At 53.7% G+C, this 57,671-nt stretch carries 52 protein-coding genes and 2 pseudogenes (1 of these 54 cut by a window edge); 20 read left to right on the forward strand and 34 right to left on the reverse strand.

What is annotated here, in order from left to right; all coding sequences use genetic code 11:
• The 3 genes in view from SynA1544_RS08025 to SynA1544_RS08035 are tightly spaced (at most 4 nt apart) and all read left to right on the forward strand, a layout consistent with a single transcriptional unit that may run on beyond the window.
• On the forward strand, nt 1-1,581 hold the 3' portion of the coding sequence (locus tag SynA1544_RS08025; protein WP_186512883.1) for a DUF262 domain-containing protein. The gene continues 225 nt to the left of window position 1, outside the view; the window shows 1,581 of its 1,806 coding nt (coding positions 226-1,806); its start codon lies off the left edge, out of view; it ends in the stop codon at nt 1,579-1,581.
• A gap of 4 nt (nt 1,582-1,585) precedes the next feature.
• Nucleotides 1,586-4,501 carry a DEAD/DEAH box helicase gene (locus tag SynA1544_RS08030; RefSeq protein ID WP_186512884.1) on the forward strand — a complete coding sequence of 972 codons (2,916 nt, stop codon included), beginning with the start codon at nt 1,586-1,588 and terminating at the stop codon, nt 4,499-4,501.
• Between the two features lie 3 nt (nt 4,502-4,504).
• Nucleotides 4,505-9,397: a hypothetical protein gene (locus SynA1544_RS08035; protein ID WP_186512885.1), complete on the forward strand. Its 4,893-nt coding sequence runs from the start codon at nt 4,505-4,507 to the stop codon at nt 9,395-9,397.
• Nucleotides 9,398-9,496: 99 nt separating this feature from the next.
• Here the strand turns inward: SynA1544_RS08035 and SynA1544_RS08040 are convergent, their stop codons facing one another.
• Nucleotides 9,497-10,075 (reverse strand): retron system putative HNH endonuclease, encoded by a 579-nt coding sequence (locus tag SynA1544_RS08040; RefSeq protein ID WP_186512886.1) that lies wholly within the window; start codon nt 10,073-10,075, stop codon nt 9,497-9,499.
• Between the two features lie 68 nt (nt 10,076-10,143).
• Nucleotides 10,144-11,412, reverse strand: coding sequence for an AAA family ATPase (locus SynA1544_RS08045; RefSeq protein ID WP_186512887.1), 1,269 nt, complete (start codon nt 11,410-11,412; stop codon nt 10,144-10,146).
• 454 nt (nt 11,413-11,866) lie between these two features.
• Between SynA1544_RS08045 and SynA1544_RS08050 the strand changes: the two genes are divergently transcribed.
• A complete protein-coding gene (locus SynA1544_RS08050) occupies nt 11,867-18,328 on the forward strand; it encodes a DEAD/DEAH box helicase (protein ID WP_186512888.1) in 6,462 nt (2,153 codons plus the stop codon).
• A 41-nt stretch (nt 18,329-18,369) separates the two neighbouring features.
• The gene (locus tag SynA1544_RS08055) at nt 18,370-20,535 is read left to right on the forward strand and encodes a 3'-5' exonuclease (protein ID WP_186512889.1); all 2,166 of its coding nucleotides are present in this window, start codon (nt 18,370-18,372) and stop codon (nt 20,533-20,535) included.
• Nucleotides 20,536-20,603: 68 nt separating this feature from the next.
• On the opposite strand, the gene rmuC is transcribed toward SynA1544_RS08055, so the two are convergent.
• Nucleotides 20,604-20,915: a DNA recombination protein RmuC gene (gene rmuC, locus SynA1544_RS08060; protein ID WP_255477512.1), complete on the reverse strand. Its 312-nt coding sequence runs from the start codon at nt 20,913-20,915 to the stop codon at nt 20,604-20,606.
• Nucleotides 20,916-21,147: 232 nt separating this feature from the next.
• Between rmuC and SynA1544_RS08065 the strand changes: the two genes are divergently transcribed.
• The 9 genes from SynA1544_RS08065 (at nt 21,148) to SynA1544_RS08100 (ending at nt 30,792) form a co-directional block, all read left to right on the forward strand.
• Complete coding sequence (locus SynA1544_RS08065; protein WP_186512890.1) at nt 21,148-22,194, forward strand: hypothetical protein; 1,047 nt, start codon at nt 21,148-21,150, stop codon at nt 22,192-22,194.
• Between the two features lie 151 nt (nt 22,195-22,345).
• Nucleotides 22,346-23,500: an HNH endonuclease gene (locus SynA1544_RS08070; RefSeq protein ID WP_186512892.1), complete on the forward strand. Its 1,155-nt coding sequence runs from the start codon at nt 22,346-22,348 to the stop codon at nt 23,498-23,500.
• Between the two features lie 115 nt (nt 23,501-23,615).
• A complete protein-coding gene (locus tag SynA1544_RS08075) occupies nt 23,616-24,167 on the forward strand; it encodes a hypothetical protein (RefSeq protein ID WP_186512894.1) in 552 nt (183 codons plus the stop codon).
• A gap of 597 nt (nt 24,168-24,764) precedes the next feature.
• Nucleotides 24,765-25,634 carry a hypothetical protein gene (locus tag SynA1544_RS08080; RefSeq protein ID WP_186512895.1) on the forward strand — a complete coding sequence of 290 codons (870 nt, stop codon included), beginning with the start codon at nt 24,765-24,767 and terminating at the stop codon, nt 25,632-25,634.
• 137 nt (nt 25,635-25,771) lie between these two features.
• Nucleotides 25,772-26,620 (forward strand): GIY-YIG nuclease family protein, encoded by an 849-nt coding sequence (locus tag SynA1544_RS08085; RefSeq protein ID WP_186512896.1) that lies wholly within the window; start codon nt 25,772-25,774, stop codon nt 26,618-26,620.
• 157 nt (nt 26,621-26,777) lie between these two features.
• On the forward strand, nt 26,778-27,080 hold the full coding sequence (locus tag SynA1544_RS14725) for a TIR domain-containing protein (RefSeq protein ID WP_255477513.1): 303 nt from the start codon (nt 26,778-26,780) through the stop codon (nt 27,078-27,080).
• Nucleotides 27,022-27,981: a hypothetical protein gene (locus SynA1544_RS08090; RefSeq protein WP_255477816.1), complete on the forward strand. Its 960-nt coding sequence runs from the start codon at nt 27,022-27,024 to the stop codon at nt 27,979-27,981. The genes SynA1544_RS14725 and SynA1544_RS08090 overlap by 59 nt, the downstream gene beginning before the upstream one ends.
• A 205-nt stretch (nt 27,982-28,186) precedes the next feature.
• A complete protein-coding gene (locus SynA1544_RS08095) occupies nt 28,187-28,642 on the forward strand; it encodes a hypothetical protein (protein WP_186512897.1) in 456 nt (151 codons plus the stop codon).
• A 257-nt stretch (nt 28,643-28,899) separates the two neighbouring features.
• Complete coding sequence (locus tag SynA1544_RS08100; RefSeq protein WP_255477514.1) at nt 28,900-30,792, forward strand: ATP-binding protein; 1,893 nt, start codon at nt 28,900-28,902, stop codon at nt 30,790-30,792.
• 273 nt (nt 30,793-31,065) lie between these two features.
• Here SynA1544_RS08100 and SynA1544_RS08105 read toward each other — a convergent pair whose 3' ends face one another.
• The 7 genes from SynA1544_RS08105 to SynA1544_RS08135 all read right to left on the reverse strand — a co-directional run bounded on the left by SynA1544_RS08105 (nt 31,066) and on the right by SynA1544_RS08135 (nt 34,679).
• Nucleotides 31,066-31,809, reverse strand: coding sequence for an HNH endonuclease (locus tag SynA1544_RS08105; RefSeq protein ID WP_186512899.1), 744 nt, complete (start codon nt 31,807-31,809; stop codon nt 31,066-31,068).
• Between the two features lie 47 nt (nt 31,810-31,856).
• Entirely contained in the window at nt 31,857-32,864 is a 1,008-nt protein-coding gene (locus SynA1544_RS08110) for an HIT domain-containing protein (RefSeq protein WP_255477515.1), read from the reverse strand.
• 301 nt (nt 32,865-33,165) lie between these two features.
• Nucleotides 33,166-33,426, reverse strand: a complete 261-nt coding sequence (locus tag SynA1544_RS08115) for a hypothetical protein (RefSeq protein WP_186512900.1) — start codon at nt 33,424-33,426, stop codon at nt 33,166-33,168.
• A gap of 43 nt (nt 33,427-33,469) precedes the next feature.
• Complete coding sequence (locus SynA1544_RS08120; protein ID WP_186512901.1) at nt 33,470-33,871, reverse strand: type II toxin-antitoxin system HigA family antitoxin; 402 nt, start codon at nt 33,869-33,871, stop codon at nt 33,470-33,472.
• 8 nt (nt 33,872-33,879) lie between these two features.
• Nucleotides 33,880-34,164, reverse strand: coding sequence for a type II toxin-antitoxin system HigB family toxin (locus tag SynA1544_RS08125; RefSeq protein WP_222930143.1), 285 nt, complete (start codon nt 34,162-34,164; stop codon nt 33,880-33,882).
• Nucleotides 34,165-34,269: 105 nt separating this feature from the next.
• Nucleotides 34,270-34,482 carry a type II toxin-antitoxin system HicA family toxin gene (locus SynA1544_RS08130; RefSeq protein ID WP_186512902.1) on the reverse strand — a complete coding sequence of 71 codons (213 nt, stop codon included), beginning with the start codon at nt 34,480-34,482 and terminating at the stop codon, nt 34,270-34,272.
• The gene (locus SynA1544_RS08135) at nt 34,482-34,679 is read right to left on the reverse strand and encodes a type II toxin-antitoxin system HicB family antitoxin (protein ID WP_186512903.1); all 198 of its coding nucleotides are present in this window, start codon (nt 34,677-34,679) and stop codon (nt 34,482-34,484) included. The genes SynA1544_RS08130 and SynA1544_RS08135 overlap by 1 nt, the downstream gene beginning before the upstream one ends.
• 155 nt (nt 34,680-34,834) lie before the next feature.
• Between SynA1544_RS08135 and SynA1544_RS08140 the strand changes: the two genes are divergently transcribed.
• Both SynA1544_RS08140 and SynA1544_RS08145 read left to right on the forward strand, forming a co-directional pair.
• On the forward strand, nt 34,835-35,185 hold the full coding sequence (locus tag SynA1544_RS08140; RefSeq protein ID WP_255477516.1) for a type II toxin-antitoxin system Phd/YefM family antitoxin: 351 nt from the start codon (nt 34,835-34,837) through the stop codon (nt 35,183-35,185).
• A 125-nt stretch (nt 35,186-35,310) separates the two neighbouring features.
• Nucleotides 35,311-35,607 carry a type II toxin-antitoxin system VapC family toxin gene (locus tag SynA1544_RS08145; RefSeq protein ID WP_370594059.1) on the forward strand — a complete coding sequence of 99 codons (297 nt, stop codon included), beginning with the start codon at nt 35,311-35,313 and terminating at the stop codon, nt 35,605-35,607.
• A 159-nt stretch (nt 35,608-35,766) separates the two neighbouring features.
• Here SynA1544_RS08145 and SynA1544_RS08150 read toward each other — a convergent pair whose 3' ends face one another.
• From SynA1544_RS08150 to SynA1544_RS08175, 6 genes are all read right to left on the reverse strand, one after another.
• Nucleotides 35,767-36,966, reverse strand: coding sequence for a DNA recombination protein RmuC (locus tag SynA1544_RS08150; protein ID WP_255477517.1), 1,200 nt, complete (start codon nt 36,964-36,966; stop codon nt 35,767-35,769).
• Between the two features lie 103 nt (nt 36,967-37,069).
• Nucleotides 37,070-37,405: a type II toxin-antitoxin system PemK/MazF family toxin gene (locus SynA1544_RS08155; RefSeq protein WP_186512906.1), complete on the reverse strand. Its 336-nt coding sequence runs from the start codon at nt 37,403-37,405 to the stop codon at nt 37,070-37,072.
• On the reverse strand, nt 37,399-37,647 hold the full coding sequence (locus tag SynA1544_RS08160) for an AbrB/MazE/SpoVT family DNA-binding domain-containing protein (protein WP_255477518.1): 249 nt from the start codon (nt 37,645-37,647) through the stop codon (nt 37,399-37,401). Before SynA1544_RS08160 ends, SynA1544_RS08155 begins: the two co-directional genes overlap by 7 nt.
• A 478-nt stretch (nt 37,648-38,125) precedes the next feature.
• A complete protein-coding gene (locus SynA1544_RS08165; protein ID WP_186512907.1) occupies nt 38,126-38,503 on the reverse strand; it encodes a nucleotidyltransferase domain-containing protein in 378 nt (125 codons plus the stop codon).
• A gap of 183 nt (nt 38,504-38,686) precedes the next feature.
• Complete coding sequence (locus SynA1544_RS08170; protein ID WP_186512908.1) at nt 38,687-38,890, reverse strand: hypothetical protein; 204 nt, start codon at nt 38,888-38,890, stop codon at nt 38,687-38,689.
• 216 nt (nt 38,891-39,106) lie between these two features.
• A complete protein-coding gene (locus SynA1544_RS08175; protein WP_186512909.1) occupies nt 39,107-40,312 on the reverse strand; it encodes a Fic family protein in 1,206 nt (401 codons plus the stop codon).
• Nucleotides 40,313-40,527: 215 nt separating this feature from the next.
• On the opposite strand from SynA1544_RS08175, the pseudogene SynA1544_RS15045 reads away from it, so the two are divergent.
• Together SynA1544_RS15045 and SynA1544_RS14735 are read left to right on the forward strand one after the other, a co-directional pair.
• A pseudogene (locus tag SynA1544_RS15045) lies at nt 40,528-40,785 on the forward strand (leucine zipper domain-containing protein); the annotation flags it as partial.
• A 478-nt stretch (nt 40,786-41,263) separates the two neighbouring features.
• Nucleotides 41,264-41,461 carry an integrase core domain-containing protein gene (locus SynA1544_RS14735; RefSeq protein WP_255477520.1) on the forward strand — a complete coding sequence of 66 codons (198 nt, stop codon included), beginning with the start codon at nt 41,264-41,266 and terminating at the stop codon, nt 41,459-41,461.
• On the opposite strand, the gene SynA1544_RS08185 is transcribed toward SynA1544_RS14735, so the two are convergent.
• From SynA1544_RS08185 to SynA1544_RS08230, 12 genes are all read right to left on the reverse strand, one after another.
• Nucleotides 41,431-41,976, reverse strand: coding sequence for a hypothetical protein (locus SynA1544_RS08185; protein ID WP_186512910.1), 546 nt, complete (start codon nt 41,974-41,976; stop codon nt 41,431-41,433). The two genes, SynA1544_RS14735 and SynA1544_RS08185, sit on opposite strands and share 31 nt — an antisense overlap.
• Nucleotides 41,977-42,052: 76 nt before the next feature.
• On the reverse strand, nt 42,053-42,637 hold the full coding sequence (locus SynA1544_RS14740; RefSeq protein WP_255477521.1) for an IS3 family transposase: 585 nt from the start codon (nt 42,635-42,637) through the stop codon (nt 42,053-42,055).
• 19 nt (nt 42,638-42,656) lie between these two features.
• Nucleotides 42,657-42,824, reverse strand: coding sequence for an IS3 family transposase (locus tag SynA1544_RS14745; protein WP_255477522.1), 168 nt, complete (start codon nt 42,822-42,824; stop codon nt 42,657-42,659).
• A 112-nt stretch (nt 42,825-42,936) separates the two neighbouring features.
• The gene (locus tag SynA1544_RS14750) at nt 42,937-43,239 is read right to left on the reverse strand and encodes a transposase (protein WP_255477523.1); all 303 of its coding nucleotides are present in this window, start codon (nt 43,237-43,239) and stop codon (nt 42,937-42,939) included.
• 524 nt (nt 43,240-43,763) lie between these two features.
• Entirely contained in the window at nt 43,764-44,234 is a 471-nt protein-coding gene (locus tag SynA1544_RS08195) for a GDP-mannose mannosyl hydrolase (RefSeq protein ID WP_186512911.1), read from the reverse strand.
• 290 nt (nt 44,235-44,524) lie between these two features.
• Nucleotides 44,525-45,361 carry a DUF2971 domain-containing protein gene (locus SynA1544_RS08200; RefSeq protein WP_186512912.1) on the reverse strand — a complete coding sequence of 279 codons (837 nt, stop codon included), beginning with the start codon at nt 45,359-45,361 and terminating at the stop codon, nt 44,525-44,527.
• Between the two features lie 503 nt (nt 45,362-45,864).
• The gene (locus SynA1544_RS08205) at nt 45,865-46,524 is read right to left on the reverse strand and encodes an ankyrin repeat domain-containing protein (protein WP_186512913.1); all 660 of its coding nucleotides are present in this window, start codon (nt 46,522-46,524) and stop codon (nt 45,865-45,867) included.
• 104 nt (nt 46,525-46,628) lie between these two features.
• Nucleotides 46,629-47,627 carry a hypothetical protein gene (locus SynA1544_RS08210; RefSeq protein WP_186512915.1) on the reverse strand — a complete coding sequence of 333 codons (999 nt, stop codon included), beginning with the start codon at nt 47,625-47,627 and terminating at the stop codon, nt 46,629-46,631.
• A 153-nt stretch (nt 47,628-47,780) separates the two neighbouring features.
• A complete protein-coding gene (locus SynA1544_RS08215) occupies nt 47,781-48,494 on the reverse strand; it encodes an endonuclease/exonuclease/phosphatase family protein (RefSeq protein ID WP_186512917.1) in 714 nt (237 codons plus the stop codon).
• Nucleotides 48,495-48,581: 87 nt separating this feature from the next.
• A complete protein-coding gene (locus tag SynA1544_RS08220) occupies nt 48,582-49,874 on the reverse strand; it encodes a hypothetical protein (RefSeq protein ID WP_186512919.1) in 1,293 nt (430 codons plus the stop codon).
• 402 nt (nt 49,875-50,276) lie between these two features.
• On the reverse strand, nt 50,277-51,248 hold the full coding sequence (locus SynA1544_RS08225; RefSeq protein ID WP_186512921.1) for an integron integrase: 972 nt from the start codon (nt 51,246-51,248) through the stop codon (nt 50,277-50,279).
• 61 nt (nt 51,249-51,309) lie between these two features.
• On the reverse strand, nt 51,310-51,480 hold the full coding sequence (locus tag SynA1544_RS08230; protein WP_186512923.1) for a hypothetical protein: 171 nt from the start codon (nt 51,478-51,480) through the stop codon (nt 51,310-51,312).
• A gap of 432 nt (nt 51,481-51,912) precedes the next feature.
• Here SynA1544_RS08230 and SynA1544_RS08235 point away from each other — a divergent pair, with 432 nt between their 5' ends.
• Nucleotides 51,913-52,137 (forward strand): hypothetical protein, encoded by a 225-nt coding sequence (locus tag SynA1544_RS08235; RefSeq protein WP_186512925.1) that lies wholly within the window; start codon nt 51,913-51,915, stop codon nt 52,135-52,137.
• Nucleotides 52,138-52,276: 139 nt separating this feature from the next.
• Here the strand turns inward: SynA1544_RS08235 and SynA1544_RS15050 are convergent.
• Both SynA1544_RS15050 and SynA1544_RS08245 read right to left on the reverse strand, forming a co-directional pair.
• Nucleotides 52,277-52,447 (reverse strand): annotated as a pseudogene (locus SynA1544_RS15050) (amidase family protein); the annotation flags it as partial.
• Between the two features lie 168 nt (nt 52,448-52,615).
• Nucleotides 52,616-53,011, reverse strand: a complete 396-nt coding sequence (locus tag SynA1544_RS08245) for an amidase family protein (protein WP_186472935.1) — start codon at nt 53,009-53,011, stop codon at nt 52,616-52,618.
• A gap of 110 nt (nt 53,012-53,121) precedes the next feature.
• Between SynA1544_RS08245 and SynA1544_RS08250 the strand changes: the two genes are divergently transcribed.
• Nucleotides 53,122-53,817, forward strand: a complete 696-nt coding sequence (locus SynA1544_RS08250) for a TMEM175 family protein (RefSeq protein WP_186512927.1) — start codon at nt 53,122-53,124, stop codon at nt 53,815-53,817.
• A 311-nt stretch (nt 53,818-54,128) separates the two neighbouring features.
• Here the strand turns inward: SynA1544_RS08250 and SynA1544_RS15055 are convergent, their stop codons facing one another.
• From SynA1544_RS15055 to SynA1544_RS08270, 4 genes are all read right to left on the reverse strand, one after another.
• Nucleotides 54,129-54,485 carry a VanZ family protein gene (locus SynA1544_RS15055; protein ID WP_186512929.1) on the reverse strand — a complete coding sequence of 119 codons (357 nt, stop codon included), beginning with the start codon at nt 54,483-54,485 and terminating at the stop codon, nt 54,129-54,131.
• Between the two features lie 58 nt (nt 54,486-54,543).
• Nucleotides 54,544-55,314, reverse strand: a complete 771-nt coding sequence (locus tag SynA1544_RS08260) for an SdiA-regulated domain-containing protein (RefSeq protein WP_186512931.1) — start codon at nt 55,312-55,314, stop codon at nt 54,544-54,546.
• A gap of 10 nt (nt 55,315-55,324) precedes the next feature.
• Entirely contained in the window at nt 55,325-56,176 is an 852-nt protein-coding gene (locus tag SynA1544_RS08265) for a hypothetical protein (RefSeq protein WP_186512933.1), read from the reverse strand.
• A gap of 248 nt (nt 56,177-56,424) precedes the next feature.
• The gene (locus SynA1544_RS08270; protein ID WP_186512935.1) at nt 56,425-56,784 is read right to left on the reverse strand and encodes a cupin domain-containing protein; all 360 of its coding nucleotides are present in this window, start codon (nt 56,782-56,784) and stop codon (nt 56,425-56,427) included.
• Between the last annotated feature and the right edge of the window lie 887 nt (nt 56,785-57,671).

Here is a 57,671-nt window from a genome sequence, read left to right on the forward strand (position 1 = left end):
CGAATTCTGATTGATGGCCAGCAGCGCATCACCGCGATGATGGCAGCGCTACTCGGCATGGAAGTTCTCACCAAGGACTATGCACGGGTCCGGATCAGGATTGCGTTCAACCCTTTGGCAAAAGAAGACGAGCCCTTTTTCGAGGTCAGCAACCCTGCCATCGCCAAAAACGTTCAGTGGATCCCTGATCTTTCAACACTGTTCCAAGCCGATGCCGACCTGCTCGAAGAAATCGACTGCTATATGGAGCGCAACCCCAGCGCAGATCGAAAGACTGTCGGCAAAGCACTACAGAATTTGCTCAAAATCACAAGCAATCACGTCGGCCTGATTGAACTTGCAGAAGACCTCGATATCGAAACGGTCACTGAAATCTTCATTCGCGTGAATTCCGCTGGCAAAGAGCTATCGCAAGCCGACTTCGCCATGTCCAAAATCGCCGTCAATGAAAGCTACGGCGGCAACACACTGCGGAAAGCCATTGAATATTTTTGCCATTTGGCGGTTGCCCCGGAATTTCACAGCCAACTGGAGAAGCACGATCCCACTTTTGCCGCAACACCTTTTTTCCAAAAGATGAGCTGGCTCAAGGATGTCAACGATGACATCTACGACCCGACATATACAGACATGCTGCGGGTGGCCTTTACCTCAGAATTTGGACGCGGCAAACTGCAAGATCTCGTCGCCTTACTTTCAGGAAGAAACTTTGCCAGCAAGCAATACGAAGAGGCGATTTCTGAGGAATCATTCCAAAAATTAGAAAAAGGTATCTACAATTTCATCAGTGAAACTCACTTTGAGCGACTCACGATGATCCTGCGTTCCGCAGGTTTCATCACCAGCGATCTCATCCGGAGCCGCAACGCCGTCAATTTCGCCTATATCCTCTATTTACGCGGCAGACAAGAGAAGCATCCAGCCAATGAGCTGGAAAGCCTTGTACGCCGCTGGTTTGCCATGTCGGTATTAACAGGGCGCTATTCAGGAAGCCCTGAATCAACCTTTGACTTCGACATTCGCCAAATCACCAGCCAAGGCCTGCGCAACTTCACTGATGCTGTTCTGGAAAACGAACTTCCCGCCACCTTCTGGACAGGGATGCTTCCGCAGCTGATGGTGACCTCCTCCTCAATCAGCCCTTACTTCATTGCTTATCAAGCTGCTCAGGTGAATGCCGGAGACCAAGGATTCCTGTCGACGCACATCACCGTGCGCGATTTGATGCAAAACCATGGAGACAAGCACCACTTCTTCCCCCGCAAACACTTACAACGCCAGGGGGTTGCTCGCGGCCAATACAACCAGATCGCTAACTTCGTGATTACGCAAACCGAAATCAATATCGCAATTTCAGATAAAGCACCCGAGCTTTATCTCGGTCAGATGATGGAGCAGTGCTCTGGTGGTCCTCAGCTGTATGGCGGCATTACCTCGCGGGAAGAGCTTGAGCGCAACCTCGCCATGCATTGCATCCCTGTATCCGTTCTGGACGCAGCGTCACTTAATTACGAGGCGTTTCTGGAAGAGCGTCGAAAGCTGATGGCGCTGAAAATCAAGACCTGGGTGGAGAGCCTTTAAACCCATGCCCGAAGCCGTCCTCGCCCCAGGCGCCCGCATCGAATGCCGCAGTGCCGAATGGCTGGTGCGCAGCCTTGGCCGCAGCAGCGATGGCCAGCAGGTGGTGGATGTGGTGGGTGTGTCGCCGTTCCTTCGGGAAAAGGAAGCGCGCTTCCTGGTTGATGTTGAGAAAGCCGCCGGCAGCTTCAAGGTGCTACAGCCCGAAGCCACCGAGCTGGTGAGCGACCCGTCGCCGCAATACCGCGACAGCTTGCTTTTTATTGAGGCGCACCTACGCCGCACCATCCCCACAGACGCATCCCTGGCGGTAGGGGATCGCGCTGCCATGGATGCCCTGCCCTATCAGTTGCAACCAACAGCAAAGGCCCTGGCGATGCCCCGCCAACGGCTGCTGATCGCCGATGCTGTGGGCCTAGGCAAAACGCTGGAGTGCGGGATTCTCTGCAGTGAGCTGATCCGGCGCGGGCGGGGCAAGCGAATCCTGGTGGTCACCACCAAGAGCATGTTGGTGCAATTTCAGAAAGAGTTCTGGACGCGCTTTTCGATCCCACTGGTGCGGCTGGATTCCGTGGGCATTCAACGGATCCGCGAGCACATCCCCACCAACCAGAACCCCTTTCATTACTACGACAAAGCGATCGTTTCGGTCGACACCCTCAAGAACGACCGCGATTACCGGTATTACCTCGACAACGCCAACTGGGACATCATCGTGATCGATGAGTGTCAGAACGTCGCGGAGCGCGCCCGGGGGGCCCAAAAGAGCCAACGGGCGAAGTTGGCCGAACGGCTCGCCACCCGCTCAGAAACGTTGATCCTGCTGTCGGCCACACCGCACGACGGCAAGCCGGAGAGCTTCGCGAGCTTGATGAACATGCTCGACCCCACGGCGATCGCCAACCCCAGCGATTACGGCAAAGACGACATCAAAGATCTCTACCTGCGCCGCTTCCGCAAAGACGTGCTGGAGGATTTACGCAGCAACGTGAAAGAGCGCGACACCAAGGATGTGGAGTGCCAGGCCAGCGCGCAGGAAGAGCGGGTGTTCGCGCTGCTCAAAGACCTCAAACTTCCCGACAGCGACCGCAAAGCCAAGGCCGGTCAGCTGTTCAAAACCACCCTGGCCAAAAGCCTGCTCTCTAGCCCGATGGCGGCTCTGGAAACGGTGCGCAACCGGCTCAAGCGATTGGAGGCGGCAGTCTCGGAGTCACCGGCGGATGCCGCTGCCCTGCAGGAGCTCGACCCGTTATTGGCCGCCATTGATTCCAAAGGGTTCTCGAAATACCAGCGGCTGCTGGGGTTAATCGAAAACGACTGGAGCTGGAAGGGCAAAGACCCCAAAGACCGGATCGTGATCTTCACCGGTCGGCGCGAGACCCAGCGATTCTTGATGGAGCACCTCGAGCGTGATCTCGACCTCAAACAGGGAGCCGTGGTGGGGCTGGATGGCGCCATGCCTGATGTGGAGCAAACCAAGGTGGTGGAGCAATTCGCCCAGGAGAAAGAGGCGGTGCGGATCTTGGTGGCCACGGAAGTGGCCTCAGAGGGTTTGAACCTGCATTACCTCAGCCACCGGCTAGTGCACTTCGACATCCCCTGGTCGTTGATGACGCTGCAGCAGCGCAATGGCCGCATTGATCGCTACGGCCAGCCAGAGCAACCACAGATCCGCTACTTGCTCACCCAATCCCGCAGTGAAGGCATGGGTGATGCCGACAAAATCCTGCGCCTGCTGATCAACAAAGACCAGCAGGCCCAACAGAACATCGGCGATCCATCGGTGTTCTTGCGGGTGTTTGACGCCGAAAGCGAAGAAGAGGAAATCGGCAAAGCCCTGGAAACAGGCGGAAGCGCCGAGCTTGAGCAACGCATGGATGCCAATGCGGCGGCCTACCAAGACAAGAGCAGTGAGCTGAACCTGTTCGAGGAAATGTTTGGTCTCGGTGCTGGAGCAGACGAGAGCCCAGAAGCAGACGATGCAGCCGCGATCCAGGTTGAACGCAAGCCGCCCTACAGCCTGTTCGCCAGCCTCTGGAGCTATGTGAACCGGGCGATGGAAGCGGTGGCTGAGCAAATGAAAGAACGAGATGAACCGCTCGATCTCAAAGCCTTTGATGAACAGGAACGGCTGGAGATCTCACCGCCATCGGATCTACAGCGCCGCTACGAGCGTTATCCAAAAGAACTGAGGCCCCAGAAAGGTGAGCGCCTAGTGCTCTCCACCGATCCTGCAGCGCTGCAACGGGCCCTGGAGCAAGCCCGCCGCCAAGACAGCGCTCGGCCCGAACTGGAATACCTCTGGGATTTGCACCCCTTGGTGGATTGGCTGGCTGACCGGGGCCAGATCACCTTCAAGCGCCATTGCGCACCGGTGCTGAACCTCAGTGAAGGGCTTGAGCCTGGGGAAGCGGTGATGGTGCTGCAGGGCACGATCCCCAACCAGAAGGGCATGCCCGTGGTGCAGGAATGGGTGGCGGTGCGCTTTGCCGGCAGCGGCCTGAAAGTGGCCTCCGTGGAGCCCTTTGTGGCGGTTGCCGATCGGCTGCAGCTGGGCCGCAAGGCCTATGCCAACCCCAGTGCCCCGATTCCGGACTCGCTCAACCAGCAACGGCAAGTGGCCGTGGATGCTGCGCACCGGTATCTGGTGGAGAAGCAAGTGACCTGGAGCCAAGCCATGCAACCGGAGCTGGAGGCACAACGAGAACGGCTCAAACATTTACGTGGCCGCCAGGAACAGCAACTGCAGCTCAACTTCGACAACGACAAACGCCCCAACCAGATTAAAGAGAAACAACGCAGCGCTGATCAGAACCGGATTGAACGCCGCTTTCAAGACCACGAACGCTTTATCCAAGACGTGATGACGATCGAACCCGCCCCGTACTTGAAGTTGGTGGCCGTGCTCCACCGGGAGGCTTGAGCGATGGCATTACCGGGCATCAGCAACGGCAACGAGTTTTATTCCGCGCACTACCTCGAGAGCGTGCTCAGCGGCGACATCAAGAAGGTGAAGCAGCGCTGGGCGGAAGAAGCCAAGGCGGAACTGGAGTCCAATCCGCTGGCGGAGGTGAGCACCCCCGAGCAGCAGTTCAGAGCCCTGCGCAAACCCTGGCAAAAGCTACGGGAAGCGGAGCTGGGGATCCGCAACGATCCAGCGGAACGCCTACGGCTGCAACGGCAGCTGTTCTTTCAACCGCTGCTGGAGGCTTTGGGCTACCCGATCCATCCACACGCCGAGCCGGTGCTGATCGGCGGAGAGGCCTATCAGATTCCCTTGCTCGGGGAGGTGCGCAACGGCAAAGACGAACCCTGGCTGTGGGTGGTGGAGTGCTTCAACCCCAGCGATGAAGCAGCCGATCCACTGGAGCTGTCGATTGCCACCAACTGGGCTTGCCAGATCGAGGATCCATCCCTGGGCACCGTCCATGACAGTGAAACCTGGGAGGAACTGATCAGCGAACGGGTGTTCGGCCAAGACAGCCCACCGCGCTGGGTGCTGGCGGTGAGCCGCGACCAACTGCTGCTGATCGACCGGCAGAAATGGGCCGCCTCACGCTTACTGCGCTTCGAGCTCGACGCGTTGCTGGGAGACAACAACGCCGATGCCCTGCTGGCCGCCGCAACGCTGCTGCACCGGGAGCACACCTGCCCCACCGATGGCGGCACGCCCTATCTCGATGAGCTGGACGAGAACAGCCACAAGCACGCCTATGAGGTGAGTGGCGATCTCAAATACGCCCTGCGCAAATCGATCGAACTGATCGGCAACGAAGCCATCCACTGGCGCCGATCACGCAATGAAGGCGTGTTCAAAAGCAAAACCGACGCCGATCAGCTGACGCTCGAATGCCTGCGGTACATGTACCGGCTGCTGTTCCTCTTCTACATCGAGAGCCGGCCGGATCTGGGCTACGCGCCGATGGGCAGCGATGTCTACCGGCTCGGCTACAGCCTTGAAAGCCTGCGGGAGATGGACACCGCCGAGCTCGGCAGCGAAGAAGACAAAGAGAGCACCTACATCAGCGATTCCCTTGATCGCCTGTTCCAGATGATCTGGGAGGGCCACCCCAAACGCGACGACCCCACGGCCCAGCTGTCACTAGCTGATGGGGATGACACTTTCCACGACAGCTTCCGGCTGACGCCGCTGCGGGCCCACCTGTTTGATCCCGAGCGGTTGCCAACGCTGAGCAAAGTGCGCTTCCGCAACGTGGTGCTGCGCGAGGTGATCGAGCTGATGTCGCTCACCAAAGAGGGCAAAGGCAAACGGCGCGGCCGCGTGAGCTATTCCCAGCTCGGCATCAACCAACTGGGCGCTGTCTATGAAGCGCTGCTGAGCTTCCGGGGCTTCTTCGCGGAAGAAGATCTGTTTGAGGTGCAGCCTGCACCCAAGAAAGCCAAGGCCGCCAAAGGCAGCGATGACGATGGCGACGATGAAGACGGCGGTGATGGCGACGATGCCAACAGCGCCAAGGCCAGCGGTGCCGCCCACGACGAACTGGAGGTGGGTCACTTTGTGACCGCCGAGCAGCTCAAGGCCTACAAGCCAGAAGAGATCGTTCCCGATCAAGACACCGGCAATCCCAAGTGCTACGCCAAGGGCAGCTTCATCTACCGATTAGCCGGCCGCGACCGGGAGAAAAGCGCCAGCTACTACACGCCTGAATCGCTCACCCAATGCCTGGTGAAGTACGCGCTCAAAGAGCTACTTCCTGGCAAAACAGCCGCCGTCATTCTTGAACTGAAGGTGTGTGAGCCCGCCATGGGCTCAGCGGCATTCTTGAACGAAGTAGTGAATCAACTGGCGCAGGCCTACCTGGAGCTACGCCAACAGGAAACTGGCAAGAGCGTGCCCCACGAGCAGTTCGCGACCGAACTGCAGAAGGTGAAGATGCGCCTTGCCGATCAGAACGTCTTCGGGGTTGACCTCAACCCGGTGGCCGTTGAGCTGGCGGAAGTGAGCCTTTGGCTCAACAGCATCTTCACGCCGGAGAAAGGACGGGCTTTTGTGCCCTGGTTCAGCCAGCAGTTGGTGTGCGGCAACTCGCTGATCGGCGCGCGGCGGCAGATCTACCGGGTTAATCAACTGCCCACCAGCACCGCACGCAGCGCCAAGCCACGCAAGCTCTGGCATGAGCATGCACCCGAGGAACTCGCTTGGGATGCTGAGCTACCCGACGACGGCATCTTCCACTTTCTGCTGCCCGATCCGGGCATGGCGGCTTACACCGACAAGGTGATCAAGCAGCTCGAACCCGAAGCAATCGAGCGCTGCAAGCGCTGGAACAAAGCCTTTGTTGGCGACGTCTTCACCGAAGCGCAGATTGCCCATCTGCAACGGCTCAGCAAGCTGGTCGATTCGCTCTGGAAAGACTGGGCCTCACAGCAACAACAACTGCGTGAACGCACCACTGATCCCCTCCCCGTGTGGGAAGACCCAACCGGAGCAGAAGAAGGTGATTGGACTCCACTACTTCTGAAGGATCGAATCCAGGAGCAAGAGGTGCAGGGCCGCGATGTGGCTAACACCAACGCACGCCTGCGCTTGAAGTGGGCGATGGACTACTGGGTGGCGTTGTGGTTCTGGCCGATCAGCAAAGCCGAATCACTGCCCAGCCGCGACACCTGGCTGTTTGAGCTGAGCATGGTTCTTGGCGACCTGGAGCAAGGCATCAGCCCAGAGCTGGGGCAGGGCAATCTCTTCGCCGACACGCAACCCAAACAACTGGCTGCTGACTTCTCGGATCGACATGGATTTGTTGATGTTGAGAAGCTCAAGACTGAATTTGAGCGGCTTCAGCAAATTGAAGCAGTCTCTAAACGGATCCGCCCCTTGCATTGGGATCTTGAATTTGCCGATCTTTTGGGTCACGGCGGCTTCGATCTGATTGTTGGAAACCCGCCCTGGCTGAAGGTGGAGTGGGAAGAGAAGGGCGTGATCGGCGACACCGACCCGACGGTTCTTATACGGAAATTGAGTGCCAGTGAGTTGGCCAAGCGAAGGGGCGAAGCACTGACTGCCAATCCCGATCTTCGCCCGGCCTACTTGGAGGAATTCGAAGGGCAGAACGGCAGCCAAGCTTTTCTGAATGCCGTTGCCAACTATCCGCTGCTGAAGGGAAGCCAGACCAATCTATTTAAGTGTTTCCTGCCCCTTTCCTGGCGATTGACATCAGATCAAGGAAGTCAGGGCTTCTTGCATCCAGAAGGGGTATATGACGACCCGAAAGGCGCAGCATTGCGAGAGGTTCTGTATGAGCGACTGCGCAACCACTTTCAATTCCAGAACGAACTCTCACTATTCTCAGAGGTTGATCATCACGCAAAGTTCAGCGTCAACATCTACGGATCTCGGCGTCATCCCAGCTTTGTTCATATAGCCAATCTCTTCCATTCCAGCACTATCGACAGCTGTTTTTCTAATGATGGCAACGGGCTTGTAGGCGGAATCAAGAATGATCAAAACCAATGGAATACCTCGGGACACCGACAGCGGCTTATTCCTGTGGGTGAGAAAAGTCTGGCGCTCTTTGCAGAGCTCTACGACGAAACCGGAACCCCAGGAAGCCAGGCTCGCTTGCCGGCGCTGCATTCACAACAACTGCAGAGCGTACTAGAAAAGTTTTCTGCCACACCGAAACGCCTTGGCGATCTGCAAGGTGAGTACATCGCGCTGGAAATGTGGCACGAAACGAATGCACAGAAAGACGGCACGATTCGCCGCGAAACAGGATTCCCAGCTGAAGCATCAGATCTGGTGCTTTCCGGCCCCCACTTCTACGTCGGCAGGCCTTTCAACAAAACGCCTCGCTCAATCTGTAATCTCAACAGCCACTACGACTGCCTCGATCTCACCACCCTCCCCGCCGACTACCTGCCCCGCACCAACTACCGGCCGGATGTTGCAACTCGCGAATACCTAACTCGTACACCAAAGGTGCCCTGGGGCGACAAGAAGCCGGTGACGAAATTTTATCGATTAGTCAGTCGCAAGATGTTGAGCCAGACTGGAGAGCGAACCCTCATCTCAACGATTCAGCCCCCCAAAACAGGGCATATTGACGGGTGCTTTTCACTCACCTTTTCGAATGCAAATCATCTTCTTCAGTTTTCTAGCCTTCTGGCTTCTTTACCGCTTGACTTTTTCATCAAGACAACCGGCAAGAGCAACTTTCGCGATGAGCTGGCAAGCCTATTTCCCAATGCAATTAGTGGGGTCACATCAAAAGTAAGATCACTAATTCTGAATTGCCTCACCACACACTACGCCGATCTTTGGAGTGAGTGTTGGGAGAATACTTTCCGAGCGCAAAGCTGGGCCAAGCAGGATCCCCGTCTATCCAACAGCTTCTTCACCCAACTCACCCCCACCTGGCAGCGTGATTGCGCCCTGCGCTCCGATTACGCCCGCCGACAGGCTCTGGTGGAGATCGATGTTCTCGTAGCCCAGGCTCTCAAGCTCACCCTCGACGAACTAATCACGATCTACCGCGTGCAGTTTCCGGTGATGCAGCAATACGAACGCGATACCTGGTACGACCAAAACGGCCGCATCGTCTTCACCGCAAGCAAAGGCCTCACTGGCGTTGGCTTCCCACGCAAAGGCAAAGGCCGCGGGGCAAACAAAGAAATCGGCTGGGAAGACATTGCAGACATGACTTCCGGCAGCGTCTCCCGCAAGATCATCGACGACACGCTTCCCGGTGGCCCCGTCGAACGCTCGATCACCTATGAGGCGCCGTTTGATCGGTGTGATCGGGTGGAGGATTATGGGGTGGCTTGGACTGCTTTCCAAAAACTTAATAATAATAGTTAACCTGGCAACTATCTTGACATCCTTGACACCCCAGGACCTTCGGTTCTAAATGAGCTTGAGTGCAGCCCTCCGAGGTAGTCATCAATTACATGGCTATGATCAAGCCGAAATCAATAACAACTGATTAGCTACGCTCACTAAGGATCCAGTGTAGGCAAGAAGCTTTCCTTGATGATCTGGTTGATTCAGACCATCGAGCAAGGTGGTGAGATCCTCGTGGCTCAGCTCATCGGGAAAGATTTGTTCTATTGCACGCTTTCTTCCCTCTTGAAGCAGCTTGTCATTCAAGTTCAGTTTTTCAATGGTTGCAGAACCTCTTGGTGTTGATCCCTCAACTGAACCAGTCTCATGGAATATAAATTCATCCAAGCAACCTATATCAAGTGGAGAAACTATATTATCTTCTTCGAACCAGTCACCCTTAGCGTGCCCGCACGTTCTTGAAGCCCCTAGATTGTTATCTCGTCCACAGCTGGCATGAAGGTTGTCGTAGTTAAGCTGCAGGTCCGACCAGCCGCTTCGTGGCCTAAAATGCTCAATGTGACATCTTGTTTCGCCAGGACAGACAAGTGCCTCTATAGAACGATTACAATAGCAGCAGATATTACACTGCTCCTCTACCAATGCCTGAAGCAAATGTCGCTTTTCAGGATTCTGTAGAGTAGAGAATGTTGGCATCCAATTCTCATTCGACTGACTACACCACTCATTGAAGCTATCAGGCGGTTGATTCTTATTAATGAAAATCATCGGCCGAGAATCTCTCTTCTTCTAATAGCTGACTTCATTGCTGCAACATCTAGATCATCCGCGCCAACTATTTTTTCGAATTGCTGAATCTTTTCGCCAGCCATCTGTAACTCATTACGTGCCAGACTTTGCCCAATCTCAGCCAAGAGGTCTCTAGTCTTATCTGGCCTCACATCTGTATCGAGAACAGACAGAAGTATCTGATTGACATCTCGGCCATAAGATCCTGAAGGCGACGACACCTTGATGCCGGTACTTTCAGGCTCTAGGATACGTATGGAGTCTCCTTCCACCTCCGCCAGGACTTGTGGAGAATGGGTACTAACAATGAACTGAATATTAGGAAATGCGGATCTAAGGCTACGAATTATTTTACGCTGCCACTTTGGGTGAAGATGCAGCTCTACTTCATCAATAAGGACAATACCACTTCCCTTTGTTGGATCAGGAAGAGTAGGATGCGAATTTGCTAGCCTCCTGGCTACATCCCCAGCAAGAGCCAACAGGCATTTTTCGCCATCAGATAGTTGATTGATTTCTAGATCGTCAGTACGTTCTCCAACCCGTTTTGTAATCACCATCCTTAGTCGTGGCTTTCGTTGTATTCTCAGGTTGTCATAAGTGCCGAGTAGTCTGTAGATTGCATTGCGGACGCTTTCAAGGACCGAGTTCCGGTAACTGGAGTCCTTTTGGGCACGCTTCTCGTTTTCAGCATCCTCTTCCTGTCGGAACCAGGCGAAGAAAGAGCGAAAGTCAGCAGATCCCCCTTCAAGTGAACCATCAAAGGCTTCAGTCGATAACTTCTTAGTGTTCTGACGAATGCGAAGTGGAACATCTATGACACCTCTATTTACAGGATAATATGACACAAGAGGCACGTCTATCTCCGGATTATTTGCGGCCCCTGTTAATGCATTAAGAGACTCTGATTCTTCTGAGATGAGTCCGGTGACTGCGGTCGTCATACCTTTATGCCTAATTGACCAGCCAACCCTGACATCTTGAGCCAGAATGAACGAGGCATGAAGTTCAGGCCTGCCACTCCCTGAGACAGGAATATCCGACAACTTGAAGCCACGAACCTTCCGAGATGAATATGTCACCAATCGCACATAGCGATCAAGGATAATTGCGAGACCTTCCAATACACTTGATTTGCCCGAGCCATTTACGCCAACAAGAACAAGACACTTTGATGGAATATCAACAAGTTCCAGCTTGTCAATTCCTCGAAAGCAACGAATTGAAAGACTCTCTAGTCTCACGGCTCAAACCCTTTTTCAAGCAATCGCTCAGGCGCCATCCTGCTTCCCTCCTTGGTCAAGCTAGCAACTCTATATGCATAGCGCCACATCCATAAAACGTGCAGACTGAGAAACACTATAACAACGCTGAAATCAGCATACATGTCAATTGCCTTCCAAAGGGCATGGAGCACGAATGCTGCTGTCATCCTTGAGGCTAATTTGTACCACCAAGCCTACATGCAAACAAAATCTTGCTCATAATCGATCCTAGTCCCACTCTTACAACTTTGGGCAATTAGGTATCTCTAAGATTAGAAAAAGCGCGCTTCGATTTAGCTTGAATCGGCTAATACCCCATTCTTTAGGTGACATCCACCCCAATTATACACTTTTATTAGCATCAACATTGCATATAGGGTGCTAGCACAACTTTCAGAAGCGGACTATTTTCCTGTTAGCCAAACGATGATGTTTGCTCCCCTCCGTTGTTGCCAGTGAATTGGAGCAGGTGGCTAAAGATGCCATCAGCACCGCCTTTCATCCCACCACCCCTGGCTTCAGCGGCCTGATTGAGCGCTTCCTGGAGGATCGCGAACAGCTTCTTAAAGGGCCCTTTGTTTCGGTGTCGCTGCCGTTTCATCAAGGCTCGGGTCGGGATTGGTTCCCCCAGATTCCGTTGCCGTTCCCGCCCTATCGGCACCAGGAACGAGCCTTTGAACGCTTGTTGCCGGGCAGCCCGCAAAACACCCTGGTGGCCACCGGCACTGGTTCCGGCAAAACCGAGTGCTTCCTGCTGCCTCTACTTGAGCACTGCCGGCAGCAGCAGACCCAAGGCCAACGCGGCATCAAGGCGATCCTGATCTATCCGATGAATGCCCTGGCCACAGACCAGGCCCGCCGCATCGCCGATTTAATCCACACCACGCCATCGCTGTCTGGTTTGCGGGCTGGCCTCTACATCGGTGCCTCCGATGACACGCCCACCGCAGCGATGACGGCCGACAGCGTCATCACCGATAAAGACGCCCTGCACAAGGCCCCGCCCGACATCCTGCTCACCAACTACAAGCAGCTCGACTACCTGCTGATTCAGCCCCATGTGCAAAGCCTCTGGGAGCACAACCAAGCCGGGGTTCTTCGTTATCTGGTGGTGGACGAGTTCCACACCTTTGATGGCGCCCAGGGCACCGATCTCGCCTGCCTGATCCGCCGGCTGCGTGATCGCCTGCAGTGCCCCAGCGATGAGCTGGTGTGCGTCGGCACCTCCGCCACCCTCGGCGGCCCCGAATCGCGCGAGGCGATGCTCGACTACGCCGGCCAGATCTTTGCCAGCCGCTTCGAATCGGCATCGCTGATTGAAGAAAAACGACTCAGCCCAGAAGAGTTCTTCACGGTGCACACCGCCTTTGGCGACCCAGAAGAAGGCGGTCTCTTTGCCCTACCGCTCCCGGGAGTTGCCGATCAAGAGCTGCTGGATCCTGCTAACGCCAGCAGCGCTGAGAGCTACATCGCCCAGCAAGCCCAGCTCTGGCTGGGCGACACGCTGACGGCTCCGCCCCAGGGTGATGTCAACGACTCCAGCTGGAGATTGGCTCTCGGCCAACGGCTCGGCACTCTGCCGGCTGTGCACAACCTGGTGCGACAAGCCGAAACCACCTGCTCAATTGAAGAGCTGCTCGAACGCTTTTCGCGCCAACTCGGCCTTGGTGATCGCTTCCCCCGCCCCTACCGGGTGTTGCTGCTCGAAAGCCTGCTCACCCTGATCGCCCATGCCCGCCGCACCGCCAGCTTGATCAGCGGCGAAGACATCGCTGTGCCTTGGGTGAACCTGCGCCAACAGCTCTGGCTCAGAGAGCTCAAGCGCATGGTGGCCTCGGTGGAAGAGCAACCCCAGCTGCGCCACTCCGATGATCTCGCCGGTTCGGAAGCCAGCCCCCATCTGCCCGTGGTGCACTGCCGCGATTGCGGTGCCACAGCTTGGGCATCCACGGTGCTCAACCAAGGCAGCATCCAGCTGGATCGCGCCAACAATCTCCAGGCCTTCTACAAGGCCTACTTCCAGGGAGCACCAGAGGTGCGCTACCTCTTCCCCGGTGATCCCAAGGCAGGTGCGGATCATCGCCTTTGCAGCGAGTGCCTCACCTTTCATCCCGCCAAGGATGTGGAGAGCGGCACCTGCCCAAGCTGCCAAAGCCGCAGCCTGATTGCCGTTGAAATCCCCGACTGCAGCAAGCAAGACGACAACGGCCATCCCCGGGTCAGCCGCGATTGCCCCTACTGCAATGCCCAGCAAGGCTTGCTTTTGATTGGTTCATCAGCCGCCAACCTCACCAGCACCTGGAGTGCATCGCTGTTTGCCTCCGCCTTCAACAGCGACAAGAAGCTGCTGGCCTTCTCTGATTCAGTGCAGGATGCCGCCCACCGCGCCGGTTTCATCGCCGCTCGGGCCTACCGCACCTCATTCCGCACCGCCCTCACCCATTGCGTGCAAAGCAGCGGCAGCATCGCCCTGGATCAATTGCAAGAGCAGCTGATCAGCGATGGCCAAGCCCAATTCAGCAACCCGGTGGATTTCGCCGCCACCTTCATTCCCCACGACCTGGAATGGCTGCGCGAATGGGAAACCCTGCAGCAGCAAGACGTTCCCGAGCTCAAGGCCGATGGCACCTTGATGGAGTTGGTGCAGAGGCGCCTGCGTTGGGAAGTGGCGGCCGAATTTGGCTACCGCTCTCGCCTGGGTTCATCGGTTGAGCAAGCAGGCTCCTTGGCGGCTGCCGTCGATCCCAGCGCCATCGGCTCTCTGTTGCCAGCCCTCCTGGCGCGACTGCAGAACGAGATCGAGCCGTTGCGCAACGCCCGTACCGGCCAGGTGCAGCAGTTGGTGGCGGGATTGCTGCACCACTGGCGCCAGCGCGGCGGGCTCGACATGCCCGAATTGATGGGGGAGGGGAACAAGGGTTCGGCCTACCTGCTCAGCGGCGGTACCGACACGTTTGTGCTCAACAACCGCATCCTCCACACCCCGCGCTTCGGGCCATCGGCAGCCAAGCCGAGCTTCATCACCAGCTATCGCGGCAAGGGCAACTTCGAGCAGCTCGCCCGCGACAGCGGTTCGCTCACCTGGCCGCAGCATTGGTTGAACCGAACCCTCAAACCAACACAGGAGCTGGATCGCGAGCAACAAAAAGAGGCCCTGCAACTGGTGATCGCAGCGCTGCTGGAGGCAGGCCTGCTGATCGAAATCCCCGGGGAGCATGGATCCCGCATCTGGGCCATCCCACGGGCACGGATTCAGGTGAGTGCCAAGCCTCAATTGCTGCGTTGCCATTGCTGCGGCGATGGTCAGGCGATCCCCGCCGATCAACTCAGCCTTTGGGATGGCATGCCCTGCTTGGTGCGGCACTGCCCCGGCGACTACCGCACCGATCCCCGCGGAGGGCTACCGCTCTACAAACGTCTCTACGAAAGGGGCGAGGTGAACCGCATCGTCGCCCGCGAGCACACAGGCTTGCTGCAACGGCCCGATCGCGAACGGCTCGAAACCCAGTTCATCCGCGGCGACTACCGCAGCGATCCCAACCTGCTCTCGGCCACCTCCACCTTGGAGATGGGCATCAACATCGGCGACCTCTCCACCGTGTTGCTGGCATCGGTGCCGCCGGAGCCCGCCAATTACCTGCAGCGCATCGGCCGGGCTGGCCGCCGTGATGGCAATGCCCTGGTGGGAACGCTGGTCACCGGCACCGCCCACGACCTCTACTTCTTTGCCGAACCGAAGGCGATGCTGCAAGGCCAGGTGAGTCCGCCCGGTTGCTACCTCGATGCAGCAGCGATTCTGCGCCGCCAGTTGTTGGCCTACAGCCTCGATCGATGGGTCACCAGCGGCATCGATCAACAGGCCCTACCCAAGCAACTGAAGAAAGTGCTCGATGCCGTGGAGCGGGCCGGCAAACAGGAAGGTGGCAGTAGCGAATTCCCCTATAGCTGGCTCAGCTTTTGCGAGGCCCAGCAGCGAGAGCTGCTGGAACGATTCCTCGCTCTGTTTGATCAATCACTGGCAGAAGCCAGCCAACAAGCGCTGGCCGAGGTGTTCCTCAATCCAGCCGAGCTTCCCTATGGCGCCCCCTTTGCCAAAGACCTGATCGGGCGGCTTGAGCAACTAATCGCCGAACGCAAACGCCTCACCGCTGAAGCCCGCAAGCTGCGCGAGAAATACAACGGCTACGCCGCCCGTGGTGATGCCCTCACTGAGCAACAGCAAGACGACAAAGATCAGATCTACCGCGAGCAAAAGGCCTTTGCCGCGCTGAAAAAAGAACTGGAAAGCAGGCCTCTGTTGGCGATGCTCACCGATGAAGGCTTCCTACCCAACTACGCCTTCCCCGAGGCCGGCGTCACGCTCAAGTCGGTGCTGTGGCGCAAAACACCCGGACGCGGCCAGGGCAGCAACCGCAGCGAGGAACTGCCACCACTGAGCTACGAGCGCCCCGCCAACGTCGCCATCCGCGAATTGGTGCCCCACGGCCAGTTCTTTGCCCAGGGCCGGCGCGTGAAGGTGGATCAGGTGGATCCCAACCTCAACCAAATCGAGCGCTGGCGTTTCTGCCCGGCTTGCTCCTACACCAGCCGGCAAACCGATGAAGACTTCAGCCGCAAGGAATGTCCGCGCTGCGGCAACAGCGGCTACGCCGACCAGGGGCAGGTCAAAGAGATGGCCAAGCTCAAGCAGGTGCAAGCCACCACAGAAGATGCCCGCAGCCGCTTTGGCGATGACAGCGATGAGCGCAATCCCAGTTTTTTCCAGCGGGAGCTGTTGATTCTTCCTGATCTCTCACGACGAGAGATCTCCCTGGCGATCGACGATGACGACTTCCCTTTTGGCGCCGAGTACCTCGCCAGCACCAGTTTCCGGGAGATCAACTTCGGCGAACTCGCCGCTGCTGGTCACCCCCATGACATCGCCGGCAAAAAACTGAAGGTGCGCGGTTTTGAGCTCTGCCGCAGCTGCGGCAAAGTGCAGCACGGTGCTGCCAAAGCTGCCAATCACACCTGGGGGTGCCGCTACCGCGACAAACCCGATGACGCCCAGGTGCGGCAGTTGTTGTTCATGTACAGGGAGTTCAAATCAGAAGCGCTGCGTTTCCTCCTGCCCGGTGCCAGCTTCTGGGATGAATCCGGCCAGCCCTCGTTCATCGGTGCACTCCACCTGGGGCTGAAACAACGCTTTGGGGGGAAGGTGGATCACCTCCAGTCCGCTCTCGGCGAAGAACCTCAACCCGGAAGTCAGCAACGGAAAACGTTCCTCTACCTCTACGACTCCGTTCCCGGCGGCACGGGTTACGTGCGCCAACTGATGGAAGCCCAAGGCAGCGATCTGCGCGCTGTCTTTGAGCAATCACTGGCAGCGCTGGAAGGCTGCGATTGCAGCGACGGCTGTTATCGCTGCATCTTCCAGTACCGCCAACGCTTCGATCGCGAACGCACCAGCAAACGGCGCGCCATCGAACAGTTGCAAACCATCCTTAAACGATGGGATGAGCTAAGCCCGAGTGATCGCAGCCTCTCAGAGGTCACGGTCAACACCCGCGCAGAAAGCGAACTTGAGCTGCGCTTCATCGAGAAGCTGCGTGAAGGAAAGGGCCTTCCCGATGGCGTCACGGCATCCCTTCGTGATGACGTGATCAAGCGCCGCAAGGGCTATCGCCTGATCCTCAGCAATGGGTCGAAAAGCATCAGCTGGGATCTCGAGCAACAGGTGCCGATCGACGGCTCAGAAGGGGTCGACGTCTTCTCCAGGGCTGACTTTGTGCTGACGCCTACCGCTGGTGGCAAGCCCATTGCGATCTACACCGATGGCTGGGAATACCACCGCGCGCGCCTGGCGAAAGACGCCGAACAGCGCATGGCCTTGCAGCGCAGTGGCAAGTATCTGTTCTGGGCCCTCACCTGGGAAGACGTGGTCGACAAACTTCCCAGCCCTCAAAAGCCGCTGCAGCCCAATGGGCTCGAGCAGGTGATGCCGGCTTTCACCAGCAAGCCAGAGCTGTTCAGCCGTTGGTGGCCAGACGATCTCGACGACGCAGCGGCAGCCATCAACAAGACACTCCCGGCTCGAGACGCGCAACTGGCCAGCAGCTTGGAACTCCTGATGCAGGTGCTACTCAATCCCAGTGAGCGCTGGTGGCAGGGGCTTGCCCAACAGCTCTGCCAAGCCCAGCTCAGCCCCTCACCACTGCAATCTCCAGACATCCAAAGCGCCATTGCAAAGCTTGATCTGGCAAGCCATGTCGATGAATGGCAGCAGCAAGCTGATCAGAGCTGCGGCCAATCCCTGCAACTGGCCCCTGGCCTTGAGGTTCTCAATCTTGGCGACATGCCCAGGCACCAGCAGCGCAACCCAGGTGCCAGCTTCAGGGCCATCCATTTCAACCCTCAGGACTCCAACGAATCACCCCATCAACAATCGATCTGGCGTGAGTGGATCCGCCAAGCAAACCTGTTTCAGTTCCTTCCCCATCTGCTGATCTCAACCCCTGGTTGGACGGGGGCTGAGCAGAGCAGTGCCATCGAGCCCTATGCGGTTTGGGTTGGGGAAACGCCAGCGCAGCAGGTGGGTGGCCAAGCCATGGCCCCCGAGGCAGCGAAAGCATGGCAATCCATCAGTGCGCTCATCGCTGCCGATTGCCAACCGATAGTTAAAGCCCTCCAAGTCGCACCCAGCAGCAACGACCTGCCCTTACCAGAAGCGGGTTATGAACTGGAGGGCAATAAAGGCGAAGTGGTTGCCGAAGCAGAACTGGCCTGGCCCGAGCAAAAACTTGCGGTGGTGATGCAACCCGAAGACGCTGAAGCCTTCGAACAGGCCGGCTGGCGTTGTTGGTTGATCGACGACTCGCCCGACACCACTGCCCAAGCAATCCTTGATGCCCTCTAACCCCTTCCGCTCAATCCTCTTCATCCACGATCGAGCTCCCCATGAGTGAAGCCCGCCTCACCGTTGCCGTCTCCAACGACTTCTTCAAGGCACTCAACAAGCTGCCGGTGAAATCACGCGGCAAGGTGGCGACGTTCATCTCCAAATTCAGAGACAACCCCCGCAGCCCAGGGCTGAATTACGAGCGCATTGAAGGGGGAAAAGATGGCTTCATCCGCTCGTTGCGTGTTGACCAGGAGATCCGCTGCATAGTGCGGGCACCGGAAGAGGGCAATGCCTACGTGTTGCTCTGGGTCGACAAGCATGACGATGCCTACCAGTGGGCGCGCCGGCGCACGTGCCATGTGAACCGGGTCTCCGGGGCCCTGCAGGTGGTGGATGTCGAGTCAGCGGAAGCCGCTGTTGCTGAAGCACCAGAACCCGCCATTGCTGCAGCGCACGAGCCTTCAGCAGCGCCCCCAAACAACCAGGCGAAATCTCTGTTCAAGGGCTGCGACGACGACCAACTCATGCTGCTTGGTGTTCCCGAAGCACTACTTCCTGCAGTCCGTGCGGTGAACAGCGACGAGGCATTGAGCCGGCTGATCGAATGGGTTCCGCAAAGCTGCGTCGACGGGCTGATCTTGCTCGCTGATGGCCGCAGCATCGATGAAGTAATCGACGAGCTGGAGCGCAAGCAGCCAGCCCCCGTTGACACCAGCGACGTTGCCACTGCACTTGGCACCCCGGAAAGCCAGGCCGAGTTCATGGTCATCACCGATGACGATGTGCTCGAGGCGATGCTCTCGGCTCCGATGGAGCAATGGCGCGTGTTCCTCCATCCCAGCCAGCGCCGACTAGTGGAGCGGGATTGGAATGGCCCCGTCAGAGTTCTTGGTGGTGCAGGCACAGGCAAAACAGTTGTGGCCATGCACAAAGCCCGCTGGTTGGCCGCTCAGCTGCAGAAAAACCATCAACCCGGGAAGGTGTTGTTCACCACCTTCACCCGCAACCTGGCCACCGACATCCGCAGCAACCTCACCAAGATCTGTAGCCCGGAGGAACTCCAGCGGATTGAGGTTCAGCACCTTGATGGCTGGGTGATGCAGTTCCTCAAGGGGCAAGGGTTGCCTGTTCGCGTCTTTGACGAGAACGGGCGTAAAGCCTGCTGGGACATGGCCATGGCCATGGAAGACACCAGCCTTGGCCTGGATCGCCGTTTCTACGAAGAGGAATGGAAAGACGTGGTGTTGGCCAACAGCTGCCGTTCGCTGCCGGAGTACATCGCTGCACGACGCATTGGCCGTGGCACCCGCATCAGCAGGCAAAACCGTGCCCAGATCTGGCCCGTCTTTGACGCCTTACGCACCGAATTCCGTCAACGCGGGCTGTGGGAGCCAGAAGATGCGAAACAAGCGGCGACTGATCTACTGCTCGCATCCAGTTCCGATCCTCGCTACGCCTCAATCGTGGTTGATGAGGGGCAAGACTTTGATCCCGCCAGCTTCAAACTGCTCAGGGCACTCGTCGGCGATCCCCATGCCAACGATCTGTTCATCGTTGGTGATCCCCACCAACGCATCTACGGCAAACCTGTGGTGCTCAGCCGCTGCGGCATCGAGATCCGCGGTCGCTCGCGAAAACTGCGCATCAACTACCGCACAACAGAAGAAACTCGCGCTTGGGCCACCGCCGTGCTGCATGGCCTGGATTTCGATGACCTTGACGGCGGCACCGATCACACCAGCGATTACCGCTCGCTGCTCCATGGCGATCAACCCCTGATCAAAGGGTTTGACGACCCGGCTGATGAGCAGGCATTCCTTGTGGAAACGCTCAAGCAAATCGAGAGTGATCACAACGATCTGTCGTCGACATGCATCACGGGACGGACCAACAAAGCCGTTGAGAAACTTGCCGCTTCACTCCAAAGCGAAGGGTTCAAAACACGCGTGATCAACAAAGACGAATCCGACGATCCCAGCGATCCTGCACTTCGCTTGGCAACAATGCACCGGGTCAAGGGTCTCGAATTCGATCAAGTCTTTATCCCAGGTCTTGATGAAGCCCAAATGCCTTTGCTCCACGAGCTCAATCAACGTCCAGATCAGGTTTCGCGGGAGCTGTTCGAACAACAGGAGCGATCTCTCCTACACGTCGCAGCAACGCGAGCCAAAAAGAGAGTTGTGATCAGCTACAGCGGCAAGCCGTCAACGCTTATTAACTAAGGGCAAAGACTCAATCCCCCGCCTGAATCTCCCGCACCACCTCATCGATCTGATCGCTCAGATCCATCTCACCGTTCTGCCCCGCCAGCTCTGCCATCCACCTCACCCTGCGGTAACAAGCGGCTCTGCACTGATCCCACTGCCGCATTGAAGCTCTTGTTCAAGCGGGTCAGCTGGCTGCCGATATCGTTGAACTTGTCGATAAAAATCGAGAAGCGCTTGTGCAGCCCCACCGCCTGCGCCTGAATCTCATCGATGTTTTTGGCGATCTCCGCCTGCTGGATCATGATCGATATTCGTCTGGAATCAAGAGAAACCAGCACTGATGAGAGATTCGATCTACTGAGATAGTTGCAAGTGGCTCCATCCATCATCCCCATCAGATACACCGCAATCCGTGGGCACAGCTGGAAAACCTAGCTATCGGTTCCGTGAACCATGGCTAGCATGGGGGCGGAATTCTGCAAAAGCCATGCCATCAAGGGGATCTGAGCAGGCCCAAACCCTGAATGTTTCGTTGTTCACGGAAAGCAAGGCCTACTCAGAGGTGGTTATCGGAACCATCCAATAAATAGTTAGCTTGACATCGGTGTTTGCACTGATTTAGAAATCATGAGCTCGCTAGAAGAAAGATTCATATCATTTGTTCGAAGCCTAATCAATGCCGAGGTGGTTGATGAAATAGAGATGAATTCTGTCCAGAAAGCGGCAAAAAAACCAGACTTCTTTTTTTATGATCGGCAGTTTATCGCCGAAATGAAGTCATTAAAACAAGACATGAGAACCAAGGCCGATAATGTTATGAATAAACATATCGACAGACCAGAGTACCCGCTCTTCTTCGGCGAATGGGGCATCGATAAGGTTCTAAGGAGCTTCCCCGATAGAGATCAGATTAGGAATGAAATAGGCAATCAATTGACGTCAGGCCTTGAAAGTGTGGTCAAAAAGGCAAATCGACAAATACGCAAAGCCAAGAACTCATTTGGCCTTGGAAAATCTCATGGAATTCTCATTGTTCTGAATGATACAGTAGAAGTCTTATCGCCAGAAGTGCTCGCATTCGGTCTGAATCAGCTCATGTTGAAGAAAAAGGCAAATGGCGACCAAAGATTTTCGGAGATCTCCGCAGTGTTGCTTCTAACTGATCTACATGTGATCAGGGCACCGAGTGGATCCGAAGCCATCCCCAGCATTACCATCACTAACGTCTATGTAGACGGGCATGAGGAGGCCACGCAATATCTTCAATGGCTTCAGAGGAAGTGGGCTTCGTTCAGTGGGACACCATTCATACAATCTGATATTGACATCAGATCTGCACAGTTTGGCAAGCGAAAAGAGCGAAAGCCACAGCCCGAGCTTCTTCCAAATCACGAGATCTGGATCAGAGAATACTCACGAACACCTTATCTTGAGAAGCTTACTAAGGATCAACTATTTTTGCATGGAAAGCAAGTCTGGTCAGAAGCAATAAGAGGCTTTCTAAAAGGTGACCATGAAAAACCGGATACTGAGAGGATGCACAAGCTCATGGAGATTGGGACTCACTTCCAAGAAGAGATAAATCGACGGGGGATTGACTTTCGTGATTTTCAGCCGGTAATTGACGAGGTGCTGACTGAGTTTAGGCGCCTATGCATTATAGTCAGTGATTAAATTGTGTTCCCGCAAGCAAGCTAACAATGCCATCACCTGAGCTGCCGCCAAAAGCGTCCGAATAATCCCAATAATCCCTGCGGCCAAGTGATGGCAAGCCTTAGGCTAATCGATACCGGGACTTCTTGGTTTAGGCAGAGATAGCAACCACATGAAAACATGCATCTACTGCAAGCAAGCGAAAGACGAAGATGAGTTTACTTTAGAACATGTGATCTCGCAGTTTCTTGGCGGGACACAAGCCCCAGATCACTTAAAAACAAGAGATGTATGCGGAACTTGCAATAGCAACCTTGGGCTGTTCGTAGATGCATCCTTTGAAAAGGACTTTCTTGTCTACAGTATGCTAAGCAAGGCCGCATATTCCTTCTTCAATCCCGATAGGCCGACGGCACTTCCATTGAGATGCATGGGCACATCCGACCTTGATCCCCCGGAGATGAAAGAAGATGAAGTGTGTGAGCTTTGGATTGGTCCATTGGGTGAACAGGTTTATTGGATTCGCCCATCAGACGAACGCATGTACTGGTACTCAGGTGGCAATCCAATAACAGCCAGAAAAGTTAGGACTAGAGCCTACTTTCTTTGGTCAGAGCGTTCTCAAAAGAATCCAATGATTACGTGGCTATCCTTTGGCGATGCATTTAAAGGTAGAAAAGTAAGAAAGGTGTCGTGCACGGAGGTCGAGGGAGCAGATCTATCAGAGATTGGCTTTTCCGAGGCGGATAATTTAGATTTAACGCGGATTGCCTATTTCAATGGCATGTGCAGCCAAGCGCAGACAAGAACGGCCCAAGTATCAATGTACCTTAGATATGATGTGCGGTATATGGCCAAGCTAGCCATTGGAATTGGTCACACGTTATTTGGTGAAACCTTCGATAACTCTAGGCATGCCAGGGAGCTTCATAAAGCACTATGGTATAGAGAAGGTCATCCGGAACCCGATATACCGGGCCAAAGCGCCCTAAGGCATGAAAATGATTCTCTCACAAGTGCTTGCGGAATCAATAACGCAGTAACGCTCACAGTTATAGCTTCGGGAAAATACCTTGCACTAAATCTAAATCTCTCCAGAAAGATGAACTGGAATATCGCTCTTGCTGAGATCGAAGACATCAAAGAGCTCATGGGAGAGGATATGCGCGAGGGGATATGCGTGATACTATTTAAGACCATAGGAAAGGGCGTCTCAGTTTCACTGCCAGAATTAATCGCTCATAACCAAAACCTAGTGAAACATCAAGATCTTGTCGAAGCCGAGGGACTTGCTAATAAGACTGTTGGTTATTTTGAAAACTTATGAACAGCCTAACATTGGCTTTGAGTCCAACAACCCTGCGGTTTGCGGCTCAAGCCAGCGTTGGAAGGGCCCCAAGCCCTGCGAATTATCCTTTAATTGCAATTAATGGCTACTGACCATGGCCCTAGACAAGTTTTTACCTTCTCTTCTGGCATTGGGCGTAGCAGTTGTCACAGGCTTTTTCACTGTTCTCAGCGCTTACCTTGCGAATCGTGCTTCAACCAGGCAACTTTCACTAAAGCTCAGGCATGAAAGCGAAAAAGATCGATTAGAGGCACGTAGAGAGCGCCTAGAAGAACTTTACTCTCTAGTAATGGCGTGGTCAAAGCAAGCAGCTTCATTCTATTTCCCATTCCTAGCTGTCATGAAAGGCGACATCACCTACAACGAAGCGCTTGACTTGTCAATTGACAGAAAGAATACCATCGATGTAGACAGGCTTTTTACTTTGGCTGAGCTTTATTTCGATGGCGGACACGAGAGGCTTGACGAAATCTGGCAGATCCTAAAGAAGGTCAACACTGTAAACGAGGACTTCAAGAGGCTCTACAAGTCTGGCAAGACTTCCAGTGAAGAGCATCTAAGGCAAATGTCAACAAAGCTAACAAGCCTAGATGGCGCTATAGATTCCTACAAGAACGCTATAAGAGGTTACGCGTCTGAGCTGTGAAGAATTAAGATCAGGAGCGAATAGATCAATTGGAGGAGGTGGGGGATATGACTCCCCCCAGGCGCACCTCCTGGGCCAGAGACTCAACTGCAAATAGACCTGAGCGTAGGCGCCCCCTACGGGGACCTCCACGTGCGCTGTCCTCCGCCCTGTTCTGATTGAGACGCCAAACCGCAGCTAATGCAGAAATAGTTATCACAATCATGATCGCATGCGTGAAATTAGCCATAATCATCTCCTTGAAGTTTTGGATTACCTTGGGAATGAAGATCGCCCACGCTAACGGATCTATTTTGACAGTAAAGCTAAACTTTGGCCCAAGTCTCAATGAAGGTCAATTCAATCGTAGCAGACTTGAGAGTATGGTTCAAGAGATGAGTAAGTTCTTGATAAGGCCAAGCCTTCCAACATCCAGATTCAGAAGACGGGGGCGATGACTCCTTGTCATCCCGGTGAGCCCATGCCCGCTTCTGATCTGGAGCGTTATACGCATGTAGCATATATTCTTAAAGATTTTTGTCGACACCTGGGGACGTTAACCAAGGGCCATCAGTAAACACTAGATTTTTGCCTGTATAACAGGCCAGCCAAAGCGAAATGTCCCCCACCCCTAAAAAGCTTGAATTGAACTCAGGCGAACGGGATGGATATCTCCATGCGTTACTTGCCGTAGTCGCTGCTGATGAATTACTAGATACTAATGAGGTAATAAAGATTTACGAGCTCTTCTCTCTTCTCGATATCGAGATCGAAGTGCGCAGAAGCTTGGTCGAAGATCTTGTCACTCAAGTCGAACGCTTTAACACTGCCTCATTGAGTAAGTCCATCTTAGCGAATCAGGAACTAAAGATTTCGCTGGCCAAAGATCTTACGCTTTTGAAAGAGAATTCTGTGGATAATGCCGCAAGAAAAGTGGCAAGGCAGTACCTAGAGAGCATTAATCTATCTCAAGAACAGACAGAAGTAATTGGAAAGTTTATTGCCATTGAGAATCAGATATTGCGTTGCCTTGGCGCAGGTGAGGAGTGGGTTGCAGATGAAAAGAGCTGGAAAGAACTTGCTAGTAGAGCTGCTGCTGTCGGAGTCCCACTTGCTGCACTTAATGTTGCTGGTATTGCTGGTTTTAGTGCCGTTGGAATTACTTCAGGCCTGGCCGCCTTGGGCGGTATGTCGGGACTCGTAGTCCTTGGTCTAAATCCAATGACAGCAGGAATCGGAGCACTTATCCTTGGGGGAGTAGCCGTTAAGAAGGTTGCTGACTATGTTCTGACTTCAAATGCTTCGCAGAAGATCGGACAATTGGAACTTTACAAAAAGGCTCGCGCCGAAGCACGAAATGCCATTTCATCCGACCTGCCAATTTTAGCTAGGGAACGTAAACGAGAACTAATGCGGCCGAAGATAAGACAACGCCGCAACGTGCTTCGCTCAAGCATGAACTCCGCCATAATTCTTCTCGAAGTCTAAGTGTCTTCAGCGCCATATGCCTTACTTTACTTTCCGTGCGAGCGCATATCATCGCGATCCAGCTGAGCCGCCTCCCCTCCCAAGCTGGATCCAGTAAGACTTTGCGGCTTGGCGCGAACCTTATACGGATTTGAGATATGCCTAGCGCAACCATCAAACTTTTCCTCGTCCACGGCGACCCAAAGCGCCTGCGTACCGCCGAACTATCCAACTGGAGCGGTAAAGCAGTTTCCGGGCCGCGCAGCGAGTTCGATGGCATTCTGTCGCGCGAAGAATCCTTGCAGGCTGGTGTCTATATCCTGACAGGCACCGATCCAGAAACAGGAAAGGCCGCCATCTACATAGGCGAGGCCGAATCAATCAAGGATCGAATTAAGGCGCATCTGTCTAAAGATTTTTGGAACCAAATCATCTACTTCGTGAGCAAGGATGAAAATCTAACGAAGTCACATATCCGATACCTCGAAGGTCGGCTCATTGAACAGGCCGCGAAAGCAAAGCGGTGCGTGGTCACCAATGGCCAGAACAGTGGCGCCAAACTTCCTGAATCAGACCGCGAGGATATGGAAGTCTTTCTTGGCAAAGTGTACCAACTTTTGCCGGTGCTGGGTGTTGAACTACTCGTCCAAGTGTCGGAAGGTTCGTTATCGGGTGAGAAAAAGCATGATCAGCTTCACTGCGATATCAAAAACGTAAAGGCCAAAGGGCATCCAATTCCGAATGGGTTTCTCGTCCTGAAAGGTTCTGAGGCCGTGAGCAAGGAGCGCCCCTCAGTGGAAAAGTGGCCCTGGCCGAAGAACATGCGCCAAAAATTTCTCGGAGAAGGCGTGCTCATCGATCGCGGAGACAAATTGGAATTCACGGAAGATGTCGAATTTTCTAGTCCAAGTGCGGCCGCAGCCGTTATCCACGGCGGGCATGCCAATGGCCTTACCGCTTGGAAAAATTCCAAGGGAAAAACACTTAAGGAGATGGAATCCGTATAACAATTCGTTGCACCGGTCATTTGACCCTCTGCCCATTTTTGTTTCCGCAAAAACAGGCATAGCCTCAAATGCCGGTGAACTCAGGCGTTCGGCGGCACTAAGTGCCTTGTAAGCTCCAATAGCGGATCCTGGCCCTGACAGGAGGAGAATCAAGTTAATGGAGAAGTACCACATCGCTCTATCCTTCGCTGGGGAGGATCGAGAGTATGTAGACAAGGTTGCTCAACGGCTTCAGGAGAAGGGGGTCAAAGTATTTTATGACAAGTTTGAAGAGACTACTTTATGGGGAAAAGATCTATACGTATATCTATCTGAAGTGTACCAGAATCAGGCGTTTTATACCGTTATGTTTATCTCGGATCAATACAGGCAGAAGCTTTGGACTAACCATGAACGCATGAATGCACAAGCACGCGCATTTTCTGAGTCTAGAGAGTATATCCTGCCAGCTTTTTTTTGATACCAGTATCGAGGTTCCAGGAGTTCTGAAAACAACGGGGTATGTTAGCTTGGCAGACTTGCCGCCCGAGGAGTTCGCAGATCGAATTATTGATAAGCTCATTGCCTCTGGCATTCAGTTGCTCTCGGATCCGCAGTTTTCCTATTCCGATGTCGCTAGAGCAGATGTAGATTTCCCAATTCAGACAGGTGATGATGTATCTGAGATCATTCAAGCTATGCGAACATATAGTTGGTATACGCAAAGGCCGGCAGTAGAGAGAGTCTTTAGTCTCAACTGGAGCGAGAGGACGCCTGACGAGGCCTTTGTGCTTGGGCGGAACATTTATCAATGCGCGGACGGAGGAGAGCGGCGAGCCCAAGAAATAATGAATGATCTTCGTCGTCAGTTGGCGAAAATACCTGACGAGTGGCCCATTCATCTATTAAATGGGATGTTCTATGAAGTGTATTTCAACCGAGAAGGAAAGTTCCGGGGATCAAAGCTAAAAAACAGCTTTCTAGCTGAGCTGTTTGCACTCGAAAGTGTCTCCCGATACGAACTTTCAATAAACTACATCAGGCAAGTGTTGGATCCTTTTCGAGGCTCTCTTGGAGTATTGCCAAGCAAGATACCGGAAGTTCTGAGAGTCAAGGTAAAACTCGAAACAACGGACCCGCCCACAATCTCGAGCATCGAGGTGTCTGGGAAGGAGCAACTGATTGAAGTTTCTGAAGACGAAGAGGATCCAGGATGGAGATTTGCCTTTCGGGGCATTATGCTACAAGATTATCCCAATGAGCTTATGAAGTATTGGAATATTCCAGATGGGCATTTGGAGATAATCTATGGGCCCACTTTATCTGAAGAAACAAAACTGCGATTGGCTAAAGGTAAGTCTGTTGGCCCATTAAAAGTCTGACGGCCCAACAGGAACGGTAGGCGCCGAACAAGACCTTCGAGTGGGCAGGCCGCCAACATATTTATGAATCCATTCTAAGCTCTCTGCCTGCCACTCAAGGGCAGCGTTAGCTGGATTCAGCTGAGCAGGTCGTATGTAGCGTGCCCTTCAGTGGGGCTGCTCGGCATCATGCTAGATCTAAAGCCCATGTCACCTGTGGACTTTGATGGACTATGGAAAGCTTGCTCTTGAGGCCGCAAAGATTGGATTGAACCCTACAGGCTATTTGTTGAGCCAGATAGCTGAATCGACCTCTAAGAACGTAACGCATAGTGATGCCGCTGCTGACAAGGAGCTTGCGACGCTTCGCGTGGAAGCGGAAAGGCAGGAGTTGCAGATGAGAATCTCCGAGGCCCAGGCTAGAGTTGCTCAAGAGATCGCTATCGCGAGGCGAATTGAGTCGGCTGAAGAAGTCGAGATGGAGGAGTTCTACGATTATTCTGGAGAAGCAAGTGTTGGAGGCAGGGTTGATGAGAAGGGTATATTTGTTGGCGCTGGCGGATCGGGAAGGCGTGTGAGCAAGCGGATTTACAGGTTCAGAGGTCATTCAATGCAGGCTTTCGAGGAGATTGTTGTGGATACCGACAGGCGGCTTCCAATCGATGACTCCTTACAAAGCTGACAGGAAGCCATGTCTTTTCCCCATTGCCAAGACTTACAAGATCCAGCAGAAAGCCTTTCTCTGATTCATGATTTCTGACGTGCTCCGTTGCGTTTTCAGGTAAATGCTTCGTTCAGGATTGACCAGCTAACAAGCCCCTCGAGTGGACAGGCCCCCATCAACTCTCTGCTGCGCCGCCATTTTCTCCCTGCCTGCCACTCAGGGGCAGCGTTATATGCTTTTCACGGTTATTCGACATGGATAGAGGATAGAATTGAATGCAATTAATTCGCATGACCATTAAGAATTTTCGTTGCTATTCGAACGAAACTACGCTCAACATAAATAATCTCACTGCAATAATCGGCCGAAACGATGTCGGAAAATCCGCACTTTTAGATGCGCTAGACGCCTTTTTCAATGATTCGATTGAAGCAGGGGATTTATCAACTACGGCCACTGGAAACACTGTTGAGATAACATGCTTCTTCAAAGGAATGCCATCTGAAGTCGTACTCGACACATCGGTATCGACCTCCCCAGAAGATGAAGGGCTATTGAATTCACAAGGCCTGTTTGAGATGCGAAAAGTATTCACTTTTGGTGCAAGAAAAACTTCTGCCATTTACCTTAACTGCAATCATCTAAGCGATACTAGACTAGCCAACTTGCTTAGCTTGAAAAATACTCAATTGAAGAATCTGGCTGAGGAACTTGGAGTTGATTTAGACGGAGTTGACAAGAGAAAAAACCCACCAATACGACAAGCTATTAGAAATCATATCGGTGGAAATAGAGCGGAAGTTCTATTAAAGGTAGATGGGAGCGTAGACAATGAAGACAACTTGAAAGTTGTATGGAAGTCATTAAAGAAGCTTCTTCCAATTTACTCCCTATTTAAGTCCGACAAGTCATTTGATGATAAAGATGGTGACGTAAAAAGCCCCCTACAAGCAGCTATTGACGAGGCGTTGGCGCTCGATGAAATTCGACAGTTGCTAGATCAAGTGGAAGAAAAAGTCAGAGAATTTTCTACAGAGGTAGCAGACCGCACAATAGAAAAGCTTAAAAACTTTGATGAATCAATTGCTGAAAGGTTGCGCTCAGAGTTTGGTAAAACCCCAAGCTACAGCAAAATATTTGATCTAACGCTATTAAATGATGTTGGAATACCATTGAACAAACGAGGCAGTGGAATCCGGCGCCTAGTCATTTTGAGTTTTTTTCAAGCCCAGGCGGAAAAGCGAAAAGCCGAGGCTGGGGCGCCTGCTATCATTTATGCCATAGAAGAGCCTGAGACATCTCAACACCCTAATCATCAGAGGATGATTATTGATTCGCTCGATAATCTTGCGAACTCAGAAAACGTGCAGGTTCTGTTTACAACGCATAGTGCAAACTTGGCAAGAGAAATACCAACAGAGTCACTTAGATATATATCCAATGAAGGCGAAGACGGGATAGCAATAGAGCTTGGAGCTGAAAATGGCGTGAAAAACGAAGAAGTAATCGACAAGATCATTGCAGCCCTTGGAATACTACCTAACCCGGCTGACAGGGTTAAGTTGCTTCTATATGTTGAGGGGAATCATGATGTAAATGCCTTAAAAAGGTATAGCGTGATTCTGTCGGCGCATGATCAATCGATACTAAATCTAAATGAAACTGATTCCGTCGGCTATGTAATAACAGGTGGTTCGGCTCTTAAGCACTACCTTGAGCAAAAGCACCTTGATGGATTGGGAAAGCCGGAGGTTCACGTATACGACAACGACATACAGTCATATAAAATGGCAGTTCAAGCGATAAACGATGACCCTAATCCATCAAAAGTAGCATTCAATACAGTGAAAAATGAGCTAGAGAATTATCTTCACAAAGATGCAATAGAGGAAGCATATGCATCTCAAGGAACATCTTCAGTATCTATCGGCGATATCTCTAATGAAATGGACGTTCCGGTAGAAGTGGCGAAAAAGTTCAATGAGCTAAACGCAAACAACTGGGATGACTTGCCGGAAGAAAAGAAAAAGGAGAAAGCAAGCGATAAAAAGAAATTGCTAAACACTATCGCAGTTGAAAAAATGACCGTTGAAAGATTAAAGAAAAATGGTGGATATGCTGACATACATTCTTGGCTTTCTGCGGTAAGCAAATTTGCCTCGTCTTAATGTCGCATATAACAATGCCGTTAACTCGGACGCATTTTTCGTTCGCTGCGCTCACTACAAATGCGCCGGTTACGGCTGGCGTTACCGCAAACATTCCCTATGAAGTTGCAAATACTGCTCCTGCTCCCGTGTGAAGGGCTGAATCACATTCGCACCCCCAATCCCCCAGCAACGAAGCGCATCTCCTGCCGCTTCATGCTGCCAAATCAACTGGCCATCGCTATCGAAGCTGATCCAATGCCGATCAAATAATTTGTCGACATGGGGAGATAGCTAGAGGCCATTGGCTCCATCGAGTCGCTCCGCATGAGTGCTATCCCGCCAAGGCTTGATATGGCTGGCAATCAGGAACTCTTGCCTAGCTAAGCCTGTCACCCTGCAGATCGGCTCCTGTTCAGCCACACGATGCCGAAACAGCCCCTGACCCAATCGTGCTTTGGTCAAGGCATCCCGCTCCGTTGTGCTCACAACCTCCTGCAAAGCCTGCACATCATCAAACAGTGCATGGGAAGAATCACGCTCTTCTGCCAGCACCAGGAGATGAACCTTGATCGCCGCATCAGCATGCTGCTCGATCAGCTTGATCAGCAGATGGCCCAACGCTTCATCAAGCCCTGCCAGGTACACCCCCTGATTACCCCGCCCTGATGTTGTGCTGATCGGGCTATAGCGCTCCGGCAGCAGCGGCTGAATCAGCTCAAAGTGTTCGCGTGGCACCAGGGGCTGTTGCAGCGGTTGCCAAGCCACTCTTACCAGCCAACCATTGTCTCCCCAGTACTCACCCGTGTTGCCAAATTCGGGTGGCTTAGGGGCGGTCTCAGCCGCCGATTCAACCAAACCAATCCGGCCGATCTTGGCGTAGGCGTAACTGAACACCACATCACCCACCTGGCAACGCGCCAGGTTGTCGTAGGTGACGTTCTTGGCACCATTGGCGTTTTGTTTAGGCGACCAGATGTAGCCGCCTTCGGTTTCCTGCCGAACGGTTTGTTTGTGATTCACCCACCAAAACGCCACCACCAGTTCAGGCCTCTCGATTCACCCTTAGCAAGCTGATCGAAATATCACATCGAATAACTCTGTTTCCCTGGAATCACACCCCTCACCCCACCCCGCTGGTCAGGCGTGTCGCCTTTCCGCCTTGGGATCAGATGCCAGTGGGCATGCATCACCGTCTGCCCGGCCGCCTCACCACTGTTCAGGCCGATGTTGAAACCAGTGATGGAGGCATCCGCCACCTCAAGATCATGCCTTCTCTGCTTCAGCAGTGCAGTGACGGCATTCCACTCGGGCTGATGAAGCTCCATTCCATCGGCCACATGCCGGCAGGGAATCACCAGGCTGTGACCTTCGCTGACGGGGTAGGCATCGGCGATGCAAACCGCCAGTTCGTTCCTGATCAGCACACGATCTGAAGACTGCAGGTCACAAAACAGACATCCCTCCTGCCTGTGGCCATAGCTCTGCAGCACCCCACGGAAGTCGGTGCTGTCGCTGTCCCGCTTGCCGGCGTTGCAACGGAAGCAGAGCGCCTGGAAGTTGGAGATGTCATCAGAACCACCGAGATTCTTCGGGATGATGTGATCAACCTCCAGCGCCGCCTGGTGCTCATGGGCCCCGCAGCATTCACAGCGGCCCTTCGCGCGGGTGAACACCCGGTAGCGAATTGATCCGCTGATGGCCGTGCGATGGCGTGAGCGATGGGCGAAAACATCGTCACCACGCTTCAGGCGGAATGCATCGAGCTTGTCCCGGCAGAGCTGCAGCAGTGCATCCCGCTCGATCTCGCTGAGGTCGTCCGCGCCGATCAGGCTGTAGACGCCTTCGGCATGAGACGTGATGCCGTTGGAGGTCAGCACCCGCCCCACCATCCGTTTCACACGTTCGCTGTAGTACTCGATCTGGGAGCTGTCCTCACCGAGGATCCTGCGCGCGATGTCTTCCGCTGGTGCAGGGCTGCGTCTGCCGAGCAGCTCCATCAGCATCAGCGGCTGATCAATGTGCGACATCCGCATCCGCCGGTTGATGTAAGCGGCGAGGCGGGCGTAGGCAGTTGATCGAGCGGGCTCCATCATCATCAGCAGCCGTTCAGAGTCTGAAAGGAATCACCCAAGTCGCCATGGGCAGCGTGATTCCACGTCTCTTGTGGTGTTCTGCGTGATGGCTCCCTCATTCGGGGGAATTACGACGCATGCCGGATCCCTCAACTGGGGAGAGAAAGCCAGACACCCGAGTACATCAGAAGCTGCTTCGACCCTTTTATCAAGACATCGTCGACGCCTAAAGCCCCTAAGGCCACCGGGCTAGCGAGCGCTGAAACGGCATGGTCGCTCAGATCAACCGCCTGATTCCAACGGCAGATCCGTCATCGATCTACTGATCACGGACCCAGATGTCTGGCTTGCACAGCGTGACCGCTTCAGCCCGCTGAAGGAACTGTGGGGTGCCGAGGCACAAACCACCCTTTTCGTTGACCTGGTGCTCCACTCCTGCAGCGAAGCGAATCGCCGCGCTCAGGAACCTGGCTCCGTGGCCGTAGGGATGAACGATGAACGGATCGGGCCCTTGGCGCTGCCGGAAGGCATCGAGGCCACAACGCTCAGCGTTAACGCCTTGGAGACGCGATGCTTTCAAACAGGTCGCCAGTGCAGAGATCAGCTGGAGATCGATCCGTCACCTACGCAGACACGCAGGTGGTGAGGACCTGGGCCGCTGACCTCCCTGTGCGACGAATCAACACATCAGCGGGACGATCAAACGTCTCCACCAACTTTCGGATCATGGCCAACGAAAGCGAGCGTTGCTTGTTCATCACCTCTGAAATACGGCCGCTGCTCCCGATGACTCCTTCTAAATCTTTTCGCGACAGCCCTCGTTGCTCCAGTACAAATTCAATCGCGGCAATGGGCTCAGGTGGGCTGATGGGGTGATGCTTGGCCTCATAGTCATCAACCAAAACAGTCAGCACTTCAAGCCGATCCCGTTCAGGGCTGCCTGATGCTGCATCCAGGCAGTGATCAATCTCTTGAAGGGCAAGCTCGTAATCGGCTTCGTTGCGAATGGGTTTGATGGGTTTCATGCGATGTCTCAGATGATTGAAGCGTCGAGCTTGTCGTACTCGGCATGGCTGCCAATGAATCGGATAAAGATCACTTGGACGTCGTCATCCACTTTGACGACAAGGCGATACTTGTTACCGCTGATGTTGAAGACAACCCTGTTGTTGGCAAGAAAACTGGCACTGGAAAACTTGGCCTTCATCTCCTGTGGATGTCTCCAAGTGGCGGCCGTTTTGGTCTGCCTCTCTGTGCCCAGGCCGATCGGCACTTTGTGATCAGCTTTCCTGCCCATGGCCCCCGCTCGGGCAGCCACGGCACACTGCAGCTGAGCGGTCAGGCCCAGAAGCTGGCTGGCTCCGGCTTGGCGTTATCGAACGCCAGCGTTCCCCCTGAACATCCAGGTGCCCGGGCCAGGCGTTCAGAGCAGATCGCGGAATTGCTGAGGGGTCAGTCCTGCATCGCGAGCAATGGCACCCATGGTGATGGCATTGATCGGGTCATGCCGTGGAATCACCAATCGCCGCTCGCCATTGCTCATGATCAGGTGACCTGATTCGCGCACAACGCGGAAACCCAGTTTTTGAAAGACCCGGACCGCTTCTTTCTGACTGATGCCTGGAAGCCGCGGCATCAGACAGCCAGCTCTAAGGTCTCCACGGTTTTCACACCGGCTTCCTCCGCCTCCACCTCCAACCACAGCTGGATGGCCTCCCGGATGTTCGCCAGAGCCTCGTCGCGCGACTCGCCCTGGGAATGGCAACCGGGTAGATCAAGGCAACTCACCGACCACCCCTCGCTGGTTTCCAAAAGGCGTATGCGGTATGACATCCGGGCCCAGGCGGTTGACTCAGCCTATCGACGCTGGAAGTCAACAACCAGCGGGTGCCGGCCCCAGGATTCAGTGAAGCAGCTGTGGCGGCCGCTTTGGTCGATGGCAACGATCGCGTGATCGCCCAACGCCGCACCGTGGTGGGAGGAGAGGCATGAGCGCCGAAATCGGACCTAGTGTGGTCGCATCAGAGGAGTTAGCCGTGCCAAAAGTAGTCGCAAGCCAGGTTTCGGTGCGGGATCTCAAGACCCACCTCTCCGAATGGCTGGCCCGTGCCCAGTGCGGCGAGGTAGTGGAAGTCACCTCCCATCGAAAACCGATCGCCCGCATCACTGCTGTGAAGCCGGCGGACTCGGAGATCAGCAACCCGACGCAACAAGCGATTGATGCAGGGTTGATCAGCTGGAATGGAAAGAAGCCAGTGATGCCTCCGCCCGTGAAGCTCAACGATGGAGGGCCACTGATCAGTGACCTCGTGCTTGAGGGGCGTGGATCCACGCAGTGATTCTTTTCTGCGACACATCCGCACTTCTCAAACTGTTCATCAGCGAGGAAGACAGCGTCGTCATGCTCAGGCAACACGCTGACTGCACAGGCATTGCGGTTTGCAGGATCACTTGGGCGGAATCGATGGCCGCATTCGCTCAGCGCAGTCGGGTCAAGGGTGCAAACCAACCTGGATTGACACAGGCCAGATCAATGTTCGAGCAGGCCTGGCCTGACTTTGCGATCGCTGAAATCACCCAGCCACTGGTCGAAAAAGCTGGGGTGTATGCCGAGGCATTCGCACTACGTGGCTATGGCAGCGTTCAACTGGCAGCAGCTCACAATTTGCATGAACAGTTAAAGCTTCCGCTGACATTTGCCTGCTACGACCGTCGACTGAATCAGGCCGCCCAGCTGCTTCAACTTGAAGTGTTGCCATGACCACCACTCCTGCCTCCGCAGGCGGGATGGAGTGTCTGCTGAATCGTTATTGCGCCAGAAACAAGTCAGCCAAAATCAACCAAAGCCATCAGATCGTTGAGAAGCGGCGAAGGGGGTAAGGATCAGCCAGGGTGATTCAATTCATTCCCAGCACCTGTTTCAGCATTGCCACCAGCTCCTTCTTGCTGAAGCTCTCCAAGAGTGGTGGCGGTGGTTGAACGCCTTCTGCCTCCAGGGCTTTGCAGAGCTCCAGCTTTTTGAGCTTGGAAAAGCCCTTGATGCCGTGCTGTTTACACAGTTTCTTGAGCGTGGCCACGGTCTGCTGTTTGAAACTGCCTGGTCCAAGCAAGGCTTTCGGATCGCTCTGGCCCGACAAAGCCGGAGCAGGCTCTGCGCTGATCCCACCGCCGCATTGAAGCTCTTGTTCAAACGGTTCAGTTGGCTGCCGATGTCGTTGAACTTGTCGATGAAGATCGAGAAGCGCTTGTGCAGCTCCACAGCTTGCGCCTGAATCTCATCGATGTTCTTGGCGATCTCCGCCTGCTGAATCGTCATCGCCAATCCCTTCAGGATCGCCAGCAGGCTGGTGGGGAAGGTGAGGATGATGTTCTTGCTGAAGGCGTGCTCCAGTAGCTGCGGATCCCGCTCCAGTGCCATCGACAGGGCACTGAGCTTGCCCGCGTCATCCTTCTTGCTCAGCAGATCGATGTGGCTGCGCACCTTCTTCAAGTGCTCCGTCAGTGCGGCTTCCCGCTGGGCTTGATCATTGGCCTGCAACGCATCGAGATAGCTCTCGATCGGTGCCTTGGAATCCACGATCAAGCGGCGGGAGCCGGGAATCGTGATCACACAGTCCGGCCGATAAGCACCCTCATCGGTGCCCACATGCACCTGCTCGTCGAAGTCGCAGTAGGCGATCAAGCCCACAAACTCCAGGATCCGGCGCAGGTTCACCTCCCCCCACTGGCCCTTCACATTCGGCGAGCGCAATGCGGAAGTGAGCTGCTGCGCTGCCCCCTGCACGTCTTCACTGCGCTGACGCAGATCGCGGGTGGTTTCCGCCAGCACCGTGAGCTTGGCGTTGGACTCCTTCTGCAACGCCTCCACCTGCTGGCGCAGCTGCAGCACCTCCTTGGCGAACGGCTCACTCACCGTTTCCTTGGTGCTCTTGAGCAGCGCTTCGCGGGAACCATCCAGCATCTGCCCACTCAGCGAGCGGAACTGGGTGAGCAGATCAGCGCTGGCCTGCTCGAGGAACTGGGTCTGGCTTTCCTGTGACCGCAACATCTCTGAGACCTCAGCAGTCCGCTGGCTCAATGCCTCCTTGGCTGAACGGATGTGCTCCAGGTCTGCGCTCAACTCTCGCCATCACCTGCTCGCAGAAAGCGATAGCAAAAGATCATCCGAGTGCTCAGTGGTTCTCTGGTGGCGGGACTGGTGCATGGCCGTGTTAGCCAGGCCTCTACACAGCAAACATCGCCTGAAGGACACCCAGCAGCTCAGTCAACGTAGTCTCCGACAGACTCCCCAATCGCTTGACGAGTCGGTCCCTATCGACGGCCCTCAGCTGGTCAGGCGCAACATGCCCTTCTTTGCCGTCAAACTTACAACGCACACGAAACGGGTATGGATGTCCGCCAGTTGTGAGCGGTGCAACAATGAAAGTACGAAGGTAAGCATTCAGCTCGTCCGGCGACACTACGACACAAGGCCTCGTCTTCCTGATTTCAGATCCTCGCGTGGGATTCAACGCGACAAGGAAGATATCGCCTCTTGAAACATGTTCTTCAGTCACCATGACCACTCCTCATCATCAAACCGAGTGGCGCTCATCTCATCGAGAAGACCCTCCGGCTCGAACGAAGATGCCGCCTCTGCCCAGCCAGCCCTCGGATGAGCCGACGGCCTGATGGTCAGAACCCCTGGAGCCGCCTCGATTTCGACTTCGTCGGCCAACCCCGCAACCTCAAGCAGCGGCTTGGCAAGACGGATCCCTCTCGAGTTGCCGATTTTTACCAGCTTTGCCCGAACCACGGCCACACCCTGCAGGCGTGCTCACATTGTAGCCACGGCGGTAGCTTCCCGCATCACCCTTGCTCTGGCTAACTCTTTATTGGCAGGTTCCGAGAACCACGGCCAAATCGGCGTTGCCGTCCGAGAACCACCTGTTTGAACTGCTACTCAAGGCCTGCGTGCTGTCGTACCCCCAGTGGGCCGCAGTTGCTCCTTCAACAACGCACCTGCTTCGCACAGGTGCAGTCGGTTTAGGGGGGGTGTCGAGGAGCAGGAATTGGATCGGCGCAACAAGGGCAGCTGATTCTGTGGAGCCTTCGACTACAAGCCTGGAATTGAGTGCCCTCAGCTCCTTGTTCTCGCCTCTCAACCGACGCGCCTTCGCAGCTCCTGATGGAGTGCATCCAGGAGATCCAACAGGCGCGCGCGATCGGCTGGCAATGGCGTGGGATCCAGCAGCTCCGGCGCCAAAGGGATGGTCTCTCCACAGGCTCCAGGCCCTGGATCAGCGTCTGGAGCGAATGGGTTCGGGGTGGTTCCTATGCGTTGAGTGCCAGCACCTGGCCCTCCCGCAGCGCTCGGGCCACCACGTGCCAGCGCAAACCAGCCAGTGTTCGGGCGTCCTCCTGACCCACCCCCACCAGGTCCACCCCCACCGGGGCCGCAGGGCAGACCGCAGCGCCTTCAGTGCCACCTGCCTGTCCAGAGGGGTCAACCGTGCCTGGGGCATCACCACCAGCAGATCCAGATCCGAATCGGGCCTGGTCTCGCCCCTTGCCCTGGAGCCGTAGCCGCAGGCTTCTCCGAAGGAGTACAACACCAGCCGCAGGGGTGCCGGATCCACACCAGCGGCCAGCACCGCTGCCACCGCCGCTGGATCCACGCAGGTTGGAGAGCTGCTGGTTGGTACCAGCGCAGGCTAGGGGTCTCGATAGCTCTGTGCGCGAAGGACCCCAGGTCAGTGGACTTGAAACGGGTTCAGTAACCGCACCCCGCAACCGGCGAAATCAGCGGTGTTGCAGCAACTCAATGAGCTACTGCTCCATCAGCAGTGCCACCGCCTCGCTCAGTTGCAATCGGTTTCGGGGGGTATCGAAAAGTAGGAATCGGGATGGCGCAACAAGGCATCCATCCTGGAGTTCAGCTCGGCGAGCCGCTTGTTCTCGCGCCTAACTTGCTCGGTTTCTTTCTTGATCTGCTCGATCTCGATCAACTTGGCGGTCATGCGCATCTCGTAGTCGGGATCGCGACGCCAGTTGAGCATCGACAACCACTGTCGCCACCGAGGCAAAGATGAAAACGATCCCCCATTGCTGCTGGAGCTGGAGACTGCGGCCGGCGAGGGTGATGTGGTCATAGGAGGAAAACAGGGCGATCAGGCCGATGGCAAGCCCGCCGAAGGCCTGGGTGGTGCCAAGGCGATCGAGGCAAGGCCAGCGAGGCGATGTTGTCCCCAAGTCTGGCGCGGACTGTGGGGTGGAGGAGGTCAAAAGCGGATGGGCACGCCTGGTAAACCAGTGCCACCGGATCCGGCCCTCCCATCCGGAGGGAAGCGTTCTGGCCAGCGGATGCGGTAAGCACGGCTGCGGCCCTCGCCGATCGGTTCAATCGCCTGCAGTTCCACCAGTTCGGCCAGATCGCGCCAGGCTGTGGCGCGGCTCACCTTGGTGAGGCTGATGGCCTTGCGCAGTGTCATGCCACCGCTGAATCCCTCCGGTTCGGCATCCAGCAACCGATTCAGCAGTTTCTGCTGCCGGCTGTTGAAGCCGCTGCGGCGGTGGTGCCACCAGAAGGCCGCCTTGCGCCGCACCGCATCCACCACGGCGCCATGGCTGGCCGCCGCCGCCGTGAGTTGCTGCACAAACCAGCTCAGCCAGCCCGTCACATCCAGATCCCCCCGCTGGCAACGCTCCAGTGCCGTGTAATACCCCTCCCGCTCGCGCAGGATCTGGGCGGAGATGCCCAGGGCGCGGTCTGCCAACTCCTGTTGCACCTCAGCCCGGGAGTCCTGCGCGAGCAGCCGGTCGGTGATCGCTCGGGCCAGACGGCCGTTGCCGTCTTCGTAGGGGTGGAGGGTGAGAAACCAGAGGTGGGCCAGGCCGGCGCGCACCAGCCCATCCAGCTGCGCTGGTGGGGAGGCGATCCAGGCCAGGAAGTCCGCCAGTTGCTGTTCCAGCTGGGCTCGGGGTGGTGCCTCGAAGTGCAGGCGCTCACGGCCGATGGCAGCGGAGAGCACCTGCATCGGGGCCTGATCGCGCAGCTCACCGATCCGGATCGCGCGGAGGCCATCGGCTCCGGCGGCGAACAGGCGCCGGTGCCAATGGTGCAGCGTGGCCAGGGTGAGGGGCGCCTCCAATGCGCTGGTGGCCTCCAGCAGCACATCCAGCAGGCCCTCCACCTGTGCGCTGGCAGCGGGCTGCCCGTCGGCCAGGGGAAGCTGCAGCCGTCGCGCGATCGAGGAGCGCACCTGGCCGGGATCCAGCAGCTCCCCTTCGATGGCGGCCGTGCCCAGGCTCTCGCGGCCCAGCAAGGCGGAGATCGCCTCCAGGTCGAGCGGGGGCTCGAGCGCCTCAAGGCTGCTCAGCAGCGCCTGGCGTGCGGCACGGGCCTCCAGCACCAGGGAATCCACAACGGCGTTGTCCCAGCGGAACCGGGGCCAGTCCGGTTGCTGCCAGATCCAGGATGAGGCCATCGGTGCAGCCTAATCGCTTCATCGAGTGAAGCGTTTAGCGGCGCACAATCGCTTCATGTGCAGCACCGCTCGCATCCAGAACACCAGGCACGCCTCCTCTGGCATCCCCTCATGGTCTGCCTAAGTGTTCTGTCTCAGCAGGTTGTTCAGTAGCCAATGAGGTGTGAGGTCGCTACCGGTTGAGGTGTCACCGCCCAACCGAAACCTCACGCCCCATGCATACACACGCCAATGCCCGCCTGACGCAGCGAGGCCGGCTGCGATTGGTTTCTCAACACCTGAACCACCACCGCTCCCTGGCTGAACTGGCCGCAGAAGCTGGTATCAGCCTCCGCTGTGCCTACAAGTGGCTGGCCCGTTACCGCTCAGGTGGGGCAGCCGCTCTGGTGGATCGACGCAGTGGTCGCCGCAGCCAGCGGCGGACGCTCGATCCACAGCAACTGCAACAGGCCGTGGAGTTCCGTCACCAACGCCTCCACCTCCGGCACATCGCCAGGCTGCTAGCCGCTCCCTTCTCCACCGTGGCCAGGGTGCTCAACCTCCTTGGTCTCGGGCGGTTGCGAAATCTCGAACCCAAACCTCCAGTGCAGCGCTACGAGCGGGAGCATCCCGGAGACCTGATCCATATCGACGTCAAAAAGCTCGCCCGCTTTCGCAAGGTCGGCCACCGAATCACCGGTAACCGGCGGCAGGGCCGCTCTGCCGGCGTCGGCTACGACCGTGTGCACGTTGCGATCGACGATGCCACCCGATTGGCCTACGTCGAGGTGCTCGCCGACGAGCAGCAGGCCACAGCGATCGGCTTCCTGAGCCGTGCTGTGGCCTGGTTCAACGGCCATGGCATGGAGTTGCCGCCAAGTGATGTCGGACAACGGTCCCGCATACCTCTCACGCAGCTTTGCCAAGGCCTGCAAAGCCCTTGGCCTCAAGCACATCCGCACCAGGCCTTACATGCCCCGCACCAACGGCAAAGCCGAACGGTTCATCCAGACCCTCTGCAAGGAATGGGCCTATGCGATGGCCTTCCAGAACTCCCGGGAACGCGACAACTGGCTGCCGCGTTACCTCTCGATCTATAACCGGCTCAGGAAGCACTCAGCCCTCGGCGGTCGATCCCCTCAGCAGCGGCTCAACGAGCTGCTCTGCTGATCAACGTGGTGAGACACAACATTTAGTTGCTCAAGAAGACTGCCTTGATAACTAGAAATGACAGGGCCCTTGACTGGGTCAAACCGCTCAAGTTCAAGCTGATAGGTGGGCACCCTGTGGCTAACAAACGAAGCCCTTATCGCCTCTGCCCAGCTTCTATCATGAGTTGTAATTATAACTTCCCAGCCGCCAAACTCGGATGCAACTAAATCCAAGACGCGAAGCCTTATGACCTTATCAACACTTTGAAAAATGTCGTCAAGGCAAATTATCTTCTCTTGACCTCTCTTGGCCGACTCACGAATTAAGGCCAAGTAAAAAAGAAGAGCGAGGAGATCAATATTGGCTTCACTTAGAAGTAAGTAAGGGTCGACTCTTGTCCTGGCTTCATCTTTTAGGACTAACCTTATGTCCAAGGACTTCATATCGGCGAGCTCGATCTCAACGGAATTGACGATCTCGATTGTGGCATTGGATAAAAAAGCATCAGTAATCCATCGCGAGGCATCCGTCAATGCCTTCTGTACGTCAGGGTTTAGCGAAGTAAGCAGTGATGCCTTAGCTAGGAGAGAGGTTTGAGGTGGATGGCTTTTATTGGACAGTTCTGGCCCCTGACATCGTTAACTCCGGGCGGGAGGAACAGGGTTCAGTTTCAGTGTAGACCTCTTGGGGAGTTTTGCCTCCCAGAGAGCTGTGTGGCCTTACATGGCAGTACCTCCAAAGGAAGCGGGCCAGGTTGACTTCAGCCTCCCAGCCATCGTTGTAGGCATGCAGATACACCTCCTCATATTTGAGGGTTCGCCACAATCTCTCCACCAGGATGTTGTCGTAGCAGCGCTTTCTACCTGACCAGCTGATCTTGATTGTCTCTTCCCGCAGCCTGGCCACGAAGTCAGAAGAGGTGAACTGGCATCCCTGATCAGAGTGGAAGATCTCCGGCTTACGGCCACCACTGAGGGCCATCTCCAATGCTTGCAGACAGAATTCCGTGTCAAGGCTGTTTGACAGCTTCCAGCTGAGAACATTTCTGGAGAACAGATCCACGATTGCCACCAGGTAGAGGAATCCCTTCTGCAGCGGGATGAAGGTAATATCGGTCGCCCAGATCTGGTCCGCTGCCCTGACTTGCTTGAGGTCCACCAGGCAGGGAAATCGCTCGGATGGCTCGCCTGGCACGGTGGTGCGGGGTTGTTGGTCAATCGCCTGTCAAACCTTGGCGGCGCATGAGCTTTCGCACCCGATCGCGGCTGATCGGGATGCCTTCTCTGGCCAGGTACTCGACCATCCGACGGCTACCGCTGCACGGATCGTCCAGATCAAGAGCATCGATCCTGGCCATGATCCGCAGCGTCGATTCCCGCACCGGTGTCGGCCGGTAGTCATGCGTCGATCGGGGTAGGCCCAGCAGTGCACATTGGCGGCTGATGCTGAGCTCAGGGTGGCCTGGATCGACCAGCTTTCGCAGTTCACGGGCATCAGAGCAGCTGAGATTTTTTTTGGAGCCACTCCAGTTCCATCTGGAGCTTGCCGATCTGCTGGAACAGCTCAGCTTCTTTGGCCTGGCCCTCCTCCTTGTCCTTGCTCTTCTTGCCTCGCGTCAACAGCTCACTGGCGCCATCCAGCAGCTGCTTCTTCCACTGGCTTACCTGGATGGAGTGGATCGCGTGATCAGCAGCGATCTCCTGGATTGTCTTGCGGCCACTGATCGCCTCCATGGCGACTCTGGCCTTGAATTCGGGACTGTGGGTGCGTCGCTTGCTCATGAGTGGGAGCCCCATTTCAGGGGCGATACCCCACCTCAGAGGTTAACGATGGGACCTGTCCAGAAAAACCAGACCAGCTCAAAGTGCCCTCCACGCAGATGCTGTAGGAAGAGCGGGAAACTGGCTCTTTCTCAACTAGGGATGGCAGCAAGAAGCTCATTTTTCAATCTACTGAATCGCCTCAATATTTTGATGGTTAAAAAGATTTAATTAAACAGTCAAGGTTATCGGCGCTGCTAGTTGCCTTCTCTTGGATGTCTCGAATTTGGCAACAGGGTGTTGTGACCCCAGCCGTAAGCGGCATTTCTTTTTTGCTACGCATGGACTGTTCTAACTGGAAGAAAGAATCTTGTCTATTACACGCATTCAGGGCGTGAAGAGGTGTTGATGCGTTTGAGGTCTCGTTGTTCCATAAGATCATCTTGCATTTGAGCATGTTTTAGTTTTTTCTCATGAACCTGCACACATCCGATGCTGAATAAAAGTGCAATATAAAAATGAAGCGAGTCGATATTAGCTTTGCTTGCCTTGAGAAGATTTCAAAAGTAGGCCTTGGTATTGCGATGGACTGCTTCAGAGTTCAGTAAATCTTCAATCGACCACCATTGGATTTCAGAGTGTTGTGTGTCCATCTTGATCTCTTGTTTGCAGGGTAGTTTTATTTCATAGCCAAGGACTACATAGTGCGTCGTGATGCCTGGCTTCGCGTCAAAGTTGTCGTCGTACATGTGATCATAAGCGCCGAGTAATGTGGCATCCGTGATGGAGATCTCGATCCCGAGTTCATTCGAGGCAATCCTTTTCATGGCCTGAGCTAAGGTTTCATTTTTTCGAATGCGGCCGCCAGGAACAAACCAAAAACCGCGGGCTGGATTGTTATTCCGATAACCAAGCAATGCTCTGTTATTGCTGTCTTTGATAATCAGATCGATTGACACCAGCGGGGTTTTGTCGATGACATCAAGGAAGTCATTCTTCTCTAGATAATTGATGGGAGATGATTGAGTCATGTTTTTAAACTATTGATCAGCTCTATTGTATTAACGTTTTCTGTTTCTGAAGGTTAGGGGTGCTGCGTTTTGATGATTCATTTTCTCTTATTTGTCATCATTTTGGCTTGAGTTGTTATGGGTGCTCTGGTCCGATTGGGGCCTAACGCTCAAGATCAGCGGCGGGCAGCAGCTGCTGGCCGAGCCACCAATACAATGCCACCGTCCGCTGAATCTTGATGTTAGCTCGAAGTAAGGCTTGCTATTGCCCATTTAGATTCCGTCATGAAGAATCTGTGTTTGCCTGCTAGTCACCTTAGCTTTGTGAAGCCAAGGCGGTACTGGGTCGTCGATCGCTTTGCGAGGAACACATTAGTTTTGACGCCCATTAAAGAGTCTCTTTCTTGGGCTATCTGCATTACTAGCTCAATTGATGCAGGAGTGGCTTCTGCGCCAATAATTACGCTCTTTATCCCGAAGGCACTGACGGAGAGCAACTGCCTGGCAGAGTTCGGCTTTATATATCGCCACTCGTTTTCATACTCCCAGCATTTATCCTTCTGCGTTACGCATCTAAGTACATCATTGGGAAAGCTATCTGAAAGCCAATTGATTACAGGGTATTCCGAGGCGTAGCCGACTCTGACAGACCTGACAAATACTGGATCTGCATGAACGGAATATTGAAGACAATAGCCTTTGTGGGAATCCCCGTAGTGACTCCACATTAAGTTGCTTCTTGGTCCACTAGATCTTACCTCCTTGTCCCGAGAGGCGAAGCAGTGAACGCCCTGCTCCTTTATCATCTCATCAAACTGATTCAAAGGTCTAAACATTCTTGAGACATACCCTTGAAGACCCTCAGCATTGACGCCATTCCTCGCATCCTTCATCGCCTTCCTTCGCACCGCTTTGCTCATTGGAAGTGCCTTGTACTTCCTGATCAAGTCATCAATGCCTCCTTTGATAACCAGCATTCCTCGCATGTCAAATGGATCGTTGAAGTCCCTTGGACTACTAAGAAAGATCTCATTTCTGACCATCTGGGAGCGCAGCCGATCTTCAGTAGAAAATGCTCTGAACTTATAGAAAAAGCGAGGCCATGAGTTGTGTATGTGCAGAAACTTTCGCCGCTCTATGGGCGACATCAAGAATATCGAAGCGACGAGATCATCACCGTCCATATGCGGCAATGCAACTTGGTCGCGATCTGGGCTAGGTGCGAATCCCTTCGGCCTTCTCACAGCGGCTCAGTAGCAGAAAAGATTTCCGATGAGAATGTTACTTGTCGAGCTAACAGTGTTTCGGCGGTCCGCATAAGCTGCAGCAAGATGATCTTTTGCTGCATAAGCTGCCACTGGCCTACTGCCTCTAGATCAGCACTCCATTCTTAGCAACGATTCCAGCGGATTACCACTTCTCCCTTGGATTGTTATACGGTCCGCAAAAGTCCCTCAACAATGTTGGATCTTGTCTGAGCCACGTATTCCTTTTAGAGATCATTTCACCGAATCCATCGACGGCGATTTTTGCTCACTTAATGTTACCTAACGGCACCGTTCACCGGACGCAGACAACCTTTGCAACTCAGCGATCAGCTTGGGACGTTCCGGTGCAGCGCGGTTGTTAGGTTGCGTCTACGCCCGTAGATTTAAACAAAACCTTCATCAACTAATTTTCCCTCCTTGCTAGTAATCTCATGACGCTGCCCTGATCCACCAACAACACGACACCAACTCTCAGAAATCAACTTTGCATTTTTCCCCTCACCATCAAGCCAATAACTAAACCCACCATACATGCGAGGCACTGGAAACCACATTCTAGGTTGTTCTAGTTCTAGCAACGGTTCTAACTCTGGGAGCCTCAGCCTAGATTTTTGAACCAAATCACCTGCTCTACCGAGAATAATTTCGTGGAAATTAGTTTGAATTTTTTGAAGTGTTGTGTGAGAAATATGTGTTTTGTAGACTGGCTCTAGTAAATGAACCAAGCTCTGATATCCCCTTCTCTTTGCAATATCTACTGCTCTTTCATCATCAGCATTCCGTAACGTCCGCCATGCTCCCATGTCTAACATTTTCTGTACTACTTCTCCTGGCGCATTTCCATGTGCAGATTGATGGAGAGGGGTGTATAGCGATCGCCCATCAGGACGAGTCACATTGATCAAATCTGGACGCTCATCAAGAATTTCAAGGGTTTTCTTCCAATTATATTGTTTTGTGGCATCTGCAAGTGCATGGCGAATCACAACCTCACCGTCCAGAAGCGCCTCTGATTTAGTGATACCGACCCATTTAGGAGTCATTGCCCTAAACCCTTAACTAAATCAACTATAAAACTTTCTTCTTTCACAGGAAGCTTTCAAACCGTTGTCCCCCCAGATAACGCAAAGCAACCTAACGATTAAGCTCACCCGACAAAAACCGCATCGCGGTTTTGGGTCGGGTGAAGCGTCTTGTTAGCTGCCGCTTTTAACTTTGGCAACCATATTGGTGCTGGCATGTTTTGGCCCTTCATTTTCTCTATTTCTTCAATAATCTCAATAACGCCAAATGTAGTTTTATTTACGATGTCTTTGTCGAGATTATACAGTTTTTCAAGTTTGTCATAACCGCCAAATTTTTCGGGGGCAGAAAACGGAGATGGATGCATTAGAGAATCCCTATAGGGTTTTGCTTCATCTATTACAAACCTATAAATATCCTCTTTCAATTCCTTTCCAAAAATTGCGCTAGGATATTTTTTTATCTTATCTCTGAGGCTTACGTTCGAGGTATCTTTTAGTAAATCGGTTTTTCTTTTAGATAACGCAGGTTTATTTTCTCTATTAAAAAATGACCAAGCCAGTCCATTTAGATAGCACTCAAGGAGACTGAATGAGGTTTGCATAATCTGTCGTTTTGAACTGTCAATTTTTCGTATTAGGCTTGATATTGAATCCTTGTCTCTTTTTAGTTCCTGATGTTCTTTCTCTTCATAGGTTGCCAATTCTGAATCTGCTTCGAAAAATTGGTTTAAGGCGTATATCATATCGTTTGAAAAATCATGCTCAGGAAAACGATATTGCATGCCCCATAGCGAGATACAAATAGTGCTATGTTCGGGATACCCTCTTGTTTTAAAATTATTTATTGGGGAGTACTTCTTGCTAAATTCTATGTATGGTATTTCAAGTCTTCTATGCGCTTTTAGCTCTTCATAAAGAAGAACAAGTTTATCTCGGGTCATGCTCTTGAAGTTGGATTTGCAAAACCTATCGATTTTGCGTTGTAGGTTTTTTTGAATGTCGTTCTTCCCACTTTTGAGTTGTCTCCTAGGCAAACTCGCGTAATCGATCAAATCAGGCTCTAAGAAATCATTCCAGGACGATATTTCACCGAGCAATAGTCTACCGGCGGCGGAAGCCACGTTCGCATCACGTATTAAACTGGCCTCTTTGTCTCTCCCTTTTGTGCTCATGCCTCGCTCTTATTGCAGCTAACGCTGCCCCTGAGTGGCAGGCAGGGAGCTTGGGGTGGCGCAGCAGTTGTTTAATGGTGGCCTGTCCACTCGAGGGGCTTGTTAGGCGGAATCGGGCAGATTCACTCGAACTACTAATGGCATGTGGTCGCTCCATTGCAACCATTCTTCGGATTCACCAATCCATGCAGAACAGCTATCCATCCACGCAACTGGAGCGAAGGCATAATCGATGTGATACGCCTTCAGAGGATTGCGCTGCAGGAAGAATGTTGGCTCTGGCTCTGAACCCTGCGGAAGACCGCGAGCGCGGTGGTATACGCTCTCCAGTCCGAGTTCCGACAACTCTTTAACTACATCGGAGTGATTCCACCAACGATCCCATTTGTCCCAGCGGACATTGCTGTTTAGGTCTCCTACAATCATCGCTGGCTGAGATGAAAGGATTGAACGGTGAGCTTGAATGAATTTCCAGAGTTGCCCAATGTATTGAAAAGTAGGTGAGTTCGCTTGTCGAGTCCAAGTGGCCACGAGCAAGAAGCTTCCTTGAACCCGACACGGAAGAAACGACTGGAGTTGGCCAAGGTCAAGATCAACAGGCTTTAGCTTCACTTCTGGGGCAGCGAATACTCCAATCCCTTTGTTCTTATTCGTTCCTGTCCAAAGGTAATTCTTCGCCCATGCCTTATAGGGGGCACTCGTTGAGCGGGCGGGATCCTCACACTCTTGGATCACTGCGATATCAAACTTCAATTTATCTAATGCATCCAGCTTCTTGCGCAAGGCGCCGTTGCAGTTCCAGGTCGCGATGTGCATACGCCTAACGATTGAACTCAGCGGCGGCCCACCCAAACTTGCCGCGCCAGCGCCGCCGCGCTTCTTGCCGTCCGCTGAAGTGATTTGTTAACCATTCTCTTCTTCGGATTTTGTTTTAACGTATTCTTTCAACCCAACTTCATTTAGCCAAAGATCTATTTCTTCGTTCGTCACTGATTTATTGCGGCGCATGGCATTTATGACAGTATCAACCTCGAAACTGTTTTTAATCTGATAGTTTTCACCACATCCTCTTATTATTTTTTCAACTTGCTCCTTTGTAAAATCAGATGAATTTGTTGTAACAGTTGATGAGAAACTATTTGCCTGATCAAAGGAAACAGAAGCTGTATATAGCTCGACGATCCTGTCACCAACTTGATAGGGAAGGATAAAGAATACCGAGTCTTTCAGTTCGGTCCTTGTTGCCATTTTAGCTCTTCTCGTTGCCGCGCCAGAAAGCCCTGAATGCTCTAGGAGAAAATTCAGGTCATCAAATTTATCTCGGGGAAGATCTTCCACATATGCCTGGATTTTTTGTTTGACATCCTTGTCAAGAAATTCCCAGCTCTCGGTGAGTCGTTGAAGAATTGGAAAGGTTTTGTCAATGTTGTCATCATCAAGGGATCTAAAAAGGATTGACAACTTTTCTTTTAAAGTTGCGACATAAATATCCTTATGCATTTGCTCGGCAGCATTTAGAGCTGTTGATATTCGTGATATTTCTTTGTAGTCTTCTGCCTCGTTCAGCAACTTTTTCAGGAGAACGATTACAAAGTTTCTAACAAGACTATCACGTGCCTTAAGCAATGGACTGTTCTTTAATGAAGTAATTGCGTTCGATAATTTTGTGGGGAAATATTCTGAGTCAACTTCCTTAATCAAAATATCTAAAGCGTATTTCCCTTGAGCAGGAGGATATTGTAATAAATGCTCAACGGCGGAACGAATATGGACTCTTGCTAGTTCGGCAGACGGATTGAAGATTTCGCCATCAGACGTCATAGATGGGTGGGCACATCTATTGCGGTCTTGTTGCAATCGCTCTAAGTCGATATATTCAACATGAGATATTAATTCAAGTCTGTCTCTCGTTACCTTTAGGATGTCCCGTTCAAATTTCAGTGATTTTGCTATATCTCCAGCTTTTCTTGCTTTTTCAAAATCTTCAAGTTGCTTTTCTGCTTCTTTATCCCCCGCAAGACTCAAGTCTTTCAGTTTATCAATGATATCAAAAGATACGGCAATCCATGTTGAAACGATAGAAGATCTAAATGCGCCAGACTTGTAGCATGACACAGCTTCTTTTATATAGTGTCTGACTTTTTCGTCCCTGCATTTCAGGACTAGTTCATCAAGATCTGATAATGGAGACGCCATTTAATTTCGCCTTGTACTGGTTAACTAGTTATTGGACGGTTCCGATAACCACCTCTGAGCAGGCCTTTCTTTCCGTGAACCACGAAACCTTCATGGTCTGGCGCTGCTCAGATCGCTTTGATGGCATGGCTTTTGCAGGATTCTGTCTCGATCGTAGCCATGGTTCACGGGTCCGATAACCCGCCCTGCTGTCCTGAGTTCTTCTAGCAGAAGCTGATTGGCCTTTCCATGAGTTTGAGTCATGTCGAATGGCGAACAGCATTTCGGATGCATGAGTCGTCACGAGACTTACGGCCACCTTCGGGCTGGCTTCTAGTGCAGAAAGATAATGCGGGGTAAAAAAGATTGCCGGCAATAAATGTATATCGACCAAATCGATGCATTTTTTGTTGTTGAACAGCACTAATCAATGTCCGCGGGGCTGCGTACACCGAGGGGGCCTGAATTCAGGACGTGGGTATAGATCATGGTGGTGCTCACATCCTTGTGACCGAGCAGTTCCTGAATCGTGCGGATGTCCTGCCCCCGTTCCAACAGGTGCGTTGCGAAGGAGTGCCGGAAGGTGTGGCAGCTGGCTGCCTTGGTGATGCCAGCTGCCGCCACAGCGCGTTTCACCGATTTTTGAACCACGCTGGGATCCAGATGATGCCGCCCCTGGCAGCCGTTGCTGGTATCGGTCCAACGATGCTGTTGCGGAAACACCCACTGCCAGCCCCATTCGCGCTCGGCATTGGGGTATTTGCGACCTAACGCATAGGGCATCAGCACCCTTCCCCAGCCGACCTCCAGATCACGCTGGTGCACCTGGCGAACATCAATCAGATGCTGTTCCAGGGCAGGAATCAGGCTTTGTGGCAAGAGCGTCAGTCGATCCTTCCCCCCTTTGCCATCGCGCACGCAGAGCTCTCGACGCCCGATGTCGATGTCCTTGACGCGCAGCCTCAAGGCCTCCATCAAGCGCAACCCACTGCCGTAAAGCAATCCCACCACCAGTGCTGGTGAACCCTCCAGTTGCTCTCGCACGGCACGCACTTCAGCCACACTCAAAACCACAGGCAGACGTTTCCGTGTTCGAGCCCGGACGACGGAATCGAGCGCCAAGGGTTGCCCCAGAAGTTCGCGATACAGAAACAGCACTGCGGCCAAAGCCTGGTTCTGAGTGGACGCGCTCACCTGTTCGGTCGTGGCGAGATGGCTCAGAAAGGTGTTCACCTCATCACTGCCCATGTCCCTTGGATGCCGTAAGCGGTAAAAGCGCAGAAAACGTCTGATCCACTGCGTGTAGGTGCTCACCGTGCGTCGGGCGTAATGGCGCACCTGCAGTTCCTGCCGGTAGCGCTCAATCAGCCTTGGCGATCGCTCTGAACCGCTCATGCATGTGGTTTTTGGTTCTGTTTGAGGGTTCCCCGCAGCAGAGCCGAAGCCACTCAGTTCATCACTTTGTGGCGATGCCATCCACCGACATGGGAATCGATTCAGGTGACATCCACACCGGTGCGCTATCGAAACCCACCAGTCTTTTGATTGGCTGATCGCTGGTCATCGGCTCTGGAATGTTCCCAGTGTCGTGTTCAACCAACGCTTGTCGTTTCGCGAACGCGGTCATTGAGAACATGCTGAGCGGGTCGACCGGGCATGAAAGATTTCAAACACTGCATCGATCCGCTGCGTCTCGACGATTGAAATTTGCAGGATCACAACGAGATGAACCAGAAAGCGTCGCGCCTCGGCCTCATATGGGCCATCGGAACAGGATTCAGGCGGACCGCAGAAGCTGCTGCTAGTTCAGCTTTTTCTGTAAAAGTTGCCAATGGCTGATCGCCCCTAGGTCCACACCCGAGTCCAAGGAACGATTCCGGCAGTTCTCAACTTCTCCATTGTGCTGCTCTGGCCATCCGCGAGTTGAACCTCATGTTGTGGTCGTGTGGCAGGGAGATCAGTTCAGGCTCACAACAACCAGTGCTCGTCCCAACAGGCCACAAAGATGTGGTCTTAACCTCGCTCGTTCCATTCCCGAGAAGCTTGAAGGTGTAACTGCATGGCGATGAGCTGGGTGATCAATCTCCACCGTGGCGTGATGGCTCTGCTTTGGTTGGCGCCTCTGATGTGCGGCGGGCTTCCGCGTTTGCAGCGAGTCGCTCATCGGCGCAAGCAGCGTGCGCTGGCGCTGTGGGCCGGTGCCGCAGTGCTGGCAATTGTGTTCTTGGTGGTCATTGACCTTGGCTTGCGACCGGTTGGCGGCCTTTTGGGACCGGGAGGTTGATATCTGCTGCTGGCCCTGGCGGCTGTTCTCCTCACGTTGTTGCGCTTCAGCGACCTACGGGGACATGGCAGTTCAGGTCACGACAGTCGCTGAACGTGTGTCCTTGTGGTGAGTCGCATTCAGATGACGGCCAATTGGTTCAGGAATTCAGGGAACCGTCTTCCCGTGAAGAGTGCGGGAGTCTCTGAGACAAAGTTGGAAGCGATTCGCATCCCTTGTCTGACCCGGTGGCAGGAGTCGTCATCACTGCCGCAAGTTCTGCGCCTGAACCTCCCGAAGATCCGCCAACTGTGTACTTGAAATGCCATGGATTTCGTGTGACCCATCAGAGATCAGTCCAGGCCACACCCGCTAACGACATCTCTGGAATGGTTGTCTGCAGGTGCAGAACGGCACCGGCTTTCATCAACTTGTCTACTGCAGGGTGATTGCTGCTGGCCACGTTGGCCTTCAAGACTTTTGAGCCTGCTGTCGTGAGTCAGCCCTTAACGTCATATTCATCTTTCAGTACCACTGTGATTCCTTCCAGTGGACGAGCGGTTCTGTTTTGATCTCTTTCTTCAGACTCTTTGGCTGCCTTTCGTGCTGAGTCAACGTGTGTCTCGGTGCGAGCATTGATGAGTGGCTCACTATGGCTGTAGCGCTCGACCTGAGCCTCAAGAACCTCAACTGGCGAAAGCTCACGACGTTGAAAATGCTCGAGAAGATCAGATGTTGATGCGTCAATCAATCCACCTCTATCAAGAGATAAGGGCCTGGCAACTGCAGAATTCGATCCAGCTAATGCAGAGGTGAAATCACGCAGCAGCAGTGCCGTGCATGCCCCAAGGCTTCCTGCAATTATCTGCAATACTTGTCTTCTGTTTGATGACATACAAGATCAATTTTTAAATCCCACCTTGGCATCTCTCTCAGTAAAAGGGACTGAGGCTTGTGCCCTGTGGGCATCTGCTCCACAATCAGCAGAGATGAATCTGATGAGCGATGCCGAACGTCGAAACTTTTGAGCGTCAAACGATGGATCCAGCAGTCCGATCTCTTGCTCGTATCGAACGCCTCACAGATGTTATTTATGGCCTTAGTTTTCTGTTGATTTTGCTGCAGATCGACCGACCTGATCCGGCCGTGTTGCTCTCTTCTGAATCCCTTAATCGCTATCTCAATGATCAGTTGCCATCGCTCGGAATTTATCTGACAACTTTTGTCTTAGTGGGCTTTTATTGGCAATCGCACCTCTTCATGGCGAGCCGTTTCGTGCGCTCCGATGCAACGCACCGATGGTTGCAATTGGGTGGTCTGATGGGGGTGGCATTGCTTCCCTTTGTGAATGACCTTCTGGAATTAATGCCATTGAAGTCATCGATCCAGGTGGCTTACAGCCTGGTTCTGGTCCAGATCGGCTTCTTCGATCTTCTGACTCTTGTGCATGGATGGCGTCGACCCGAGTTGTTGGCTGAACCATTGCAGGTCCAGCATCGATGGCATCTGTTGTTTGAACTGGCTCTTGAGCCAGGGGTTTGCCTGTTGAGTGTTGGTGTGTCTCTCTTCCTGTCTCCCGCTTGGTGGGAATGGACGTTTCTGATGCTTTTGCCGGGGTATGGTCTGCTTTGGTGGATGGATCAGAAAGCGCTCAAAACTCCACGGATTGAGGACCAGAGCGAATCAATCAGTCCAAAGTGATTTGATATTGCAAGATGAAAGCTACTCATCTTTCAGCTCTCATGGAAGGTCATTCACCCAAAATATCAGGAATCTTCGAGAGGAAAAGCGCTTGTTCATCCATTGATCTGCTTGCTTTCCTTCTCTTGGGAAAAGTATCAAAATATCGTCAAAAGTTCCTTGATGCTGGGGTGGCATTAATGAATAGCTGCGATCAAGCATAGTGCCGGTATGAAAATTTTGATTGGATTAATTCGCCTTCTTCTATCAGCCTGGTCAGCCTCGAAGTGAGTTCTTCAGGTAACGATGGGTCTGCACGGGTTCCCAAACGATCAATGAATCGTCTGGTTCGACCGCAGCTTGTTGATCAGAAAAGACAAGCAAACGCCAATCAGCAGGCCGACAACGTTGGCCATGAAATCCATCCATTCACCGTAGCGATTGACGCGAGGCTGAATCAGTTCAATCAGTCCGCTGTAAAGCGCAAAACAGAGGATGATCAATGGCCAGCGCTTTGGCCTTCGCAGTGCCGTCGGCAAAGCAAGCACTGCGTAGGCAATCAAATGATGGGTTTTATCGGAGCCTGGAGCCTCTGGAAGAGTGCTGAGTGGGTTCAGTGATAGAGCGGTGATGCATCCAAGCAGGATGATGCTGAGACTGAGCCAGTGGCGATGGATGAATGCTGTCACGATCTTGCGTGGCCTTGATCATCCATGGATCTGGATTGATGGAGTTGCATCAGCCTGATCATGATTGCCGAGACGCAGCAAAGATCAGGATCTCAGCCTTCTTGCCTTTTTTCCCTTCGCTGGAAATCACAAGTTCCCCGGAAGACAGAAATGTTATCCCTTCAGGTTGCATGAACTGATCCTTGTCTAAACCCAAGGCTTCTTTGAAACGACCATCCATTCCATAACAAACAATCATTTTCTCTCCCTTGGAGCCAATCACGTAAAGATCATCGGAACGAGGGTGGATGGCAATCCCGGAAGGGTTGAAGGTATCTTCTTGGTTGACAAGAAAATCACGTCCATCGATGATATAAGCTGGAGCAGAATCCATCTGCATTGTTTGAAGATCAAAGGCATAGATGCCTCGCGTTGGATCATCTCTGGTTGAGGGTCCTTTGCAGGCGATCAACAATCGATTCCGTCTGGCGTCATGGCATAAGCCCTCTGGGTCTTGATTCTTGTCCAGCGCTAAATCATAGCTTTCAAAGAGTGCATGATCGGATTGAAAATCAAACACCTGGTAGATCGCTGGTTGTTTGCCTGACTTCAGCACATAGGCAGTCGTTCCAATCACGGCAAGATCTTCTGAATCACCGTCGCCATGCTTGGCAAGTTCAGTGATTGTTGCAGAAGCTAAATCAAAGAGATGGATCTGAACTGCTTCGTCCTGGACAAAGGCCAGGCGGTTGTTGCCTTCAAGAGGGGATAGTCCCGAAATTTCCTTGTATGGATCTGGTAGCGAATAACTGTTGTCTGGATGGTTGAGGTCGTAATGGAACGATGTCATGGCAGTCTGTTCACCACAGCACCGGGAAGAGAAGAATCTGAGCCACCATTCCGAGATTCAGAAAGACAACGGCAGTGAAATGCCACCATTGATTAAAGCTTGACTCTGCAAGAATCCCTTCAATCATGCCACCAAGCATCAGCAGCAATGGTGCCAGCGCCGCCAACGCACGAGGCAGACCTTCGGCGACAAGGGGATCGCCTAGCAGGGCGAAATAAGCAATGAAGTTAACACTGGCGTTGGCGATGAAGACGACCAGGATTGAAATAGCCAGGGGAAAGACCGGTTGATCGTTAAAGGAGAAGGTGGCCTTGGGGTTCTGCGGACCAATGAAAGCAATCAGTCCACTCAAGACAGCAAATGTGATGGTGATGGCGCTGAAACCGAAGACGGCCAGCGAGAAGGCCAGCAAACCAAGCCCTTGGAGCACAAACAGAAGCTTGTAGGCCACTTCGCGTAGCCATTCGTTGTTATAGTGATCAACCGCAAAATCACTATCCAGTGGGTTCTTGAAGAAGGCCACTTGCCAGCCTTCGTATTCATGCATGGTGATTCCCATCAGGCCGCCGAAGGTCTGGATCAGTGGGCTGAGCAGTAGTAGAAAGACGCGTAAGTCGCTGCCACCCAGAAGTGGTCTGAGATCTTCACTGTGTTGAAAAATCAGGAAAGAAAGAATGAAGGTTGGAATAAAGGGAAGCCAGTGCACTAGCTCCACTAAGTTCAAGATCCAGCCCTTGGCAAAGCGATCCAACTTGTTTGCCACCAAGGAGGCCTTTGGTGCCGGTTTCTGCCATTCCCATCCTGGGCTTGGGTAATAGCCAAGACTCGGATCCGTGTTGTCGGTGATGCGATCGGATGTCATTTCATCAGCTCCATCAAAAGGTGTGCAAACAACAAGTGCGCAGCGAGCCTTCTGCCTACCGACTCTGTCTTAGCAAGCAGCTCTGTTGACAGCCACAGTCGATACAAGGGTTTGCAGGCGAACCGCCCATGAGGCTTCACGGTTTCACCGCATCGTGGTGAGCCATTGCGGCAAGCTGCTTCGCGGACAACTGAATCAACACTCACTTGTCCACGGAGCAGAGCACATGATTGATTGGGCGCTCCGGATCAGGCGTGAAGACCTAGATAGAGAATCACCAGATCATCATTACTGGTATTGGAGAGTCGATGCTGTTCATGGGGTTCGATGGCGATGCATGAACCAGTCGGACATTCAAAATTCTTCCCATCAACAGTAACTTGTGCAGAACCAGAAGAGATATAGAAGATTTCCGTCATGTCTTGATGATGGTGCATTTCTGCTGTTTCGCCAGGTGGGAATACAGCGTGAGAAAGATACACCAAGTGATCGATAGTATTTGGTGAAAGTAATACCTTCTTGCGGATATTTTGATTGTGTGAGACGCCTGCATCCTGCAGGTCTGCGAGATTGGCCAAATACATGGCAAGCTTCAAATCAATAGACATTAGCGATGGTGGCATCAAACCCTGTTAATGGGCTCAGGCAACAAAATGTTTTCCTGTGATTGAATCTGAATCACTTGTGATTCACGCTTGTCTGAATGATGGAGCGCTGCTGACGTCCGATTCCAAGGCGACGTCTGGTCAACTCCAGGATTGGAATGATTCAGCTTGGCAGCGCCGGGCTTTCATGTAGTGCTCCACGGCATCAGCGACGTCAATGTCCATTGACGACCATCGGCATCGCTTCGTTCTCAGCTGCCGACTCTTTCAGCAACGCTCTGCTGGCTAACAGGCTGAGAGAGAACAGCTCAGCCATCCAAGCTGCGCGGACGCCGGCTGAGCGGCTCCCGTGTTGATGGGATTGAATCCTCGCAGCATCGATTGAGCGGCTGTGCGGCCATCCGCTGCGCCTGCTGCTCAGCCGCCCGGAAGGGATGATCACCGCCGCTCAGCTGACGGCGGCCGCACTGGAGGCGATCCTTTCGGACCGTGACGAACCACCGCAGAAACCGGAGGGAATTGCCATTTCTGCTGCCGCGCCCACCAACTGATAAGCAGCTGTAAACAGGGTTTTGATCCACCGAATCAAATCATCTTTCCACAGGTTTTCCACAGATTCGACAGGGCTCGATTCAGGCCTGCCAGCCACTACCAGACATTCCGGGGAAAACGAGCCCTCCGCTTGACAGGTGGATCTCGCGTCCTTCGAGGTCGTATTCCACGACACATGCATGGCGATCAAACCCAGTGAGGGCCTTGATTCTTCACGGAGCACGTCGTTTAGGCGGACTGAATCCGCTTTTTGACAGCACTGCAAGCGCCATGGCCTGATGAATGGGTTGACAGCCGTGGGACGAGTTGAACGAGACACCCGATCTGATGCCGGTTCA

The organism is Synechococcus sp. A15-44, assembly GCF_014280115.1.
Lineage (GTDB): Bacteria > Cyanobacteriota > Cyanobacteriia > PCC-6307 > Cyanobiaceae > Parasynechococcus.

What these genes read in the sequence shown, in the direction of transcription:
- SynA1544_RS08145 (WP_370594059.1), top strand. Translation starts at nt 35,311, where the DNA reads ATGGCCGCATTCGCTCAGCGCAGTCGGGTCAAGGGTGCAAACCAACCT.
- SynA1544_RS08055 (WP_186512889.1), top strand. Translation starts at nt 18,370, where the DNA reads ATGAGTGAAGCCCGCCTCACCGTTGCCGTCTCCAACGACTTCTTCAAG.
- SynA1544_RS08245 (WP_186472935.1), bottom strand. Translation starts at nt 53,011, where the DNA reads ATGTCATCAAACAGAAGACAAGTATTGCAGATAATTGCAGGAAGCCTT.
- SynA1544_RS08215 (WP_186512917.1), bottom strand. Translation starts at nt 48,494, where the DNA reads ATGCACATCGCGACCTGGAACTGCAACGGCGCCTTGCGCAAGAAGCTG.
- SynA1544_RS08035 (WP_186512885.1), top strand. Translation starts at nt 4,505, where the DNA reads ATGGCATTACCGGGCATCAGCAACGGCAACGAGTTTTATTCCGCGCAC.
- SynA1544_RS08040 (WP_186512886.1), bottom strand. Translation starts at nt 10,075, where the DNA reads ATGCCAACATTCTCTACTCTACAGAATCCTGAAAAGCGACATTTGCTT.
- SynA1544_RS08085 (WP_186512896.1), top strand. Translation starts at nt 25,772, where the DNA reads ATGCCTAGCGCAACCATCAAACTTTTCCTCGTCCACGGCGACCCAAAG.
- SynA1544_RS08260 (WP_186512931.1), bottom strand. Translation starts at nt 55,314, where the DNA reads ATGACATCGTTCCATTACGACCTCAACCATCCAGACAACAGTTATTCG.
- SynA1544_RS08130 (WP_186512902.1), bottom strand. Translation starts at nt 34,482, where the DNA reads ATGCCGCGGCTTCCAGGCATCAGTCAGAAAGAAGCGGTCCGGGTCTTT.
- SynA1544_RS14725 (WP_255477513.1), top strand. Translation starts at nt 26,778, where the DNA reads ATGGAGAAGTACCACATCGCTCTATCCTTCGCTGGGGAGGATCGAGAG.
- SynA1544_RS08155 (WP_186512906.1), bottom strand. Translation starts at nt 37,405, where the DNA reads ATGGTGACTGAAGAACATGTTTCAAGAGGCGATATCTTCCTTGTCGCG.
- rmuC (WP_255477512.1), bottom strand. Translation starts at nt 20,915, where the DNA reads ATGGGGATGATGGATGGAGCCACTTGCAACTATCTCAGTAGATCGAAT.
- SynA1544_RS08235 (WP_186512925.1), top strand. Translation starts at nt 51,913, where the DNA reads ATGGCGATGAGCTGGGTGATCAATCTCCACCGTGGCGTGATGGCTCTG.
- SynA1544_RS08205 (WP_186512913.1), bottom strand. Translation starts at nt 46,524, where the DNA reads ATGACTCCTAAATGGGTCGGTATCACTAAATCAGAGGCGCTTCTGGAC.
- SynA1544_RS08225 (WP_186512921.1), bottom strand. Translation starts at nt 51,248, where the DNA reads ATGAGCGGTTCAGAGCGATCGCCAAGGCTGATTGAGCGCTACCGGCAG.
- SynA1544_RS08135 (WP_186512903.1), bottom strand. Translation starts at nt 34,679, where the DNA reads ATGTCATACCGCATACGCCTTTTGGAAACCAGCGAGGGGTGGTCGGTG.
- SynA1544_RS08270 (WP_186512935.1), bottom strand. Translation starts at nt 56,784, where the DNA reads ATGTCTATTGATTTGAAGCTTGCCATGTATTTGGCCAATCTCGCAGAC.
- SynA1544_RS14735 (WP_255477520.1), top strand. Translation starts at nt 41,264, where the DNA reads ATGCCCCGCACCAACGGCAAAGCCGAACGGTTCATCCAGACCCTCTGC.
- SynA1544_RS08090 (WP_255477816.1), top strand. Translation starts at nt 27,022, where the DNA reads ATGCACAAGCACGCGCATTTTCTGAGTCTAGAGAGTATATCCTGCCAG.
- SynA1544_RS08120 (WP_186512901.1), bottom strand. Translation starts at nt 33,871, where the DNA reads ATGAAACCCATCAAACCCATTCGCAACGAAGCCGATTACGAGCTTGCC.
- SynA1544_RS14750 (WP_255477523.1), bottom strand. Translation starts at nt 43,239, where the DNA reads ATGGGGCTCCCACTCATGAGCAAGCGACGCACCCACAGTCCCGAATTC.
- SynA1544_RS08175 (WP_186512909.1), bottom strand. Translation starts at nt 40,312, where the DNA reads ATGGCCTCATCCTGGATCTGGCAGCAACCGGACTGGCCCCGGTTCCGC.
- SynA1544_RS08100 (WP_255477514.1), top strand. Translation starts at nt 28,900, where the DNA reads ATGCAATTAATTCGCATGACCATTAAGAATTTTCGTTGCTATTCGAAC.
- SynA1544_RS08250 (WP_186512927.1), top strand. Translation starts at nt 53,122, where the DNA reads ATGCCGAACGTCGAAACTTTTGAGCGTCAAACGATGGATCCAGCAGTC.
- SynA1544_RS08110 (WP_255477515.1), bottom strand. Translation starts at nt 32,864, where the DNA reads ATGGAGCCCGCTCGATCAACTGCCTACGCCCGCCTCGCCGCTTACATC.
- SynA1544_RS08220 (WP_186512919.1), bottom strand. Translation starts at nt 49,874, where the DNA reads ATGGCGTCTCCATTATCAGATCTTGATGAACTAGTCCTGAAATGCAGG.
- SynA1544_RS08140 (WP_255477516.1), top strand. Translation starts at nt 34,835, where the DNA reads ATGAGCGCCGAAATCGGACCTAGTGTGGTCGCATCAGAGGAGTTAGCC.
- SynA1544_RS08075 (WP_186512894.1), top strand. Translation starts at nt 23,616, where the DNA reads ATGGCCCTAGACAAGTTTTTACCTTCTCTTCTGGCATTGGGCGTAGCA.
- SynA1544_RS08030 (WP_186512884.1), top strand. Translation starts at nt 1,586, where the DNA reads ATGCCCGAAGCCGTCCTCGCCCCAGGCGCCCGCATCGAATGCCGCAGT.
- SynA1544_RS08195 (WP_186512911.1), bottom strand. Translation starts at nt 44,234, where the DNA reads ATGACTCAATCATCTCCCATCAATTATCTAGAGAAGAATGACTTCCTT.
- SynA1544_RS08200 (WP_186512912.1), bottom strand. Translation starts at nt 45,361, where the DNA reads ATGTCGCCCATAGAGCGGCGAAAGTTTCTGCACATACACAACTCATGG.
- SynA1544_RS08230 (WP_186512923.1), bottom strand. Translation starts at nt 51,480, where the DNA reads ATGACCGCGTTCGCGAAACGACAAGCGTTGGTTGAACACGACACTGGG.
- SynA1544_RS08065 (WP_186512890.1), top strand. Translation starts at nt 21,148, where the DNA reads ATGAGCTCGCTAGAAGAAAGATTCATATCATTTGTTCGAAGCCTAATC.
- SynA1544_RS08095 (WP_186512897.1), top strand. Translation starts at nt 28,187, where the DNA reads ATGGACTATGGAAAGCTTGCTCTTGAGGCCGCAAAGATTGGATTGAAC.
- SynA1544_RS08265 (WP_186512933.1), bottom strand. Translation starts at nt 56,176, where the DNA reads ATGACATCCGATCGCATCACCGACAACACGGATCCGAGTCTTGGCTAT.
- SynA1544_RS08070 (WP_186512892.1), top strand. Translation starts at nt 22,346, where the DNA reads ATGAAAACATGCATCTACTGCAAGCAAGCGAAAGACGAAGATGAGTTT.
- SynA1544_RS08080 (WP_186512895.1), top strand. Translation starts at nt 24,765, where the DNA reads ATGTCCCCCACCCCTAAAAAGCTTGAATTGAACTCAGGCGAACGGGAT.